The following is a 53,081-nucleotide window of genomic DNA, read 5'->3' as shown; positions in this document are numbered from 1 at the left end:
GGCACCGGACCAGGCGGCACCGGACCACACACGGGCACCCCACCAGGCGGCACCGGACCAGGCGGCACCGGACCAGGCACCGGACCAGGCGGCACCGGACCAGGCGGCACCGGACCAGGCACCGGACCAGGCGGCACCGGACCACACACGGGCACCGGACCAGGCGGTTCTGGCGGTCCGACCAGCGGTAGACCCGCCATACCTGCGACCGACGAGCCCGCAACTCCTTCCCGCCCGCCGGGCACCGACAGGCCGGACCTCCCGCCGCTCCCACGTGGAGACGATGACAGGGGTCTGCCACCTCGACAGCCTCAGCTGCCGGAAGAAGGCACCCCGCCACCCGGCCAGACACGCGAAAAGGAACCAGCCGAGCCACAGCCGACACCGCGACCGGACACAGGAGAGACCGCGCCTCCAGAGGGCGACAAACAGGCCTGGCCGCCGCGTGCACCCACCGAGGAACCAACCACGCAACCCGACCCCACACAGGGCGAAAGAAAACCAGCCGAGGCCGAGCCACAACCAGAGGTACCGCCACATACCCCGCCCCCAGACGAACAGGTCGGGCCCCCACACATAGAGCGTCTGAATGATGCTCTCGAGCACCAGCGCCCCATCGATCTTCCATTGCCGGACGAACTCCCCCCGCCACCGCGAGAGGACGGTCCCGGGTCGGATCCGGTCGGCACCTTGTGGCAGGCACACTCGGGCCAGGACGATCCCGCGAACGTCCCCAACGTGGTCGAAGGTATGCACGCGGTGATGAAAGACTGGGCCAACCCCGACCAGGCTGCATCCGCCGTGCATCTGGGGAGAACTCTGTTCGAAGCGCATGTCTACCTCGGACCCGGCGGCGAGATCCTGGCCACGAAGACCGGCGACGTCGGCAACCGAATGCTGCGAGTCGAGGTGTCGCGACCCGACACCCCGGCGGCACCGAGCGGCCAAGCGAGATCCGAGATACCGCCACACGCACGAAGCCTCATCGAACAGAAGCTCGAGGCTTTTGCGCATCGGTACGGCATCGAGGAAGGCCCCGACGGTCAGCAGACCTACTGGTTCGAAATAGACGAGGGCGGTCCGGCTTTCAACCCAAGGGCCCTCGAAGAAGGGCACGGCACCAGGCCCGAAGAAACCACGCCTCCAGGGGGTGACGAACAGCACACACAGGAGGGGACACACGATCCGGGCAACCCCCACGATCCGAACCAGGACCACGGCCCGGCGCCGGAGCCCGAGCTGGTGCCCCCAACAAATACCCTCGATCCAGGGAAGGGCGAGCCGATAGGAGCGCCAGCGGCCACCGATGTCGGCGCGAAGGGCGGGCCGGAGCCTCGGCCGAGGGAGTGGCCCTACACCAACCCTCCCAATATGCGCACAGTTCCGCCCGGGACCCCGCTTGATCTGACGTCCCTCAATCCCATTGACAAGTACCTCTGGGTGGTCGACGCCGAGGGGAACTTCAAGTTCGCACCGGAGCTGCAGAACTCCTCCGACTTCATGAAGCCGCTGCCGCCGGATCAATATTTCCATATGAAACACGGTGACCTTCAGCCTGGCGAGGGTGGCACCGCACGTGGTCCAGCGCGAGCGGGGGGCGAGCTGTATGTCGTTCGCAATGCTGATGGCACGCTCAGCGACACCTGGTGCATCAACAACAACTCGAGCTACACCTTCCGCCGAGTTGATGAGAGCGGGCAGCCACTTCCATGGGCGCCCGCCGAAAGTCTCGAGGCAGTCCGCCAACATCTAATCGACGGCGGACTGCCTGGAGAAAAGCTCACGACGAACGATATCCTGGCCGCCGAGCGGCTGAACCGAGGTATGCCATGACCCAGAAGCCCGCTGATCTCGGCAGAGCCGCCGAAGCACTTCTCGACTCCAGCTCACACGCCTATGCCGAGCTTGATCCGTCCGAGATCAGGGAGGGCATCATCGGCTTGGTCTCCGCCCAGGAATCCGCTTATCTCGAGTACGACATGCTCGAAATCGATCTCGCGCTGATACGGGCACTCCTTCTCGAAGCCGCGGACGTCGACGTTCGCCTCCTCGAATGGCTCATCGAGCAGCCCTCGACGGCACGACTGGGTGTGACCTGCCGAGCCCTGTGGCAGTTGTGGTCCCCGGCCAATCCACATCCGCCTATCGACCCGGCTACGGTGCGGCGCCTGATGGCTGCGGCCGGGCGGGTCGACATCGGCGCCAACGAGGTCGGCCCATATCGCGCCGCACTGGGATTCGCCGCCCGCCAGGTCGACGACCCCGGAACTCTGGCGGCCATCGACCATGAGGTCGTTCGCCTGGCTACGGCGGACCCGGACTGAACCGAATTGCACTGCCTTCCGGGGTGATCGGGTGGGCCTGAGAGGCCGAAGTATCACCCTGATCGGAACGACCGCAAAACGGCAATTTGCGGCAGAACAGGTTTGAGTCGATATACGACGTGGCACGATGCGTGGGGCCCGACCGAGCCGACTCCGCAATAGCCGCGCAAAATTCGGGCCGATATCACCGCGATAATGCCGGAACATTATGCCGACGGGCGGGCAGCACTCGAGCTGTGAAGGCTGGCCTCACGCCTCCGTGATCGTCCGCCGCACTTGCGTGCCGCCATCCCCATCTGTTGTCTCGACGCATTCGTGGCAGTCGTCAAGTTGTCACCGATAGCATTTCGATCATCACCCACTTTGGTGTAGCCGATTCCCCGCTCGGTTATGTACTGGCTGGCGAACACCCGGTACGCGTTGGCTGCCTTGCCATATCGAGCTTCGAACGCGGCCTCCCATTCGGGATCCCCCTCTGCCCGCGCATAGGCGGCAGCGCTGCCGGCGCGGTTGGCATCACTCAGTCTGCGCAGTTCGTCCGGATCTCGAGCGAATTCCTGGACCATACCGACGAACTCTCCATTCTCAACGGTTCTCCCCATTTCACGCATCCCCATCATTGAGACCGAGGACTCGGGTTGTTACCCGTATCAGCCGTCGGCGTGGCATTGGCAGTTGGCGCAGTCGCGCCGGTGCTTGTCGGCAACGCCCGACCGTCTGACACAGCTGCCCTGCACGCTCCCACAGCGAGCAGTTGCCTCTCAGGCTCGCAACCTTGTCTCGACGCTGTTGCCGCCGAACCTACTTAAGTGTTTTCGGCACGAATGTACGGATGCGCCCCGCCGGTGCGCCCAGCACAATCCCACTGACACACGAGACGCGCAGGTGGGCAAAGTGAGGGTGCGACATTATCGATGTAGATCAGATATAGGCGTTTCGACAAGTCGGCGACCTCTTATGAGGCCCGATCTCCGACCGATGAATTTCACTCCATCTGTACGAACCACGCTGTAGTCGACTGATCGAAGCGGAGCATATCCATGGTTGACCCCCCGCACCGGAACACGCTGAATAACGGCGACACCCTCGAGAGGGGCCAGTCGCTCGTTTCCCAGAACGGCCTGTTCCGGTTGACGATGCAGCAAGACGGCAATGTGGTGCTATACGGCCCTACCGCCGATCCGGCCAGAGGTCCAAATGGTACGGCAATGTGGAGTTCGGAAACGCACGGCAGCAACTCTCGGCGGCTCGAAATAGAATTCGGTCAGCTGAAGACAGAGTCTGATAAAAGCAACGATGCCGAACTCTACAAGAACAAAGATGGATGGAGCGCTCCCATACCCCGGGATATCAACCGGAACCTTCGGCTTCGGCTCGAAGATAATGGAAATCTCGTGCTCTACAACGTGGTCGACAACCAGCCTGTCTGGAGCAGCAATACCCAGGTATACATAGATCCAAATCGCGTTATCCTGATACACCCCGACGGCGAGGACGTAGTGGTGAACGCCGCAGTGAACGCCGCGCAGCGTGTGCTGCAAGATTCTGTCGATTTGTTCGGGCCGCTCGGCGGTACGGTGCCGCCACCACTGATGAATGATCTGATCTCGCTCGGCTTGGTGGTAAACCCCGACCTGACCGACAAGAACGACATAGGCAGGGGAACCGAGGCATATAATAAGACAGCGATATCGCTGAATAAGTACACCGAACACCTGATAGACCTAGAGCGCGACCTCACCCCGAAAATCAAGAAAATAGATGACGCGAATCAAAGCACGCTTCGAAAAATCAAGGCAGAGATCGAGTACCTGAATGATGCGATGAGAAGCGCCCGGCCACCGGTAGAGACCGACTCGGGAGCGAGCGGCAAGAAGCGCTTCTTCCTCAGCGACTCCGACACGCAAGCGGTCTTGAGGATAATTGGCGACTCGACCGATAGAGTCGCCGCATTCGTCAACCAGTGCCAGACCCAGAACATCAACGCGGCCCCGACTATCACGCAACCAGAGCCCCCTCGTTCCTCTGCCCCGCCGGCCACCAACAGCGACCACTCCGGCGACGACCACTCCGGCGACAACGGCTCCGACAACGACCAATCCGGCGCCGCAGCATCAACGCCGACCACCCCGGCACCGCCGGCCACGCCACCGACCACCCCGGCCACTCCGGTGCAGCATGGCGGTAGTCCCGAGAACGTCGACAAGGCCCCTGAACCGACAGGCACCGATGACGCAGCCCTGACCACGAGCCAGGGTGATGACTTGGGCACGGCGCTTGCCACCGATGCCGACGATTTCACCGATCCGACGTCACCAGGTGTCCTCGGCCTGGAGGACAAGGACTGGAGCGCTTTCGATTTCGATGGATCGCTGAACAATCCTTTCGCCCAAGTGAGCGGCCCTGATCTCGATACCGCCGTGCTGCTGCACGCGCTGTTCGGCTCACCCGGGTTCTCGATCGACGCGGCTCCAGCCATATTCCAAGGTATGGGCATGGATCGACTGTTCGAACAACTGCGCACCGATCCGCTGATTCCGAGCTACCAGCCTTTCGAACAATTGATTGCCAAGGGATTCCCCGCAGCGACGGGCCTCCCCGAGATCCGCCCGGACCGAATGCCGACCGTCTCGGCGCCGCAGACGGTCACCCCGCCGCCGTTGATCAGGCCCCAACGGTTGCCAGGTATCACCGCACCTACGATCCTGAAGTGGGTCACGTCTGCACTCAAACTTCCGATCGCAACCGGTCCCGGAAATACGGATCCCGCGGTCGAAGGGGCGTCGTCGCAGCCGAGGAATGAGGTCGTCATCACTGATGAGGTACCTGGTCGCGGCCATGATCGGTGAAGCAGCCGACTGGTCGGGCGGCGTGCAGACATACCTTGCGTCGCCGAAAGCCCGCCACAAGCAGTCGGTCCTGCCACTCACCGAGGTCGCGCATGAAGCGGGGTTCGCGGACAACTCGCACTTGAACCGCGCCTGCCACGGGACGCCGGGCATCGCACCGAACGTCATCACAGCCCGATTCCACATCACGCTCGAGTCGTAGCAGGTTGTTTCAAGTCGGCATCGAAAGTCATAGGTAATTTACGTCCAATGTGCTCGGTACCCATTCACCGCAATTCCCAGGTCGCTGGCGTCGAGGGCCTCGGAGAGGTTCATCGGCGCGGCGATCTCTCGGCCGCGGTTTCCGGATTCGTCGGCCGACACACGGAATTGCAGCGGATCGAAACATTGCTGGCGGCCGGGGAGGCGCGGCTCATCACCTTGGTCGGCCCCGGTGGCATCGGCAAAACGACGCTGGCAGCCGAGGCGCTGCGTCGGTTCCGGATCGTCTCGAACCGGAGGGTTTGCTGGACTCGGCTCGCACGGCTGGCGCCAGATGAGGATACCGACTCGGTGGCCGAAGAGGTGATGCGATCGGTCGCACGCGGCGATGTCACCGGGCAGCCGGCCTGGGAGGGCATGGTGGACGCGCTGGTCGGTAGCGATGCGACGGATACGCGCCAGACCGTACTGGTGCTGGACAACTGCGAACATGTGCTGTCCAGCGTGGCCCATCTGGTCGCGGTGCTACTGAGTCTGGTTCCCGGGCTGACGATCGCCGCGACGAGCCGGGAACCGATCGGCTGGATCGATGAGCACATCGTGACCGTGCCGCCACTGCCGGCGGACCAGGCAGTCGACCTATTTCGCCAGCGTGCCGAACTTATCGGACGGTCGATTCCCGATGATCATGAACACCCCGCGATCGCCGAACAGATCTGCCGGCGCGTGGACAATAATCCCCTGTTCATTCGGCTGGCGGCCTCGCGATTACGGCATCAACCACCTGCGATCTTATTGCGGGAGCTCACCGGCGACGTAGATGACGTTCGCATGCACTGGTCACATGGCGCCAGGGCTGGAGTGGAGGACCGCCATCGCAGCGTGCACGATGCGATCGCCTGGTCCTATCGGCTGTGCACCGAACGCGAACAACTTCTGCTCGATCGAATATCGGTATTCGCAACCGCCTCCGACACCGATGGCGCCGACATACCGAGTGGTGGCGCCGAGGTCGACGCCATCCGGGCGGTCTGTGCCGATCCGTCCTTGCCCGCCGGAGATATCGACAGACTGTTGGAGTGTCTCGTCGAACGGTCGTTGGTATCTACGCACATTTCTTCGACCACGGTCCGGTACTTTCTGCTCGAGAGCGTACGGGTGTTCGCCAGAGACCGTTTGCGTCACCGCGACGACGACCTGGACGAAATGCGACTGCTGGCTCGGCACCGGCGCTACTATCGGGACAAAGTCGTTGCGGGACAGGAAATTTGGCTCGGCCCGGACGAGCGGGACTGGTTCTACTGGGTGAGCTCCGCCTGGGAGAACATTCTGATCGGCATCGAAACCAGTTTCGACGAGCCCACCGAGGTTGTCATCGGCCTCGAGACGGTAGCAGTCCTGATGGCGTTGCTAGTGCCGTATTTCGGGGTCGCCAACCGCGCGGCTACTTCATTGGCCGAACGCGCACTAGGCGCCATCCGTCACATCGACCCGGCATCGACTCGGTTGCGTGTCGACGCGACCGCGCTGATGGCCTGGAATGCGATATGGCAGGGCGAGATAGCCGACGCCGCACAACTCCTGGACGAATGCGTAACCCACTGTGTGTCCGACCTCGAATTACGTAGGACGTGGCGTGATACGCCAACCGCCGATATCGGTCTGCCCGCTGCGGTGGAGTTCTCCTGGGGAATCGAGTTGATGTGTGAGCTGCATCCGGCCGCCGTCGACGTGTTGTCGCGTGCGCGCAGGAAGTTCGCCGATGCGGGTGACCGGGCGGGCGAGCAGCGCAGCGAGCTGTTCGAAGGACTGGCCTGTGCGCTCACCGGGGATCCCGAGCGAGCCGTGCGCACCACCCGGCGACATCTCGATCGTGCCATCGCTTCGCGGGCATGCTGGACGCTGGATTGGGCGGAGGCAGTGTGGCTGTACGCGATATCTGTGCACGGGGAGATCGACGAGGCGATGCGGGCGGGCCAGACCGCGCTCGAGCAGTTCTTTACCAAGGGAGATACCTTTTCGGCGCTGTGGTTCATCCCCTTCAACTTGATGGCATCGGGTCATACCGTCACCCGTCAGCTCACATCGGGTCACAGTGACCCTGCCCAACTGTGGAAAGCGGCCATCGAGATTGCGCATATGCGCGGCATGAGCGCCGTGCTACACCGCGCACATGGCATCGCACCGACGAAACTGACTTGGCTCGGCCAGGAGTTCGAGCTGGTCGTTACGGTCGCGACCAAGATACTCGGCGAAGATGCGTACACAGCAGCAGTACAGCGTGGCGAAGCGCTACCGCCGGAGTTCGACGAGTTGCGACAGTTGCTGCTGGATACGGAAGCTATCTACCGGTCGCCATCCGCTGTGCGCGGTGGTACCACTTGCTCGCGGTGGCACGAACTCTCCCCCGCGGAGCGGGAAGTCGCGGTTCTCGCGGCCGCAGGCTGGGCCAACAGCGCAATCGCGGCACGCCGGGGCAGTTCGATCCGCACCGTCGACGCTCAGGTCGCGAGCGTGCTCCGGAAATTGTTGGTCACAAACCGATTGGACATCATCGAACACGTTCCCGCTGAGCTCGAGAACCGGATCGAGGTCGAAGCCGGTCAGCGTCCGCGTCGTTCCCGCAACCGCCCGATGCCGAATCGTTGACCGCGTGGTCCACGAGTAATACCTCCCCCCTGCCACGGTCCCCCGCGGCTTCACATTTCGTCGCATTTGTCCATCTGTTACCCGTGCAGCAGTGCATTCTTGCGAGGCCGACGAGACGGCGTATCAGTATGTTCGCGCAAAACATACCTAGATAATTGGCCGACACTCAGCCGTCGGGAATTTCCCACATCGGTTCGGCACGCTGCGAGCGCATCGGCTAACTTATGTACGCATGTTCTCGGTTTCGGATCGCGGCGAACATCTGCCCGTTCCCATTACCAACTCCGGTTGGCCGCAGCGTATCGGCACCCTACCCGCCGAAGTACACGGAGTCGTCGGCCGACAGTCGGAATTGCGGCGGATCGAAACGTTGCTCGCATCGGATTCCGCGCGCCTGATCACTCTGGTCGGATCGGGTGGTATCGGTAAGACAACGCTGGCTGCCGAGGCCCTACACCGATTCCGAAATGGCCCGAACCGCAAGGCACATTGGGCCCAGCTCGCGCGGTTGGCACCGGGGACGGACACCGACACCGTGGCCGAAGAGGTGATGCAGTCGGTCGCGAAGGTCGATGCCACGGGGCAGTCCGCCTGGAAGGGGTTGGTAGCGGCGCTGTCCGAGAGCGATCCAGTGGAACCGCACACGACGGTACTAGTGCTCGATAATTGTGAGCATGTATTGTCCGGGGTCGCATCGCTGGTCGCGGTGCTACTGGACGTCATTCCCCAACTGACCATCATCGCGACGAGTCGGGAACCGGTCGGCTGGATCGACGAGTACATTGTTGCCGTACCACCACTACCCGAAGCCGCGGCGGTCGAATTGTTCCGGCGGCGCGCAGAACTCACTGGCCGGTCGATTCCCGATGAACCCGAACAAATCGCCATTGCCGAACAGATCTGTCGGCACGTGGACAATAACCCCCTGTTCATCCGGCTGGCGGCGGCACGGCTGCTGCATCAGCCGCCGGCCGGCGTGCTCCGCGAGGTCACCGGTGGTGCCGACGACAGCCGCCTGCGTTGGTCACATGGTGCCCGAATAGGTGTCGAACAACGGCATCACAGTGTTCGCGATGTGATCGCCTGGTCATACGGCCTGTGCACCGAACCAGAACAGCTACTGCTGGACCGAATGTCGGTGTTCGCGACCGGTTTCAACAGCGACAACGCTGAAATACCAAGCGCTGGGGCCGAAGCCGAAGCCATCAGGACGATATGTGCCGACACTTCGTTGCCTGCTGAGCAAATCGAGCAGCTGCTGGAACGACTCGCTGAGCGGTCCCTGGTGTGCACGCACATCTCACCCACCACCGTCCGATACTTCATGCTCGAGAGTGTCCGAGTATTCGCCAGGGACCGACTGCGCCGCCGGCGCGAGGACCTGGACGAAACACAGCTGCTGGCTCGTCATCGGCGCTACTACCGGGATAAGGTCGTTGCGGGGCAGGAGATTTGGCTCGGACCGGGAGAAAAGACCTGGTACTTCTGGGTCAGCTCCGCATGGGACAATATTCTGATCGGCATCGAAACCAGCTTCGACGACCCGACCGAAGTCGCCGTCGGCATCGAGACCGTCGCCGTCCTGATGGCGCTACTGGTTCCATTTTTCGGTTTCGCCAATCGTGCGGCAACCTACCTCACCGAGCGAGCGTTGCAAGCCATCCGCCACGTCGACCCGACATCGACTCGACTGCGGGCCAATGCAACCGCACTGCTAGCGTGGAATGCGATCTGGCAGGGCGAGATTGCCTACGCCGGACAGCTACTGGACGAATGTGCCGCACTGTGCCTGCCCGACACGGTGCCCGGGACGACATGGCGTGACACACCAACCATTGATACGGGTCTGCCTGCCTATGTGGAGTTCAGTTGGGGTGTCGAGCTGATGTTCGAACCACAGGCCGCCGCGGTCGACGTGTTGTCGCGTGCGCGCGGGAAGTTCGCCGAGGCCGGCGACCGAGCCGGGGAGCAGCGCAGTGAACTGTTCGAGGCATTGGCTCGCTCGATCGTCGGCGACTCACAAGCCGCGAGTACCGCGCGGCGACATCTCGATCGGGCCATTACCGCCAAGGCCGGTTGGACCCTGTCCTGGGCCAGGCTGATATGGCTGTACACAGTGTCTCTGTACGGAGAGATCGGCGAAGCGGTCACGGCGGGGCGAACGGCGCTGGAGCAGTTTCTCGCCGGCGAAGATACTTTCCTTGCCGGGTGGTTCATTCCTTTCAAGATGATGGCACTCGCTCATACCGTCTCTCGCCGGACCGCATCCGGCGACGGCGATCCTGCCGAACTGAAAGCAGGCGCCATCGAGCTCGCTTACATGTTCGGCATGACTGCCTCGGTGAACCACGCCCAGGGCATCGCATCGGAAAGACTCACCTGGATGCGCCAAGAGATGGAGCTAGCCGTCGACTCCGCCACGAAAGTGCTCGGTGAAGACGTATTCGAGGCCACTGTGCAACAAGCGCAGCAACTGCGGCCGGAGTTCGAAGAGCTCCGGCCGCTCATGCGCAATCTTGTCCAAGACCAGCTGCCCCGCACCGGCACGACGGACTCCAGGTGGCAGGAACTCTCGCCCGCCGAACGAGAAGTCGCGCTCCTCGCCGCGGCGGGATGGGCCAATAGCGCGATCGCGGCGCGGAGAGGCAGCTCCACCCGCACCGTCGACGCCCAGATCACGACAGTTTTCCGGAAGTTGTTGATCACGAACCGTTTCGACATCATCGGACAAATTCCCGAAGAATTCCGGGACCGTATCGCGTCCGAATCGCGGCGACGTCCCGCTCGTTCTCGGCGTCGTCGGTAACGCTTCGGCTGGAGCGTGCTGAACTCCCCACGGTGCGCCCTTCGCACCCAGTTCACTACGCAGCTGCTCCACGATTGCCGCCACATCACCGCCGATCCGATCGAACTCCGGGCGCACATCCGATTCACGCCGACCGAAGACTGTTCGGTCACGACAGTCTCCCTACAGCTTGGGTGGCTCTTTAAGATTGTTCCGGTACTCGGGTTCCACGGGTTCGGGGCCGGTTTTCTCGGCGCGGCGTTCGGTTCACACTGTGGTGGGCGGTGCCTCCGCCGCGGGCAATGGCCGCTCGCGATACGAACCGATATCGTTGTGACGATGCGCAGCAAGCGCTGAGGGCTAGGCGGTAGTCGAGGTAGACGGCAGCTGATGGAGCAGTGGCACTATGAACAACAACGGGCACAGCTCGCGGATATTCGGGACGAGTTGTCCGCCCTGAGCGCCACGGCCAGTTCGCGCGACGGTTCGGTCGAGGTCACCGTCGATCAGTCCGGCATTGTCACTGATGTGCGATTGGAGCCGCGTGCCCTGCGTGGCGCGACCGCAGATCTCGGCCGGGCCGTCACCGAAGCTGCCAGGGAGGCCGCGCGGCTGGCGCATCAGCGGGTGAGCGAAACCATCGGCCCGATCGAAGATATCGTCGGCCGCATGCCCGATCCGGAGGATCTGCTGCCGGGCGCACCCAGCCTTCGGGAACCGGATGCGGAAGTCGTCCAGCAGGCCGCCCCGGTCGGCTATGAGGACGACGAGTACGACGACTATTACGACTGACGTGGTGGTCCCGTGCTGATCGTCGGTCGCCGAGCGGCCGTGGTGCCGGTGGGGGCGCGCGGCGCATCCACGAACAACGGATGATCGACGATCTGTCCGTGGGCGTAGACCGCATCGCGCAAGCGCTGTCGATTCGGCTCCTCCGCGAGCAGCAAAACCAGTTCGTCACAGCGACGCTCGAATACCATCGCTCGCAGCAGCATCGCCTCGGATGCCGAACGCCCATCGGCGTCGGATCGCAACTCCCCCAACGCCACCCGTGATACATCGGCCCGGCGCGACAGCATCGACGCCGCGAGCAGATCGTCGGCATCGCGCAGTTCCTCCCACCAGTCGGCGGGCACCTCCCGGCGCTGCCGGATCGCCTCCAGGATCCGCTGGCGCAGGCGCGGCAGCCCCAGCGAGTCGGGCGCACCTGCCTGTGCGAGGCGCCGATGGGCATCCCAGGCGAGGTCGATGCAGCGCGATCCGATCCCCTGCGCCGGCACCTGTCCGATCCGCTCCAGCAACTGCGGCGCGGATACCAGGCCCAGCCGATCCGCCAAACCCGCTGCCGCGGCACTCAAATCCATTGCCGACGAGGCGGATACCGGCCCCTCCATCGGTACCTCACGCAGTTGGGCGCGCATAGCCGAATCGATCGGCTGCGACGATACGATGGCCGTCACTGTGGCACCCGTCCGGCGTCCCCAGGCCGCGCCGAACTCGGCGAGCACCCGCGCTGGATCGGATACACCTTCCCACGCGGGGTCCGCGACCTCCCACATCCACGGCGTCGAAATCTCACGCGGAAGATGTAGGCCCGCAGGGAGCCAGCTGCGGCCCTCATTCGAGGTGATGAACGCGTTGATGCCGCCGGAATGCCGCATTATCGACACCGCCCACTCCAGCCCGAGCACCGACGAATCCACCACGGCCAGCACACCGCCCAGCAGTGTCCGTGCCAAAACGAGATCGCCGTCGACTCGCTCGCCGAGCATGAAGGTCGGGGCCGCGGCGGCCACCATCGCACCGCCGACCACATCGCGGATCAGCTCGTCGCTGCCGCCGGTATCCGAACGCCCGTCCACGGTCTGCGGATCCCGTTGCGCCGAACTCGGTTTCGCGGTCGGGACGGCCGCACTCGGCCCGGCCACAACCGGACCTGCGGAAACCTTCGGAACCGAGGCCCCGGACCCACGCGAATCGACCTGCGGCGCTTTCGAATCCATCGCGCCCGGTCGCGATTGCCCCTCCGGGGACTGACCACCCGGCGCAGCAGACTGTGCCGACACCGGCGGCGCCGATGATACGGTCGGCGCGGAGATGCCGGTCGAACCGGCCGCGGGCGGCAGGATCGTCGGCAGCATCGGCGACATCGGCCCTGACAAGTTGGTCGATGCCGCTTCCCGAGTGCGCTCGGCAGGATCGGCGCTGTGACCGGAATCGCTTGCGGCCGTGCCGGTTTCCCCATGCTGCCCGGAATCGGTGGCCTCGCCTGCCGTCTTGCCGTTGGCACCGGCATCGGCATCGGGGCGATCCTGGTATTCGCCGGTTGTGGCAGACGTCGCACGCGACGGGACGCCGGTCGTGGAAGCACCTGGATCAGCGCCGTCCGACTGCGCCGCCGGCGCGTAGCCCGTGGTGACGCCCGGAGTCGAGGTCGGGGCGGAGACCGCGGGCGGCATCCCTGGGGCGGCTGGCACACCCGTTGGCGTGCCATGCGACGGCGAATCCACGGGAAGATCTGTCGGCCCGCCTCCCCGCAAACCTTGGTCGGACGGATTCACCACCGACATATCGAATTGCGGGCCGAAGCCCAGCGGACCCGGGAACTGGTGGTTCGGTCCGGCCCCCGGGTGCCCGATCTCGTGCTGGGGGCCGGGCACATGCTGATGCGCGGGCCGGTGTCCCGGCGGTCCGTCCGGCAGATGGGGACCGCCGTAGGTCGATGGCCCCAACTGCCGCAACTTACGGTAGAACGGCTTCAGCGTCGGCGAAGTCGCCGGGCGGCTCGACTTCAGCGCGTTCCGCGCCACATCGTCGACCTCGTCGCGGGCCTCGGCGATGATCCGTGCGACGCGGCCGCGCAGCGCTGCTGCCTTGGCCTCACGTTCGGACTCGTCATCGGATTCATCGTTCTCGGCGTCCTGGTACGCCTTGCGAATCCTGGCGGTGGCGTCGTCGACGATATCGAGTATCTGATTGCGGGTGCGATAGACCAGATCAGAGAAACCCTGGAAGATATCCGCCGCGGCGTCCAGCGCGTCCGCGAAGGCCTGCGGATTCCCGCGCTGCTGCAGCATATTCTGTTTGACGGGGTCGAGCCCCTCGCTGGCGCGGACCCGATTGTCGAACTCGTTGCGGGCTTGATCGGCGGCGAGGGTATCCAGCGCCGCGGCGCCGTCACGCGCCGTGTTTTCCAGTGCGCTCCAGTCACCGGGCGGGACTTCAGGCCAGTTGTCTCTGACTATCTCATCCCAGTACGGACTTTCGTGCTCCGGCGACATCCGGTGATCAGATCGAGTCGGACCGTTGGACGTACGCGCCACCCGCCACATCCGCATCGGTGAGAACATTCGTCGTGCTCACCGTGGCGGCATAGGTAATCCGCGCACCGTGGTCATTGGCAGCCACGGCGTGAAGCAAAGCGGTCACGGCCTCCTGCCGGTGCGTATCGAGCGCTCGGTCGAGTTCCGATTTCGGCCGATGGTGCAGGACCAGGTCCGCGACGGTGCCGGAAACCTGACCCGACACGGTTTCGATGGCTCTGGCGAATCTCGCCGCCGCAGCGTTGACTTCGTGCGGTTCATCCATATCCACCATGTCTGCATCCCGTCTGAGAGAAGTTGTTTCGGTTCAGCTGGTCGCGCCGAATTCGGCATTCACCATGGCGCGGAAGGAGGCTTCGGTGGGCAGATCGAACGAGTCGATCGTGTAGGAACGCGTGCCCTTGTACTCCATTTCGGCCCGCAGCCCGACCCGGGACTTCATGTGTGCCAGACGCGCGAGCTTCAGAATCTCCGCGGCCAACCAGGCATCGCCGTTGTCACGAGCGTCGTCGGTGATGTGCATCCCGACGATCTCACCGTCACGGTCGCAGGCGACGCCGCAGGTGTGGTCGGGATTGAACACTTCATAGACCATGCTCCGCCAGTCGGGAGTCAGCGCCCCCTCGTCCACGTCGAACTCGTCCGGATGTGGCTCGGTCAACGGGATCTCTCCTAAAGTCGTTCGGCAGGTTGTCGATTCGAGGATGCACTGCGCACGGACGGATCCTCATCGGGTGCGTCCAGTCGCGTGGTGAGCGCGCTCCACGCGGCATCATCGATGCTCATGATCTGGCGCAGCTGCCAGAATCGAGCGCCTAGATACATCTCGGCGGTTCCGTCCGGGGCGACATCGAGATGGTCGGGGCCCTCGTTCGTCGGGTTGAGCGTAACCGTCGTGATCGGCGGGCGCGCGTCGTCGATATTCATGATCGTCGCGCTGCTTCCGGGGATAAAACTCTGGCGGCAGCGCGGACTGCTCGCGATCGCGATATCGGCGCTATTGGTGGTCACCGTGATCTCGGAGTTGAGCAGCAATTGCACCGCCCAGGCCCGAGCCGCGAGCTCCGGTCGATCGGCATTGATGGCGATGGTCAATGTGGTCGCCAGGTCGACGACCAGTAATGCCTCGGCGGTGGTGACACCCACGATCACCAACCGCTTGGCGGTGCCGACCGGATAGGGCAGATCGTCGGCGCCCAGGGTCACCACATCCGATCCGACGCCGACGCCGGTCGCGGGATGGGCGACGACGGTTCCGGTCGCGACGTCGATGGTGTACGCGGCCACCAGACTCGGCATCCGTTCCGCGACCCCGGCCAACCGGACCAAGCCCTCGTCGTGCAGCCACCGCACGGTATCGGCAACCGTGACCGCGCCGAGTTCGGGCCCACCCGTCTCCTGGCCACCCTCCATCGAATCGCTCCGCGATGCTGTCATGAGGGCACCGCACCCGCTGCCGCCGGCGGCGATCCGGATGGACCGGAGGGTCCGATCGGACCGGAAGGACCGGGCGATACGACTGGCTCGGGCGGCGGCACCGATTCCATCACGCTCTGGTACTGCCGTGCCGCATCGGCGGTGCTCTCGTGAATGGCCGCCATGATCTCGGTGACCAGTTCCTGATTGGTGAGGCGGTCCACGGTGCCCGGCGCCAGAAACAGATCCGTCAGCCGACCCATCGCATCCACCTCGGGGATGATCGCACCGCTGGGCGATGGCCGACGCGCTCGGATACCGTCGATCCGCTCACGCATATCGGCGATTCGATGCCGCAACTCGCGGGCGGCATCGAGGGCCGCCTGTACATCGGGGTGGATATCACTCACACGGAACCTCCGGATTGGGTCGGGCCCTGGCCTGCCGACGGCGTCGGCGGTGTCACAGTTGGGGCGATCGTCGGCCGTTCCCCGATGACCTGTTCGGTATGGGGGGTGTCGTCGACGTACATCAACCGGTCGGGATGCCACGCGACCACCCGATTGCGTTCGTTGCCGCCGCCACCGGCACCACCCGCACCGGGGGCCATCGGCATGTACGGCATACCCGCACCGGCACCGGCACCGGCACCGCGCGCGGCCGCGCCCGACGCCGCGGACGACACTCCCTCGATGACCGGTGTTCGCGGCATTCCGACCGCGGTGCTCGATGCCGCACCCGCGGTCGCGACAATCGGCATCGCGCCCACCGAGACCGAGGTTGTCGCGCCGGAGATCTCCGGCACTCCGACGCCGGAGATCGGACTGCCCGCCGCCCCGGAGCCGAACGACCCGAGGCCGCTGGGTACGCCGAGATCGTCGTATCCGTAGTCGCTGTACTCGTCATCGCTGCCGAGGTCAGAGATGCCCTGGTTCTGGGCCATGCCGGCAGCGGAGGACATTGCGCTCATCATCGCCGGCAGCATCTGGGACAGCATGCTGGAATCGCTGCCGCCACTGCCACCGCCATTGCCACTGCTCTTGCCGCTGCCACCGCTATCGCTCGTACCGCCCTCGGTGGGAACCTTGGAGTTGACGGTTGCGGAATAACCGGTGATCGCCTCGACGGAACGTGCGTTCTGCTCCTGGAATTCGGCGAGCGCCTCTTGGAGCGCCAACTCGTTCTTCGACTTCATCGCGGCCAGCAACCGCTTGCGGGCCGCGATGATCTCCTCGGGTGTCGGATGTTTGGCCTTCGCGATGGTGAACGCGTTGCTGTAGGCGTCGACATTGTCGGCCAGCGCACCCAATCCGGCGCCGAGCTGCCCCAGCCAATTCCGATGCTCGGTGAGGTGCTCGGCCACCGTGGTGCCGACCGGTGTCCAGTTCTGCATCAGCGTGGCCGCACCGTCGACGCCTTCGGCGGCGGCGACGTGGAAGCCACCGGTGTACTTGCGAATATCGGCCGCGAAACTGGTCGCCGGGCCGGGGCCGGGGCCGGTGTGCAACTGCTTCGCGAAGGTGAGCGGATCGACGGATCCGGTGGCCGCGGGCAGGGTGAAGTTCGGTGCCTGCCGGAGACCGAACTCCTGCACATCGCCCACCGGATTGTTGAGGATCTCCGCGCCGCTGCCGCTCACGATCCGGGCACCCTGATCATCGGTGGTGGTGTAATCGGTTGCCGCGCCACCGATGTGGTGTGCGTGGCGCTGGACCTCGTTGAGCACGCCGAGCACACCATTGAACAATGATGCGGCCTGCGCGTTGAGCCGGGGCACATGGGCCCCGGAGATCGGGTCGGCACCCGCGGGCTGCACCCAGCCGTTCGGCAATCCGGCTCCGGTGTCACGCGCCAGCGCGGCCAGCTTCGAGGCCACATCGACGAGTTCCGCCGGGTCGACATTCAGCGCCACTGCCTCCTCCTCTCACCATCCGGCTCACGATCACGCCGGAGCGGCCGCCGCGGTCATGGCGGCACCCGCCGACGGATCGCCGGTGACCGGCGTACCCGACATCTTGCCCTGATCGTGTTCCTCCGGCGCGGTCGCTTCGATGCCGTGCGGATGGCTGAATCCGACGAATTGGCCGAATTCCCCAGCGCTATCGGACATTTCCGCCGGAGCGAACTGCTTCAACTGGCCGTTGACCACGACCTCCAGGGTGCCGCCGTCGTCGGCTGGGAAGGCCACCACAATCGCGGTGCGAGCGTCCCAGATCGCGACATCGCCGGTCATCAGCTGGTACGGATCGACCGAGGTCCCGATCTGCTTCTTGTCCGACCACTTCGCCGGGGTCTTCGCGTATGCCGCCTGGGCGTCGGTGCCGCTGGCGTTGCCGAACGCCGCATCCAAAGCCTGTGCGACAGTGACGGATACCTTCTGAGTCCGGCCGTCCGGGAACGTGTACACGACAGTTCCGTCGGAGTTCGGCGTGCGGCCCGGCATACCGGTCGTCGGCTGCGAGGAGGACGAATTCGCCGGAGGGCCAGTGTTGGTCGCGGGTGCGGGTGTGTTCGTCGCCGCCTGCACCGCAGGCTGGGCAGGCGTGACGGCCGCGGGTACGGCACGGATTTGGTCCTCGTACGGGTCGTATTCGGCGCGCCGGTTGTTCAGGTCGGTGTCGGCCTGGCCGCGGTTCATCATCTGCGACAGCATCATCGGCAACATCGAACTCATCATGTCCATACCGGAATTCGCCGGCGATGCGGCCGCCGCATCCGGCACCGATGCCGGTGTGGCGGTAGTCGGATTCGTGCCGCCGTTTTTGAGATCGTCGAGCGCCTGCTGCACCTTGTCGTCGAGCGGGGAACCGGTCGGCGTGTTTCCGGTATCGAGTCCGGGAGTTTTCGGATCGAGATTGCCAAGCCCGGGGACCTCGGAATTGGGGTCGATCGGGGTGACCGGGTTGGGGTCGAGACCCGGCGTCGTCGGAGTCGACGGCACTTCGGGGACGGTCGGCGGGTTGGCCAGCTGCTTCTTCAGATCCGCGTTCTCCTGCTGAAGCTTCTTGATCTGGTCCTCCAGCTCTTTCAGCTTCGCGGTCTCTTTGTCGACGCCGTCCGCGGAGTCCTTGTGCTCGTTGTGCGCCTGGTCCAAGGCGCCGGCGACGGCCTGTATTGCCGCGTTGCAGTACTCGTAGATGTGTTGATCTTCCTTGATCCCGGGGGCGGGCACGGTTGGCGCCGCCTCGCTGATCTGGAGAACCCCGGCATTGACAGCTTGCTGCGCGGCCTCGGAGGTATCGGCCCACTTCTTGGCCAGCGGTGCTACGCTTTTGGTCGATTCATCGATTTCGGCCGCCGCATCATGCAGGCTTGCTGCCGTGACCGCATAGTTCTTGAAATTGGCCAGATGCGCCCCGGTGACCTGCTCCGGAACCGGCATGGTCGGCGGATCGGTCTTCCCATCCTTACCGCAGCTGTCGAAATAGCCCTGGAACTTGCTGGGCAGCTTAAGGTACCAATCCACCGTTGTCTGCAGCGGCTTATATTGCGGCGCCACTTCCTCGATTCGATCAGGATCGGGCATCAGCATTTCATGCATCTTCACGGCGCTATTCCTGGACCGGATCTGTTACGTGATGATCTTGACGGGCAGTTCCGAGATTTCACCGTACATATGGTCCCCAATCATGGCACCCGCGCCGCGCCCGACTGCGTTGATACCTCGAAGCCCCCAACTCGTTGCTTTGCCGTCCAGGACCCTTTTTCGGGCTGTTTGCAATGTGACCGTGCCTCCCTTTTTCGTGGTGCTTTGGAATGCCTTTTTCTGGATGCCCTTGAACACTATTTTGGCAGCCGCGCCGTCCAACTTCTTCGCCGCCAGTTTCTTGAGAGCGCCGCCCACGATCCCGCCCGCCAAATGGCCTCCAATCGCACTGACGCCGGCCACGATACCTTGCTCCCCAGCCTCGTCCCAGCTCTTGTGATCGAGATAGTGGGCCATCAGAGTCGCCGCCCCGCCCGCGATGAGCGGACCGGCTATCGGGCCGCCCAAAAAGCCGGCCCCGAAGACGACCGCGCTTTTCCAGTTGAAACCCCACAACCTGATCACCTATCCGATATCGCGTGCGCACCTATCCGCAACAGACCGTTGACGACCGCGCGTGGACGTTCTACTGACCTCCTCATTGTTGAGGATTCCCAACAGTGGGAACCTGAGGTGCGCACCGAACGAGTCAGGATGGTGATGGTAGGTCATGCACTGACGTGCATGAATTGCCGTGGCCACCACGTTGTTCCGGTCCGCCGGGCGATCGACACAGGAGGAATACCGGATGCGCCTCCATGGCCTGCCGCTCGGGCGTCCGGCACCGCCGGTCACCCGAGTCCGTGTGCCGCGGGCGCTCGGAGGTGCGGGGTGACGAGCGCCGAGGCGGAGATCGCCGTCGAGGGTCAGGCGGATGAAAACGGTGCCGAGCCCGGACCATCCGCTCCGGTAACCCCGTGGTCGAACAGACGCAGGCGCGCGACTGCGGGCGCACCCGGCCAACCCGCGACGCCTGGACAGAACGGGTCTACACCGGCGAACCAGGGATCGACGAACAACAACGCGGTACCGCCGGGAACGGCTGCCCAAGGCCCGAATTCCGGTGCTCAGCCTGCTGGTTCGGGATCCGGTCCGGGTTCGGCTGGTGTGCCGCAGGGTAATGTCGTGGCGCCGCCGGATCCGGGGGCGGGGCGGCCGCCTGCTGCTCAGCCGGCTCCGCAGCCCCAGGCTGCACCTGCTGAGCCCGGTCCTTTGGTGGATCCGGACACGGTGGCGGCGGTGGCGCCGGTGGCGTTGTCGGCGGGGGCGATGGCGTTGGGTATGTTGCCGATGCTGGCCTCGGCGTTGGCGGGGTTGGGCAAAGGTGGCGGCAGCGGTGGTGGTAGCGGTGCCGGTGCCGGTGCTACTGGTGATGGTGCCGATGGGTCCGAGGGTGGGTTGTCGCCGGAGGCGCAGAAGGCGTTGCAGGCGTTGAAGTTGCTTGCGGCTGTTTATGGTGACGGGAAGACCGATGATCCGCAGGTGAAACAGATCCGCCAGGATTTGGGGATCAACGGGTCCGGTTCGGGGGCGACCGCGATCAGGGCGCGACAGTTGTTCCAGCGCAATGCCGCGACCGCGTTCAACAACCTCGACAACCAATTGGGTTCCTACATTGCGGGTTTGGCCGGTGACCACAAGGTCGACAGGAAAGCGGTCATCACGCTGATCCGTGAGGTCAACGTCGCCCTGGCCGAACTCGGACCCCAGGCCTATACCAAGGCCGGACGCGAGAAGGTCCACCAGATCCTGACCACCGCATTGCAAAAGGCCAGCCGAATCGTCACCGGCAGCAACGCCAGCGCTACCGACACCGCCAGCGCGATCAACCGGCTCACCAACCAATACCTGTACAACATCGCAGGCAAAAAATACGCAGGCGGCACCGTCGCCAGCGGCGGCCAGATGCCCGGCGGCACCGTCGGTGACTGGATCAAGCAGGCACTGCAGGTATTGCAGCAGTTGGGCTACAACATCAGCACGATCGATCCGCAGGCCATCGCGATCATCATCCAGCACGAATCGGGCGGCAATCCCAATGCCACCAACAACTACGACAGCAATGCCGCGGCTGGTACACCCTCGATCGGGCTCATGCAGACCATCGGCCCGACCTTCAACCAGTACGCCGCGCCCGGGCACAAGAACATCTACAATCCGGTCGACAATATCGTTGCCGGGGTCCGCTATGCGATAGGCCGATACGGGTCGGTCAGCAATGTGCCGGGCGTCAAGGCGGTACGCAGCGGCCGAGCGTACGAGCCCTACTGATGCCACCACCGCAGCGGGACACACCGGATCCGAGCCTCGACGACGCGCACGAGACCCGGCCCGGCACAACGACATCCACACCACGCCGGAATGCGACGCGACGCAGTCCGCCGCGGGCGCCGACCGGCCCATCGGCCGCGCTCGCACAGCAGCCTGCCGCGACCGCGGCCGCACGCGGCCCGGCGGCGGGACCGGTCGCCGAATCCGGTACCGCGGCAACCGGATCGCCGACGGTCGCCCGCCCCGACGCACTCGCCGGATTCGGCACCAGCGCACCGTACGCGGCGGCGGCGCTCGGTGCGCTGGCATCCATTTCCGCCCAGTACGGCAGGGCCGACCCGACCACCGATACCGGTCAGCCGCACGCACCACCCGCGCTCGGCTCCGGACAACCGACCTCATGGCCCGGCGAATCGGGATCACAGTACGCGGCGAACAATCTCGATACCGGCCGCCGCGCGCAATCGACGCAGTCGTTGAACGCCGAACTCGGCCGCCTGCTGGGCGGCGCCGCCGATAGCACGATCCAGGGCCGGGCGGCCATCGATGGCATTATCGCCGAGGTGAATACGGCCATGACCGCACTCGGCGGCGTCGCCGATACCACCGCCGGGCGTCAGATGCTCATCACCACACTCAGCAATGCCCTACAGCGCGCAGGCGCCGTGCTCGGACAGGGACAGTCGGCGGCGGCGATCACCGCGGATAAGGTTGCCGCACTGGCCGACCGGTTCCTGCAGAATGCGCGCCCGACCCGGCAGCCGCCGCGCCGGGCCCAACCGAGCACCGGCGGATCCAGTGCGCGTCCGCCGCGCACGCGCCCGTCGGGTCAGCAGGGTCAGTGGATCAACGACGCCCTGCGCATCCTGGCCGCCAACGGCTACGACACCCGGTACATCAATCCCGCCGATATCGCGGCGATCATCCAGCACGAATCCGCGGGCGATCCGAATGCGATCAATCTCTGGGACAGCAACGCCGCCAAGGGAACTCCGTCCAAGGGTCTGATGCAGACCATCGACCCCACCTTCAACGCCTACGCGCTGCCCGGCCACCGCGATATCTGGAATCCGGTCGACAACATCATCGCGGGCGTGCGGTACGCCATCGCCCGCTACGGCTCGGTCAGTGACGTGCCCGGCATCCAGGCGATGCACCAAGGCGGACATTACGTCGGATACTGAGCGGGCGACGCGGTCGGCGTTCGACTGTCAAGACCAGCGGGTCGCGTGATAGCCGCGCGGCAAATTGACCACTTTGACGACGTCTCCGGTGTGCGGAGCCTCGACACACTGGCCGTTTCCGATATACATCATGACGTGACCAGGACTCCCATTGTTGAATTCGGAGTCGGGGAAGATCAGGTCACCGGGGCGAATATCGGCCGGATTGACCTTCGGCAATCGCTGGTACTGGACGTCGGCCGTGCGTGGGATGCTCACACCCGCCTGAGCCGCGGCGTATTGCATGAGCCCGGAGCAGTCGAAGGAATTCGGACCTTCGGCACCCCACACGTACGGAACGCCGCGTTTGGCCAAGGCGATCTGGACCGCCCGCTGCGCGGCCGCGGATGCTCCGCCGCTGGTGGTGCCGCCTGCGTATTTTTTGCCGGCGATGTTGTACAGGTACTGGTTGGTGAGCCGGTTGATCGCGCTGGCCGTGTCACTGGCGCTGGTGTTGCTGCCGGTGACGATTTGGCTGGCCTTTTGGAGTGCGATGGTCAGGATCTGGTGGACCTTCTCGCGTCCGGCCTTGGTGTAGGCCTGGGGGCCGAGTTCGGCCAAGGCGACGTTGACCTCACGGATCAGCGCCATGACAGCTTTCTTGTCGACCTTGTGGTCACCGGCCAAACCCGCAATGTAGGAACCCAATTGGTTGTCGAGATTGTTGAACGCGGTCGCGGCATTGCGCTGGAACAACTGCCGCGCCCTGATCGCGGTCGCCCCCGAACCGGACCCGTTGATCCCCAACTGCTGCCGTAACTTTTTGACCTGCGGATCATCGGTCTTCCCGTCACCATAAACAGCCGCAAGCAACTTCAACGCCTGCAACGCCTTCTGCGCCTCCGGCGACAACCCACCCTCGGAACCATCCGCACCACCATCGGCACCACTCCCGGAACTACCGCCACCACCACCGCCGCCTTTGCCCAACCCCGCCAACGCCGAGGCCAGCATCGGCAACACACCCATCGCCATCGCCCCCGCCGACAACGCCGCCGGCGCCAACGCCGCCACCGTGTCCGGATCCACCAGAGGAGCAGGCTCGGCCGCCCGATGGTCCTGTTGCGGGGCCCCCGGCTGAGCAGCAGGCGGCTGCGCCGGCTGCCCCGCCCCCGGAGCCGGCGGCGCGACAACATTGCCCTGCGGCACAACAACCGAACCCGGAGCAGAACCACCCTGACCCGGCTGCGCCTGCGGTGTCGCTGGCGCGCCGTTCTGCCCCGGCGCCGCTGACGAACCGTTCTGCCCCGGCGACGCACCGGATCCTGGATTGACCGGACCGGTACCCTTGCGCGGCGCGGCCTTGTGCCCTTGCCTACCCGACCATGGCGTTACCGGGCCGGATTGTGAATCGCCCTCTCCCCCAGCATCTTCGGTTGGCTCATCGACAACTTCGACCTCGTAGTCCGCGGGCCACACCTCCGCGCTCGTCACGATCCACCCCCTAGCACTCGCTTGATGCGGACATCACGGCCGGTCGGCATCGACTGCTCGACGAACCGTCCGGAATAGGGATCATAAGTCATGACTTGTGTTGCGCCGAGGGCGATTCCGGTCCGCGTCGGTGCGTTGCTCCGGTAATCCCAGAAGACCAGATCACCCGCCGAAACCGCGGCGGGGTCGACCCGCTGTCCGCATGCCGCCTGGGCCGCAACGGTTTTCGGAAGCACGATTACCGCCTTCCCGATACTCGACGATTGCCCGCACGCTGCCGCCGTCGATCCCGGCTGCGCCGATGTACCCCTCGCAGGCGGTACGACGGGTTCGGTGTCGTCCGGTGGTTGCGCCGTCGGATCGCAACGCCCGGTCACCGCGCCGGCCGAGGCCTGATAGATGACATCCCGCGTCAACCCTGCCGCACTCGAAGGGCCACTCGGCGCACCGTCGGCACTTCCTGCCGACGCTTTCAGCGCATGATTGATGGCCAATTCACGAGCACAGTCACTGAGCAATCCGCTCATGGTCGTCTGCAGCGGCGGCAGTTGGTACGGCGCGGTACGGATCGCGCTCACGCAGGCGCGCTGCCAGTCGGAGGCGGTTGTATCGTCCGGTGCCACAGTCAATTCCGCGTACGGGTTGGCGGTAGGCGCGGTCGAGGGCGCGGCGCCCGCTCCCGAACTGGCGGCAGCGGTCGCACGGGGTGTGGAGGTCTCGGTCTGCGAAGGGTCGGGACCCACCGCACTGTCGCATTGATAGTGCAGGTCGGCGGAGATGGCCGATGTCGTCCCACCGACCACGAGCACCATGATGACGAGAAGCGTGCCCAGTCCAGACACCACCGCCAGCAACAACCACGCCCAGGCGGGAACCATGGCGAGGAACATGAGCCGACCGATCATCGAATACCTCTCCGCACAGGACGAGCGACTTTACCTTTCCGAGGTGTAGACCTAACTCCGCAGCAGCCGATCGACCTGACTCAGTGTCCTTGTCCAGGCCGGATGATTCCGATTTGTTCCGCGTGGCGTCACCGTATTCGACAGATCGCCGGTACGACCCGCGGCCAAATGTTCTGTTCGAACAGCCTGGTAGACCTCATCCCGGAGATCACGGATTGCCTCTGGATCAGCCACGTTATTAGTTAGCCGTTCGGTGGCCCTCTGCGCGTCCTTCGCATGCTCGTTGAATATCCACTGCTTCATACGATCCGCCGTTGTCTCATCGACACCGGCATCGAACAGCCTGTCCCTTTCGGCGGTCCCGCTGCCGCGGGCATATCCGGAGGAACCGTTGTTTATCACATCATTGAGCGCCTCCATCTTCGCTCGCGCCGCATCAGGATCATAGTTGGCATGACGGGCACGGCCATTATTCATGTACTCCTCGACGTAATTCATATGCGATAAATATGGATCGACGTTATCGGCCAGAGTAACCCCGCCCGCCCTGACTCGACGGAATTCCCGGGCCGCCTGCTGCAGGGTTCCCACATTTGCCGCGACCTCCTCGGCGCTGCCGTGGCCATTGATCAGTAGGCGTGCCGAATTCTGGGTGTGCCGCAATGCGGCAGCCAAGAACGCGAGGTCGCGATCCTGGAGCGGTTCGTTCGAAGCAGCCTGGGCAATCGTCGCACGTGAACGTGCCGCAAGTCTCGCTCGTTCCTCGTTCCGCGCACCGGCGCCGATCATGGCCCCGAACGAATCTGCCGCGGTGCCACCCACATCGATAACACCTTGTACCGCTGCCGCATTGCCCAGGAACGAGTCCAAACCGCCGTATTCTCCAGCTTCCGCGCCAGCATTAGCCGAAAAGAGTTCGCGGTTCATGTAAGACTGCGAATACCAGCCATACCGCCCGCCGAACCGCTCGTCCCCCACCCACACGCCTCCCTGCGCCTCCGTTATTGCCCTCTTCAGCCTGGATTGCGGGTGGATCGATCCGGGCAGGCCGCCCATCATCCATTCGGTCAATGGCGAGTTGGCAATCGTGCTCGCGCCACTCATCAGCGCCATCATCCCCAAGCCCGACATCTTGTGACTCGCGCCGAATTGCCCCATCCCGAGCGCGGTCCCGCCGCCGCCCCCACCCGCTCCGGCTCTGGCACCGCCATTCTGAATGGCCAGAGCGAATCGGTTCGCAATCCAGTCGTTGCCCTTCTCCAGACTCGCATTGAGGCGCTTCAACTGGAAGATGGCGACGATTTCCACGATCGCGCCGATGACGAATACCGACATGACCTGACCGCGCGCCTGCCGAAACAGATCGCCGAGAAACAACTCGTAGACGCCAAGAAATATGACGAATATAGCCATGCGCCCAGCCGAGACGAATCCGTGCACAACACAGCGAATGGTGAACGTCTGCGTCGGCCCGTACACGAAGCCGCCCGCGGCGAATCCGAAGATCGTCATGAATCCGTAGTAGATCGAATCGAGCGCGGCCCAGATGACCTTGATGGCCAGGATGGCGCCGAAAAGCAATAGCACCGTCCCGGACAAAAGCAGCAAAATTCCGGCGCCGATTTGACCGACGCTCGGGTTATCGGCCGCCGCATAGGCGGCGCTATCCCCGCAAGACTTCATCCCGTTCTTGACCCGGTCGTCGTCGCCGGCCATGACGCCGGCCGACCAGGCCGCCTTGCAAGACGCTCGGTCGTCCACGATGTGCCCGAAATTCCACACCTGCAACGGACGTCGCGCGAAGTTGTCCGCCATGTCGGACTGCATCGTCTGTATCAACTGGTTCGGATTCGGATTGCTATTGCCGTTCAAACCGGCTGCCACCGAAATCCCCAGATTCCGCCCCTGCGACAGCAGTCCGTCCGGTGACAGCACCTCGGCCAGTGGCTCGGCCAGGAACAGCGGCCCGAGTATCGCCACTGCCACCATCATCACGACCTGCATCGAGGCCTTGGAGAAATAGCCGCGCACAATGAATACGCCAACGGGAACCGCGCCGATCGCGACGAAAGTCACCAGCATGATCGGTGTCGCGATCTGGCCCGTCAGTGCTTCGGCCACGCCTTGGAGCGGCTTGCTGACAATGGTCAGCCAGCCGAAATCCAGGGTATCGGTGGGTAGCCAGATCGCGGTGACCGTGATAACCAGCCAGATGGCGAACAGCACGATGATCAGGAACGACATCACGATGTTCCCGGGGCTGAAGATTCCGCCGCGATTGGTGGCGAACAGATAGCTCGAAAGTTCTACTCCCGATGAATCTTTGATCCGCATCCAGCTCAGCGCGCTATTGGGCGCGGATACGGTCCCCGTGCCGGTCTGCGCGGTGGCCAGCACCGCCATGATGCCTGGACAGATGAACAGCACGACGAGAGCGATGAGGGTCCACGTGGTCCAGCGTCGACGGCGCGTCGCGCCGATCCACCTACGACATCGCCGAAATACCGCCGACGGCCGCCAGTGGACCGGATCGAAGAGTTCGGCATCCTGCCCCAGCCCGAAGTCATTTCGGCCCGATCGAATGCCGCGATCTGTCGCGAATCTCAACGCACTGCCTGTCTTTCCGAAATGGCCGTGCGGGTGCCTCCGGGAGCACTCGGCGTGCTGGTGATCGCGGCGGCGCGATCGATCCGGGCCGGGCCGAGCACCTTGCCGCGGCCGATCCGGTTCAGTGCGTCACGCATGAACATCTCACCGCGGCGTTCCTCGGGCACCTGACGGCCAGTGCCGACCGGCGGCGAGGTCTCCTCTCGGAGGATCTGCAGCAGAAACGGCGCTTCCTCCAGATCCACGCCGAGCCATTCCAGACTGTTGCGGGCCAGCGTCTCATCGCGTTGCCGGAAGACGAACCGGTTCGGGATGAGATTGTGCGCGGCCCCCTGGAAGTCGGTCGCCGGATCATGCGAGGCCAGCCCGATCGCCGCCAGATGCTTACGGCCGTCGCGGCTGAAATCCGAGGTGACCGCCGAGCCGACCTGGGTCTGCGTGAAGTGATGCGCCTCGTCGCCGACCAGCAGTCCGAACCTGCCGTTATCGGTGAGGAACGCCTCGCGGGCGGCCACGCCGACGAGTTCGTACAGCGCGGTCCCGAGCCGTTTGGTCAGCGGCAATCGGTTGTACAGGTGCGGCGTGGTGAGCTCCTCCGCAGTCGGGAGTGCCAGCTGGTGACTGCGGACGACCGTCGCGGCGGCATTGAGTCGCAACGGTTTCAGCGCCGGATCGAACAGCACCGGTACCCGCTCGACAACGGTGCCGAGGCGCGCCGCCAGATCCGCATATTCCTCCGAGTTTCCGGGCTGGTCGCGCAGCCGCCGCACGACATGGAACAGATCGAGCAGACTCCGGATACCGTGTTCGGCCATCCCCCTGATGGTCAGCAGATTACTGGCGGCGGCACCCGCGCCGGAGGTCGGTGACAGATCCAGCAGCGGCAGGATCGAATCGAGCGCGCGCTCACCCGCGACCCTCGGTTCGAACATGCGCAGCGGATCCAGCGATACCGTCGGATTCGCCAGATCGATGACAACCGCATTATCGATCGCGGCGGCGAAGTGCTCCCACTCACCGACCTGACTTCGGTCGATGGCCAGGAACTGCCCGCCCATATCGTGGACGAGCACCGCCATCAGCTTCAGGAAATACGATTTGCCCGAACCGAGTTCGCCGGTGACCGCGAACGATGCGGACAAGTCGTGCAGCGCGGCCTCCATGATGCCGAAATGGATCGGCTCGTATTGGCCGGACAGCAGGTTGACCCCGATCACCGGGCCGCTGTCGTCGCCGATCTGGCTGGTGATGAACGGTACGAACCCGGCCCACATATCCGAAGGCACGATATGGGCGAAGTCGTCGTAAGCCCGGCGTTGCGGACTTCCGGGAATCAGCATCGACCACAGATCGACCTGGGTACCCAGCGGTGCGGTCATCTCGACCTGGAACCGCTTATAGCGGCGCTTGAGCGTATTGACCGCGTCCATCGTGACATCGCGCGAGGGGCCACCGATGGCGATGACGGTCGTGAAGGAGACCTCCGACTCACCGCCGTTGACCTCGAAATGCTGGTTGTATTCGCCCAACATCTGTGCCTTCGAGGTAAGCGTATTCTGCGCGAAGGACACCTCTTGGTCGCGCTGATCCATTTGCTCACCGAGTCGGCGCAGGCTCAGCTCGTTGTTCTTGAGTACTTGGTCCGCGGGTTTGGTCGACACCCGCATCCCCCAGTCGACCGTGACGTCGCCGAGGCCCTCCAGCACATTCAGGAATTCGCTGCCACCGGGAAATCGCATGCCCGCGTACGGGAATGAATGCGGGGTGAGCATCGCCTGATACGACGGGCGATACTCGTAATCCGGTTGCACGACCTTGATCACCGGGACGAACGAGGGCCGTACCCGCCGGTTGCTATCGGCCTGAGCGCCCTCGTCGAGTGCCGCCGAGGAGAACACGGCCGCTGTCGCGTCATCCAGTGCGCCGACCCGCGTCGGGGCCACCGGATCGCCCGCCGCACCACGCGACAGGTAGTGCTCCCACAGCCATTGGAACAGTGCGGCGGGCACCGGAACCGGATCGAAATCCCCGCCGATCCGGGACAGGATCTCATTCGCCTTTTCGTCGTAGGCATCCAGATCCGCGCGGGAGATGGCGGTCGCATCGATCGTGGTGGTGCTGCCACGCCACATACGCGACAGCGCCGAAATACCGGAGTTCGCCGTGCCGACCGGAATTGTCAGCAAGTAGATCCGAGTCTGCGGTGAGATCGCGCGGACTCGCTCATACGAGGCGACCACCTCGTCGGCGTAATCCTCACATTCGTCGAGATCGACGCCCTCCACCATCTTGGTCAGCACATCGATCGTATTGAGCCGCGCCTGGATACCGAGCAGCAATGACCCGCTCGGCAAGCTGTTGATCAGCGCATGGTGGGCCATCTTCACATCGTGCTTGTCACCCGCCTTGCGCAACCCGTAGCCGAGCGGGTTGATGAAGTAGGTCGCGGTGACCAGACCCGAATGGGTGAATTGCAGATTCCCGCGAATCGCGGCGGTGGGCTGTAGATCTCGTCCGAACGCCATCAGCGGCTCCCTTCCGATGCTGGGCCACCGTTGCCGTTGATCCAGTTGCGCAAGTCCTTGCCGCTGCCGCCGACGCCGATCACATCGAGCATCCGGATATCGGGTTTGGCGCTCGCCGCCACCTCAACCGGTCGATCCGGCAGGACCAGGACGATGGACTCTTCGATGAACATGGTGTGGCGCGCCGAATCGGCGTTGACCGGCATACCGGATGCGGACACCGGCTTGCGAAATATGAGGAGCCGACCCACCCACAGCGCCCGAGAAGTCATCCGGACGCCGGTATACGGCACCAGTCCGACGGCGAAGACGACCGCGATTGTCAGCACCAGTCCCACCACGAAGGTGACCGCCGGATTGACCGGAAATACCATCGCGCACACCGAGGTGATCACCATCAACACCACCGCGCCAGCGACCTGCGGCAGGGTGTACGGCCCGAAGGGCAGCTTCTGCCCGTTCTGGGCCTTGCCGATCATGGTGGGAACCCGCTTGATCGGCGTGAAGACCTTGATCACCTGGGTCATCGATAGCCACCGATGGGGTGATCGGGGACGATGATGTTGGAGTCCGTGCGCGCGTAGTTGACCAGGGTCGGAAGTATCCAGAACAGGACCGCGGCCAGCAGCGCCGATCCGGCGACGGCGAGGATCTTCGCGGGCGAGAGCTTGGATTTGGCCGCCTCGGATATCAGCACGCCCATGCTCAGGATGGTGATCAGGATCAGGCCCGCCCAGCGGACGAACATCAGGATGTTGTACAGGATGGCGCTCAAATTACCCACGGCCGTGCCTCTTTCGTATCAGTTCTGGGTAGCCCGCGGAATCTGCACCGTCGTCGACGGCAGCGACGTCGTCGAGCTCGGCGCACTTGCGTGCGAGTTCTGCTGGTCGGCGATCACGGCAGGCGGGTTGGTCATCGCAGGAACGGCATCGACCGACTGCACTTGCCACTGGCCACCGTCGCGGACCATGGTCAGCGGATAGGCGAGCGTCGCGACCGCCCCGCTGTCGGCCTTGGGATTGACGGTGACGAGCACCTGCGCGTGCGAACGCGCTGTGCCACAACTGTTGTCGTCCGAGGTGACCGCGACGGTCTCCACGGCGGTGAACGGGGCCGGGCGCAGTGCGACGATACCGGCGTCCAGGGTGATGTAACGGCCTACATCGCCATTACCCGTCAGATAGGTGGCGAGAAAGCCCGAAGCCACTTGCGCGAGCGGTGTATCCGCCGTGCAGGGTGCGGAGTACGCCTGCGCCAGATCGGCGCCCCGGCTGGGCGGTTCGACCAGAGCGGGCAGCGCGAGAGCCCGCAGTCGACCGTTGAGCACCGATACCCCGACCCGATAGAACTGGCGGGTGTCCGCGCTCGCACTGTTGCTGGCGGTGGCGCCGCTGGTGCTGGTGCTGGTGCCGCTGGTACTCGTGCCGCTGGTGCTCGTGCCGCTGGTGCCGCCGAGGGCCGACTTACCCAACCGGACCGATACGGTCACCGACCAGACCTCGAGTGTGTCGAAGCTCCCTATCCGCGACACGTACACCACGGCGGGATCGGATACCTGCCGGGCCGTCGAGGGCAAGGTGATCTGCTGGGCACTGGCTCCGACATATTCGCCGAGCCGATCCTGTTGTCCGGCAACAGAACTCAAGTAGGTCATGATGAACTGCTGAGCGAAGGACCCGGCCAATTGCGCGCGGCCGATGGTCGCGGGCGTCGCACTGTCGGATGGGGGCGGCGGATCCGCGGCGAAAAAATCGAGGATCGCGTGTCCGCCGCCGAGAACGGCCAGCACCGCGAGCACCGCGACGATCACATTGTCGCGGCGGCGGCGTGCGACCATTCGGCGAAGTAATTCATCGCCCGAATCCGTCGATCTGCCAACCATTGTCCGCACTCCCGAAATGGTAGAGAGCACCATCATTTCCAGCCCCCGTCATCGTTCCCAACATTGGGGACAGCGGGTCAGTACACAGGACTACGTTTCAAGCGATGCGCAAGCCGATACTGCAACTGATCGTCGTACCCGATCGGCGCCTGCCCCTGTGGGGTTTCCAGCGTGTGGCGCCCGGATTCCAGCATCGGCATGTCATCAGCCAGGCGCACCAGCTGGGCGATCGCGAGTTGCCGGCTCGGATAGCCCGGATACGGGTACAGCAGCAACGATGTCGGGGTGTAACCGCCACCGTAGTTGAGGGCCCGCACCGTGACACCCGCAGTATCGCCGGATTGCAGCCGATCACTCAGCGCTACCAAACGGACGCGGTCATCCGGATGGAAGACGTCCACCGGCCGGAACAGATAGTCCCATCGGATCCAGGGGGCCGGATCCGTGAGCCAATGCGAGATGCTGGCACGCTCGGTCTGAATGATCGCCAGATGAGTTCCGGCACGCCGGTGTGCTTCGCGCAATCCGACCCGTTCCAGCGTCGGCCACTCCGACTGCTCGTTGTCCGAGGTGACATCCTCGATCAACAACCACGCGCCCTGTGTGCGAGCGTCGTCGCGGGCCCGGATGCTGATCCGCCACCGCCCCGGTCGCTCGGGACCATCGGTCACCGTGACATCGAACTGAAGCTTGTCACCGGGTTTCGGACTGTAGAGCAGATCCAGGACCTCGGCATGTCGGTTGAAGGCCGAGATCCGATGGAACAACTCGGCGATCGACATCACCGGCACATGCTGCTCGGCCGAGTTCCCCGTCAGTCGAGTCGCACCGATCGGTTGCTGAATGGTCTGGGTATTGAGATCCCAGATCGCACCAACCGCGGGCGGTAATTCGGGGCAGGTCGCCGCGGCCGACCCCACCCACAAGCGGACCGCATGCACATCGCCACCCGGTCCGAACACCGGTCGTATCCGCAGCGCGTGCGGACCCGAACCGGTCGCGATGGTCAGATCCACATCCTCGGCCTCGTCGCGCGCCGCCCGGATCGCATCGACCAGGCTTCGGGTCTTGAGGCTGTCGTAGAGCGCCGGCGTCCGCGACAGCAGCCGCTGCAGTACTCGCTGCCAGTCGGCGAATCCACGCGGCGCGTCTCCCACCGATGCCACCGACATCGCTTCGGGTGTCAACGTCTCGATCGTTATCCATGGATTTACTGCGCCACTTGTCATCGCACTTGCCCGTACCAGCCGTTCGTCGGAAGCCGCCACCTGTGTGACACAGTCAATGTACCGCTATATAACGGCTCATTCAACAGGTTGAGCGATGTCGACATCAGATGCAGTCTGCATGACATTGCCACCGCACGTGCACCGAGCGGTCTTTTCTTAACATCCGCTTAAGAACGCGTGTATGGACATCAGAATTCCCACAGCTCAGCGCAGTTCGCGCATGGCGCGGCAAACCGCAGCACAATGCCTGAGACCAGCGACGAAAGCACTGGTCTCAGGCCGTAATTCCGCCCGCAATCGCTGCGGGCTAGCCCTCTCCCGCCGTCAGCGCCAGCACACCGGCCCCCGCCAGCACGCCCAATTCACCGAGTTCCGATGGCACGACCCGCAATCCGGTCAGATGGCCGAGTCGGGCGTGCGTCGCGACAGCAGCGCCGAGCGCCTTCCAGAGCGAGGTGCCCGGCGCCGCCATCGTGCCGCCGAGGGCGACCAGGTCCAGGTCGAGCAGGGCGGCCACCGAGGCGATCGCACTGCCGAGCGCCGTTCCGGCCCGGGTCAGTGCGGCATCCGCCAGTTCGTCACCCGCACGTGCCTGACCGACCAGGTCCTCGACCGAAGCGCCCTGCCAGCCTTGTGCGCGTGCCCAATTCACTGCCGAGATTCCGCCTGCCACCGCCTCCAGGCACCCCCGACCTCCGCATTCGCAGCGCTCATCAAAGCCAGGCACCAGCACATGGCCGAGGTTTCCCGCGTTTCCGGTCCGACCGACCACCACGAAACCACCGACCGAGACCCCCGCAGTGATCCGGCTCGAGACCTTGACCGCGAGGGCATCGAATACCTCATTCGTCGCACCGAAGTTACGTTCGGCCAAGCTCAGGCACACGCCGTCGAGCGTCAACAGGACGAGGGCGTCCGGAAAAAGCTTCTCCACCGCCGATACGAGTGCGAAACCCGCCGCCCACTCGGCGATCCCGGGCGGCGCCACCACACCGGCGGCCATATCGAGCGGGCCGACCGAGCCGATTCCCACCCGGGTGACGTCCTCGCCGCCGGCGACCTCGACCAGCAGGTCACGGCAGGTGTCCCAGGCCGCACGAGCCGGAATCGGGACGCGCCGGATCTCGTCCGCGCCGACATTGTCTTCCACCCGACTCGCAGCGAAACCGTCAGGCCCGATCTCCAGAGCCAACATTGTCATGAGTTACACACCGCCAGAATGAGGTCCGTCGTGAACAGTGCACGAAAGCATAGGTCAGTGCGCGCCGGTTCCGGTCGGCTCCAACCGACGGCCCAGCACAATGTGGCGCCGCGGTGCCGCCGGAACCGGATCGGCGGGTGCGGGACGCGAGCCGGTGCGGATGATCCGCAGCGGCCGCTTGTGATCGACGGGGGTGATGCGATGGCGGTCCAGATCGGCGACGACCTTGCCTGCGCTGTCATAGGGCACTCCGGCCCAGATCATCGCGCGGGGGCCGGTACCGCGCTCGATGAGTGTCTGCGCCAACTGTTCACATTTCGCGAACACCGGGCAGCTCTCACAGATTCGCATCGCCGCACGCCACGAGTCCGGGGTACCCACGTCCAGATCCCAGTCGTCGGGACCGTCCGCGCAGGGTGGCCGATGGGCCGACGCGTTCGGAAGCGCCGAAACCTTTACCGTCGCAACGGTTTCCATGACAAGGGAAGATTGCGTGATGCTCATAGCCGTCTCCGGGGATGCCGAGGGCGCGCCAACTCCGTTGTGCGGGCCCATTGGTCGGGCGGTCATCGGGGCTGCTCAACAGTCCCCGGAAGGCCAGCGATGATTGCTGGTCCACGAACGTTAACCCACGATTGGCTCCTCGGCAATCGTTTCTGCCGCTACTTAACGGCACGTTGACCAATATGTGATCCTGGCGTATCGTTAGGCAACGGTACATTTGTTCGCGGGCCATCCGCTAAGGGGCGAATTGTGGTTTCCTATGGATATGGCTGTTGAGTCCGAGTACACGATCGACGAACTAGCGCGGGCGGCCGATACCACCGTGCGGAGCGTGCGCGTGTACCACGAACGAGGACTTCTCCCTTCCCCCGATGTTCGGGGGCGCATCGGCTATTACGGGTCGGATCACCTCAACAGATTGCAGACGATCAGCCGTCTGCTCAGTCGGGGCATGAAGTTGAACGGGATTCGGGAACTACTCGAGGCCTGGGATCGTGGTGACGGATTGGCGGAGGTGCTCGGCGTCAACGACCAGCCCATCTCCGAGCCGACGACGGTCGCCGCGCCCGGCTCCCCCCGTGCGCAGCGCGCGCAGGCACCCCCGGAACTTCCGGAATACGTGCAGCAGGCACTCGCCGCCAGCGGCGATCCGCACGAGGCCTATCGGGTGACCAATCCGCGCTGCGGCGACCTGACCACCCGACTCGTCGATGCGGGTATTCCCGCGCGCGACGCCTTCGAACTGATCGAGCGGCTCAGAGCCGATTGCAATCAGATTGCCGATCAGTATGCGACCCAGCTGTTCTACTTCCTGGCGGGCCAGGCCTATGAGCAGTCCGGGCGCACTCCGAAGGATCGCGCCAAACTCGAATCGGAGTTGGCCATCGCCCGGCTGATCGCCACGCGCGCCACGTCGGAGCTGATCGATCAGGCGTTCGCCAGACATTCCGAACTGCCGCCGACCTGATATCGAATTCCCTCGGTTCGAACGCTGCGGATAATCGGCGATGCGAACGCAGATCGGGTCTTCGATGGATAATGGTATTCGGCACATTGCTGAATTGATGTAGGGTCGGCGGCGGCCGCGGGATTTCATACGAGATCTATACGAATCACCCTGAGCTCAATGGGTTTTCGGTATTCGATCGACCATTACGTTTGTATGCGTGTTGGGGCGATCGGATAGTCTCGTTGGCACGCGACCCGGGTCGGGCAACGACCGCCCAGTTGCGCTGTCGGACTTGGAATTCTGGGATACGGCGCGTTGGCGACCGCGTGCGATGGTCCGTCGATGCGCGCACTGGTGCGGCGCAACCCGGCTGCGTCGAATAACGGGCCGCCTGCTGCTCGGCGTATTCGTGTTGTTCGTTGTTCCGATGACACTCGGTGCGGTGGCGACGGCGCAGACCGGAACCGATACCGCCGGGTCTTCGACGATCGATGCTGTCGGCTGGATGAATGTCCGGGATTCACACGGCGTGCCGCTGGCCAATTATGTCTTCGCCACGAATCACGGGAACGTCTTTCATCCCGGGAATGCGGCATTGTCGACCGCGCTCGACCTGGAGTTCGCGGGGTTCATGGGCACCGAGGTCACCAGTATCTGGGTAATCGACTACGCGGTCAGCTTTCGCTGGCTCGACCTGGTTGCGGAGCCGCTGAGCCGGGTCGCCGACACGCTCGCCGGACAAGTCGGCACGCCCGTCATCCTGGTGCTCGCGGTGACCGTCGGCGGAATACCCGTGGGCTGGTTCATCGTTCGCGGATACTTCGCCAAGGCGACGCTTCAGGTCGTGACGATGATCGGTGTCGCTTTGTTCAGCGTGCCCTATCTGGCGCATCCGATGGCCGATGTCCTGTCCTCGGATGGGCTGCTCGCGCAGGGACGCGATGTCGGTGTGGCGGTAGCCGCGGGTCTCAACGGCCAATCGAACCCGAGCCCACACATGATCGTCGATTCGATCGAGGGCACGCTCGCCGATAACTTCGTGCGCTATCCACTGCAGGTGTGGAACTTCGGCCATGTCGTGGACGACTCACCGGCGTGCCGGGCAGCGTGGTCGGACGGTGTATTGGCCGGCAGCGACGACAAGGTCACCAGCGGACTGAAACGTTGCGGTGATGTCGCGGCGTACACCAAGAGCCAAAATCCCAACGCGGGCCAGGTCTGCACCGGCCTACTGTTGCTGGTTTTCGCCGCCGTGCTGCTGATGTTCGGCGTATATCTGTCCGGGAAGATCGTGGTGGCCGCGGCGGAAGCCGTCTATCACGCGTTCATGGCCATCTTCGGCTTCGCCGCGGGCGGATACGTCTATGGACCGAGCCAGACATTCTTGCTGCGCAATCTCGTTGATGCCTTTGTATCGGCCGGAAAGATGGTCGCCTTTACCCTCTATCTCGGCATCTACGCCCTCGTTCTCGGCGATGTGTTCGAACAGGCACAGGGCCACGGCATCGCGGTGATCTTCATCGGTGGGTCGTTCATGCTCGTCGGAATCGTCTTGCTGCGTCGGATGAGCCGAAGTCTGGCCGCCGCACCCGGCCGGATAGCAGGTCAGATCAGTGGTGTGCTCGCGACCGGACGTGCCGCCCAAGCCGGTGGCGGCGGATCCATGGCCGCAGCGGGCGGCATGTCCGGAACCCAGCGGCTCATCACCGGACTGGCGGCACTCAACACGATGAACGCATCGCCGGTGACCGAATACCTCATGGGCCGCAGACGGTCTCCGTTGAGTTCCCGCTCCGGGATGCGGCAGCGAGCGGAGCTGGCAAATATGAGGATGGCGGTCGAGGCGGACCGGTTCGGCTGGATCCGCAACTACTACCGCACGCGCGAGCAGATCATCGACTCCGCCAGGTCCGCCGCGGCGACTTACGGCCACACACCGATGGGCGCCGCGGTCGCGATCGATCGACTGATCGACCGCGGTGCCAGTCTCGGCGATGCCGAAGCAGCTTTGTTCAGCGCCGGATTCACCGATAAGGAAATGCGGACCAACGCCATCAAGGCCTACAACTACCGCACGAGCTGGGGGCCGAATATGTGGGACGGCGACAAGCATGTCGGACAGGCCATCGCCTCGCTCGGCGTACTCAAACTGGGCGCGACACCGGCCAATGTCGCGCTGTTCAAGCGGACCGCGCATCGGCTGGCGGAACGTCGCTTCGCCGATCCCGACCTGCAGTTCCGCAGCTTCACCGCGCTGGAGCAGCAGTTCCTGCGCGATTACTTCGACAACCCCACAGAGTCGGTCATCCATGCGATTCGGGATGTCGTATCGGGCACCGGGACCACATTGCCCAACCTGACCAGCACCGTATCCCGGGAACGTGCCGCGTTGATGAACAGGTTCATCAATGTGCACCTCAGTCGGGAATACCTGGCGGCCGCCGAAGCCGAGAACTTCGCCGGTGCCTCCGAAATCCTACAGAAGATGGCGCTACCCGAATACTGGACAGGCAGCAGCACCCTCACACCGTCCAAGGCCATTCCAACGTTCTAGCGGAAGAGCTACCTTCTGATCCATAGTCAGGGGCGGGAGGCGTGAACTCGCAGACGGCCGGAGGCCGTGGTGTCGTCCATGGGAATCAGGCTTCATCCGGTCCGAACTCGACCTTATTGCTCGTTGCCTCGCAGCTGTTCTAGAAGCGACTGGTACCACTTGATGTCATGCCCGGCCCCAGGCAATGGTGTGGCGGTCATGCCGCCGAGAGTTTGGTAGCGTTCGTGTTCGCGCTCCAGGCCGAACACCTCGACCGGATCGGCGGTTTTCCCGAGATGTTCGAGGCGGGCTGCACGTTCGCCGAACGCGTCGCTGCCCGCCCGAACGGAGTCGGTCCAGTCCTCGGTCGTGGAGAAGATATCTTTGTTGAAATCCATGGGGGCGCTCGGTGGCAGCCCGTCGCGCTCCAGTGACCAGTTCATCAACAGTCGGGACGACCGACCGTTGTAGTCGACGAAGGGGTGGATGGAGACGAACCGCTGCTGGAGTTGGGCGGCGAGCCGATAGGGATCGGTCCCGGGCTGGTTGCGGGCGTTGTTGTACCAGTCGGACATGGACTGGAGTTCGGCCCGTACCTGGTCTGGTGAGGAGATGCGGTATTCGTATGCGTCTCGAGCGGCTCCGAGGGGAACAGTTCCCCGAGGCAAGTATTCCAGATAGGGATTCGCCTTGATGAAGGCTGCCTCCTCGTCGGTGAACGTGGAGCCCATCCGAACGCCCCACCGCTTGCTGTGGGCGAAAATCCCAGAGATATCGGGATTGGCGAAGCGCGCCAACCGATGGTGGAGTTCGGCTATGAACGGCACGTCCAACTCGCGGTTACCGTGCTGTCGGGCGAACGTGCGAGCTTCCAGATACCCTGCCCACTCCTTTTCGCCGAACAGCAGTTCTGGGTGGGGATGATGTGTGATCAGGGCCGCCTGGTGGAGCGGCTCGTCGATCAGCAGCCTCGATTCCAGCGCGCGCTGGGCTGGGGTGCGTAACCCCAGTTCCGCCGACCTTTGCTTGATCAGCGCCGCCACCTCACCGACGTCGCTATCCGATCCCCCAGCAGCATTGTGTTCCGCCCACGAAACGTGCTCGGCTTGCCTCAGCCCCTCCCCTGCTCGGGCGATCTCGCGCGCGCCGTACTGGTCGGCATTCAACTTTTCATCGACATCTCGCCTAACAAAGCGAGCCGCGTCTCTGGTCGCCTTCTCGACGCCTTTGGGCGCCGCTTCCTCAGCCAGGAGACCCTTCAAACGGTGGGCCATCTGCATGAAGGCCCTGCGGAGAGGGTTCAGTTGTCGCCTACCCGAGTCTGAGGATGGGATGCGCCCCGGTCAGGTACCACATGTGCAGCGCGGCGGCACATTCTGCATTAATTCGATGACCGAAGCAGCTCACGGGGGAATAACAGGGTTCTCGCCGGATCCTACGAGTAGCCGGCGGATTCGCAGTGCTCGTCGGTGGCGAATCAGATAGTTCCCGTTGTCGAGTTGGGCGGGCTTCCTCCACCGCAACCTCACGTCGAGCGCGACGTAATGCGATAGCTGTGGGGACAGGCCGATGCGGTCTGCCAATTCGATTGCGCAGTAGTCGCTTCGTCATCCGCAGGACGTGCGGTGGGTTTGCGAATATCCGGGTTGTGCGGCGGCGGGCCCTGTCGAGTAGCGCGTCGGGTTCAACCACATCGGAGATCAGGCCCCAATCGAGCGCGGTGCACGCATCGATCGGTTCACCGATGAAAGCCAACTCGCACGCTCGGGCCCTGCCGACTGCCCTCGGCAGTAGCCACGATCCAGGGTCGCCGGGCACGAGTCCGACTCGGACGAATCTCTCGGCGAATACCGCGGTGACGGCGTTGAGCCGTTCGGGACGGTTGCGAGCGACCGTACCGGATCTGCTGACCAACACGCTGGACATAGGCCCCACTTCTTCCTGATCGCTGCTTGACGCCGTTGCGGGACAGGCAGATCGGCCGACCCGCACGGCCTGCGGATCCGCGGCGCCGGGCTGCTCAGCCCGGCAGTTCGACTCCCCAATATGCCATACGATTTGCAAGATACATTATGATTGCAAAATATATTTCATTCATTCGCGAAGGTCGTGTCCCTACCACTACCGGCTGTTGGGTACCGCCCACGGAAGAAGGCATCGTGCCAACCTCGGACGATCTGCAGCACGGCATCAACACTCGCCAGCTGACGATGATCGGTATCGGCAAAGCCATCGGCGCCCGGTTGTTCGTCGGCGACGGTAAAGAGATCGCGGCAGCGGGGCCGGACATCACCTTCGCCCACCCGCCCAGCGACCTCGTCACCATCTACATGCTCGCCGAGCTGTCGACGGCCACCCCTGAGGTAGGACCATTTTTCGAGCTACACCTGCCGAGAACTCGGTTGTGGAATGCCACGCTCATAGAACTCCTGCGCCGGATCGCCCGGCGAGTAGCCAAGGAGGATGAAAAGGAAGCGGCCCGAGCTCCCCAAAGGCCTCCCCGCGATACCGGCCGGAGATCGAAAGATCCAGCCCGAGCGGAGGATACGGCCGATATCGACGGTGTGCCCAAGGTCCGACAGGCGAGCGCCGACGCCGCGAGGGACCGTCCACGGCTGGAGATCACCACTCGTCCAGAACCGCATTCCAGCCAATCACTCGAGAGAAACGACAGCCCCGCTGCGCATGCCAACCGTGAGAACAGTCCGATTGGCTACGATCGACCATCGCATTTGGCGACATCATTGCCCTCGGATTTCCCGATCAGCGCTGCCGAGAACCATCTGGCCCTCAGCACAATAGCGAAACTGAAACACACCTTCGGCCCGGACGCGGATCCATCGTCGTTGGTAAGGCGTATCAAACCTGACCTCGTCATTGCAGCCACTCATGCGCGAGCGATGCGGAACGCACAGTGGCGGCACACACTGCTCCCCTCCGAGCAATCAGCCGCGGCGCGGACGCATCCCCACCTGATCGGCGACGCTGATGACATTCCCTCTGCAGCACGGGCCCGAGCAATGGAGCTCCTGACGTGGCGATAGAGATACCGCACGAAGTCGCGCTCTTCCTCAATTTCTGCGGTGTTCAGTATCCGGATGTCAATGAAGACGATGTACGTACGCTCGGGCGGCAGGTACAGAACTTCGCCGCGAAAGTCCAGAACACGCATGAATCCGCAACCGGCGTTATCAAGGAAATGGGCTCCGTCTATTCGGGATATTCATACGAACAACTGCTCGCGACCTGGGGGCGGATGAGTGCGACGCATATGGCGGACCTCGACGCCGCGTGCACGGTCGTGGCGAAGGCATTGGATCTCGCGGCGGACGTGATCACCGTGGTCAAAGTCGCTGTGCTGGCCGAGCTTGCCGCACTGGCAGCGAGCTACGCCGCGATCATCGCCACACCCGCCGGGCCTGCCGCCGGGCCCAGCCTCGCGGCGGCGGCACGGCGGATATGCGATCAAATGGCACAAAATCTGTTGGGCTACCTCGTCGCCGAGGTGATCGGCAAGGCCATCGAACCGCTGGAACACACCATCGACAGAATGATCAATGGCGTCGCCTATGACGCGGCGAGCCATCTCCTGGGGGTGTCACCGCCCAGTAGTTCGTCTGTGTCACCGCTACATATCGAGCCCGACGAGGTTTTGCGCTACGCCAAAGTCCTCGACGACCATGCCGATGAGATCATGCGGCACGCCGCCGACTTTGCCGACGAGGTGGCGAAGCTGGATTTCACCACCGACGGGCCAGACGGCATCGACGGTCCGAGCACTCCGGCGGTGCCGACGAACCTGTCGCGAGTCGGCACCGATCCCGGCATGTCGTCTGCTCCTAAGGGTCCGCTGGAGTTGCCGCGCGGTATCGCCGGACCATGGTCGATGGAGCGTCCGGCGCTCGACGCCGGACATTCGCCGGCACATCTTGCAACTGCCGACCGCGCCAGCCCCAGTGCCGCCGACCTGCCCGAGCGTCGATATTCTGACAGCACGCAGCGGGAATCGTATGCGCCCGTGGACGGTCCGCAGGTCTCGCACGGCGGTTATCCGAACTCGACGGGCCCGATGACCGCCGATACGAGGGCCACCACCACAGCCGGATCCACGTCGGACTCGTATCCGGGCCGGGCCGAGCACGGGCTTGCTCGCCTCGATGGCACACCGCGGCACGGAACTACCGAAACCTCGGCCGAACACGCGTCTGCCCGCCCCGACGGTCGGGCCGACCGGATCACCGCCGCCGAGCCCGTCAGGACCGAAGGGCGTTCTCGCCTCCGCGACGATACCGATCGTCGCGAACACGAGTTCGCGACCGGACTGATCGCATCCGATAGCCAAGCCGGACCATATGCGCAGCAGCCTTCCGGACAGCACAACCCTTCGACGCCGACTACCCCGTGGGCGCGTTCCGAACCGGCACCTGCGCCACGCGCCACTCCCTCGAAACCGCTGCCGTCCAGCACTTCTCGGCCACCAACTGCTCGCTCGGTCGAACGGAGTCCGCTGGTAACACCATGGTCGAAAACCAAACGAACCCCCAACGTCTCGGCCGAGGATCTCGAGCCGAATGACGCAGGACCCACCCGCCGCCACAACCGATCGTTCGAATCGGATCGGGACACCACGAACGACATCCGCGCTACCGATGCGAAGCCGGACTCTCGACCACCACGTGCGAGCAGCCCTGCTCTTTACGCGCCCGATAATGCCGACCAGCGCCGCCGAGCTGAATAGCCTTATGCCAGTTGATTCGATGGTCAGGATCAGGAGAGCACGAGGCGGATACGACCATCCGACACGGCCAGCGGAGCAGGCGCACCGATCCGCAGATGTCGTTGGGCCATCCGCACGCCGACTTTATCGAGCTGCCGAATCCGCTCGCCGAAAAGCGTATGGGGCGAGCCGAGTTCGAGCAGGGCGTGAACCTTCGAATACGGGGCCAGCGGGTCAGGTGGCGGCGAACACTCGGGAATTATCCGCCGCAGCACCAACCGGCCGGAGGTCGATCAGTCTCCCACCGGGGAAGCAGTGGCGAACGCTTGAACGCACAGCCTCCGAAGCGTGTTGGTTGGGGGTCGACCCTGGGTCCGGCACAACCACATCATCCGACAGCTCGCCGACGTCCAGAACACCGACCGCGGATGGTTGGTCGTTGACCCAGAGCTACTGATCGCATACCACCGGCATAGACCAGCAATACGGCGAATCACCGTGACGCGATGACAATAGATTTGCATATGATCGTTGACATGCAACATAGTTTGCATGTATCTGTGAGTAGGTGAATTGTTGCCGAACACGCCGCGGAGTCGCCTTCGGTGGTGAAACGGTCGCAGCAGGGAAGAAATCGCGCCAGGCGGCTCGCCCGTTTGCAGGGGTTATCGCGCCGCCACCCAAAAATCGGCCTCGTCTCCACCCGATCCAGCCCCGCCAATGTCTCGCGTGGCCGCGCCATCCGGCGCGAAGTCCGAGGGCAAGGCACTCGACGAGGGTGAACGGCTACGGGTGCAGTGGGATCGGGTCGGCGAGGAGGTGGGACTCATTGATGTTCGCCGAGGCAGTGTTGTCGGCTGCGACGGCCGGTCGCGATCCGGACCGGTTCGTCGAGGCGGCGACGGCGGCGACGGAATCCGATGAGCTGGTGGCTGACTCGGGGCAACGACCGGTGTGGGGTGACCAGGCCACTGCCGCGCCCGAAGTCCCGCACAGACCGCGGACCGATGCCGCGCGCCCGTGTGAGGACAACACCGGTGACAAGCGCGACGAGGTGGTCGCATCGTGAGGCTCGGTTACCACGAACTGCCGGCAATCCTCTGCGACCGATTCGAGGTGGAATCGGCCCACGCCCGCACGAGTGGTCCGCTTTCGGCTACTTCGACTTTCGGCCCGCACATGTCGCACTCTGGCGCCGCAGGAACGTCGGCCCGTCTGTCGTCGGCAAGACATGGAGCGTGAAGTGGCCGAGCGGGGAGGTGCCGACTCCCTCGAGCTGAACGATCAGATCGTGCATGGGCTGCGTGAGTTGGCCCCGTCTGGGTGGCGGCGGTTGGAGGCTTGGTTCTCGATGACTGTCGTCTCCGAGTCGGCTCTGCTGGTGGCTGACGACGGCACGCGGTCGGTCCGGTGCAGGGTGTCGGATGCGGTGTGGGATGCGGTGCGCCGGCACAGGTGGGTGTCGGCTCAGTCGGATGGTGGACCGTGGTGGCGGTTGCTGGTGCGGATGGGCGGGGGTGGTGTCGAGGTCGTGTGTGATCGGGGTGAAGAGCCGTTTCCAGGCGAGCAGTTGTTCGCGCCGGAGGCTTACCTTGCCGATTTGGAGGTCTTTCCGCGGAACCGGCTTCCGGTGTGGTTGGCGGCGTACGTGGGGCGTGGCGAATCGCGATCAAGGCCACCGCGGCAGGCAGCCGACGAGATGCGGGCGGACCGGAGCGCGGACGTGCGGGCGGTGCCGGTGGATGGCGAGTTGCCGGATCTCGCGGTGTTGTTGGCCCGGTGGGCGGTGTTGTCGGCGGCATTCGCGGCGGTCGGGTCGGAGTGGGGGCCGCGGATGTGTCCGTCGGTGGGGGTTTTCGAAGGCGTGGGACACAGCGGTTCGACGTTGACCCTGTTACCCGGTGGCCGGGCGGTGTTGTCAGGTGGTGTCTGGAACGCGCCGGTCCTGGATGCCGTCTACAACTCGGGTGCTGCGGTTCCGAAATTCTTTGCGGGCGCGCCGGATTGGGTGGCGGATCCGGTTCTCAATCCCCGTGCGGCAGCTGGTTTGCTGTCGTTTTGTTACTGGTGGGAGGCAGGGCGGTGGTATCGAGGCGAGTCCGCTCCGATGTCGGAGTGTGCATCGGCGGTGCCCGCAGTGTGGACGGTCGACACCGTGGCGGGCGTTATCGGCAGCCTGCTGGATAACCGATCGGGTGAGGCGTCGGAGGCCGCCGAGCTGTTGGTGTCCGCTGCGGAGGCGGGTGTGGTGACCCGCGAGAAGACAGTGAACGTCTTCGGTGACGACGACCGGGTCGACGTCGATGGCGCCATGTTCCAGTTCGTAGTCGCAGGCCTGGTCGCAGACGATGCGGGCCGGATCCTCGAGGCCGATGCGATCGACCTCGTCCGTGATTACATCCGTGACAGGGGCCATGACGCTACCGAATACCCGATGTCGACGCTGCAGGCCGATCGCATCAGCGTGGGCTGGGTGGTGTATTCGCCGGTGCCCGCTGGGGAGATCGCTTTGGACCGTGCGGTTTTCTATGTCGCCGATGACAGTGTCGTGGAGCGCTCGACCTCATCGGTGCCGCGATCGATGTTCGTAGCCGGTTTCGAGCAACGGTTCCGGCTTCGCCGAGGTAGCCGAGCCTGACCGATGGGGGTGGCAACGTGCACGATGAAGTCCGCTTGGATTTGGACAGTCTGCGGCGGCAGGGTGCGCAGCTAGCCGACCTCGGCGACCGGGTGGGCCAGACATATGCCGGACTGCGTGATTGCCTGGCGCAGGCCGACGGGTGTTGGGGCGACGACGATCTGGGCAAGGCGTTCGCCAAGGATTTCACGCCGCATGCCAATGAGTTGCTGACCAACCTGCGGGCGATAGAGGACAGCCTGCACGGCACGGCCGAGGGGATCGTCGACGCCGCGCACAACTTCGAGTTACAGGATCAACACACTGCCGGTCTGATAGGCCGAGCGGCCGAAGAGCAGACCGGTCCAGATCCGGGCAACGCGGCGAGCGCGCATTCGTCACCAGGCGTCACGTCTCTTTTGCCGCCCGAACCGGGCGCCCCGGCTCCTACGCCGCATGCCATGGCTGCCGACCCCCGTCGAACGGGCCTGAGCACCAGGCCGGGTCAAGCGGGTTCTACGCCGCATGGCAGGGCCGCCGATCCCACCGAACAATCCTCGCCTGGCGCGCCGCGGGGCGCGTCTGGAGGACCGTCCACACCGCAGGATCGTCCGCAGCGCTCCAACCCTTGGGCGCGGACAGCAGGCCGACGTGGCGGTGAGAGACCTGTGGTAGACCCTGGCCGCTGGCCCTCGTCCAGCCCGGTATCGCCTCCAGCGTCGCGGAATGCCCCCGGCGCGCCGGGGGCGGCGGCCAAACGGGGGGCCGCTCCTTCGGTCAGTGCGGGAAGAAGAGATACCCCTTGGACCGGGCGGCCGCTCATGGCACCCGGCCGGGCTACGGCTGCCGAGTCGAGTTCTTCGAGCCCCCGGTTCGGTTCCCCGCCGAGCATTAAGAAGCCCACCAAAGAACTGCCGGGCCGAGACGATCGACTTCGCTCCCCTGATCAACCAGTTAGCAATCCCACGCTCGGGTGGCTGGCGCGGATGCTGGCTGAGCGGCACGGCGTCGAGGTCGTCGGTTTCGACCTGCCCGACCTTGAGGAGGCGGTCGTGCGCCAGTTCGCGGCGGCTGTCGATCGTGTCCTCACCGAGTACCCGGTGATCGGACTCGACGTGGTCGCGGTGGCAGACCTCGACGACGCAGGCAGTGTGAAGTGGAGCAGCGAATCGCGTGACGACCCGGCGTCCGGCGTTGCGCGGTCGATCACTCTCGACCAGCGGAGGGCCCGTGAACCGAGCCGAGTCGCCGACACGTCGGACTCCGGGGCCGGTCCAGAAGATCTGGTGATCTACTCGGCGACGGTACGCGAACTCGGCCTGGCACTCGACTTTGCCGGTGGCGGTGTCGCGCGGAGAAAGGCGCAGCGCGTCCTGATCGCGGAGTATATGCGTCTGGAGGCGGGGCGGTACACCACGCTCGCAGAGGTGTTGCGTGGTTACCGGCGCTGGCGTGCCGGGTTGACCGGGACCACCCTGGGTGTGGGCGGCTTCGATGTGAGTCGGGCGGTGTGCGATGCGTTCGCCGATGTCGTACTGCACGGTGACAAGGCGAGCGCTCCGGCGAGAACGCTGTACGCGGTGCTGCTCGATGCGGCCTCGCCGCCGGCTTAGGCGGTGCCGGTGGAAGAGTTGTTGAACCCGGTAGTGCAGGTACGGGAGTTGTTCGAGGGCCTGCCCAGCATTGTGCGACGCCCGATCGAAATGGTGGTGTTCGGGGGCGACTTGCCCCGCGCCGACGTGTCCAGGATGCGCCGGATGGCTGCGGAGTTGCGAGACAAGGCCGCAGCGATGAACGGTCACGCAGAGGACGCGAGAACCCTACTGGCGCAGCAGGATTCTGTCGGTGTGCTCGGCGATCGATTGCGCGAAACATTGCGCCTGCACCAGGACGGCGCGGTCAGGCTGCACGACGAAGCGCTGATCCTGGCCGATCAGGCGGACGCGGCGGCCAACGATGCGGAGAAAACGCTGTGCGTGATGTTCGCGTTCGGCATCGAGTTGGGCTACCGAGTCGTCAGGCTTCTGGCGGCGGCGGCCGCTGCTGGTCCCGGTGGGGAGGCGGCGGCGGCGCCAGTGGCGGAGTCGATGTTGGCCGAGGGCCGGACCGAGGTCGAGCTGATGCGCGCGGGTCTGGAGCGAGCATACGAGCGGGGCGCGGCGAACACCGCAGCCAAGCTGTCGGCATTGGGGCCGCGCGAGCTCGCTGTCACGGTCGGCAAAGCCGCCGCACTGCCCGCAGGCGTCGACGCCGGTGTCCAAGCCCTGCAACTCGCAGCCGGATACCGGGACCCGACCGTTATAGGACAGAACGGCGAGAACCCGAAAGGTATCGACCTGATGTCGATTCTCGCCGCGGGTGTGTCCGGCGCTGGGGGTGCGGCAGGCGGCATGATCGCGGGCAAGCTTGCGCCGAGGATCTTTCCTGGGGTGGAGAACAGCCGGTTGTTGCTCGGCTTGGTGCACGGGGCCGCCGGCGCGGTGGCCGGCTTGGGAGCGGCAGCATTGATCACCGGTTGGCCGAAGGATTTCGACCACATCCTCGCGCCGCTGCTCAACGGCGCATTCGCCGGGACCGTGCATTCTCATGCCCCCCACTCTCGGTCCGCCACGGCGGAGGTCGACGGCAGCGGTCTGTTCACCCGGCCCGACCTGCGTGCCGCCGCGCCGCCGATCAAGATTTCGGAGGAAGCGGAGCACACGTGGGCGACCGCGAGGAGAGCCTGGGCGGGCGATTTGGACACGGTCGCCGCCGCTGACGCGATGCCCCGGACCGCCGGGACCGAGAACACCGCATCCGTGAGGTCCGGGCCATCACGGCCGTCCGCAGTATCGGGCTCGATGCCACACAATGAGGCGACCGGTCACGCTCCCGTGGGACTCGACTCCGCGGCCGGGTCGGCGGGGCGTTCGGAGACGGGTGCATCGGTGGCGGATCCGCGACGGGGCGAATCAGTTGCCCGCACGATTGCGACAGCGCCACGACCGGTCGAGGCCGGTGGGGAAACGTCGGCGCCACCGAAGGTTTCGACGAGCACCCCGGCCCGTCAGGTCGGCACCGGGCCCGAAACACCTGCCGCCGGTGAACACCGATCACCAGGGAATCACGAGCACGGCGACACCGGGAAGGTGAGTGCCGCGGCGGAGGAAACCCGTCACGAGACCCCGATTGACGCCCGCCCTGCCATGGGTACCGGCGACGGGCCCGAAACGCCAGCCGCCGGTGAACACCGGTTGCCGGGGAATCAGGAGCATTCTCCCGCGGAGAATGGGGAGCACGTCCCCGAGGCGGAGCGGCGCGTCCCGGCGAATGGAACGGGCGACGAGATGTCGGCCGACCCGGCCGCCGATTCGACCGACGATCCCGTTTCGTCGGCACCGAGTCATCGTGACCATGCCGATGAGGTGCTGGCCGACTTCCACGCGCGTTCCGGTGACCATCTTCCGCAGGAGCTGCGGCTGTCCAACCTTCCCGACGAGGTGTTGAAGGCCGGGTTGTTCCACCCCGACGAGCGAGAATCGTTGATCGCGGGGATGGAGATCATCCGGCGGGGGACGACCGACGAGGCGCCCGGGGGGAAGGTGCTGTGGCAGCCGCAGCTGGAGGGCGGGTTCGAGATGGCCCGGCGGCCGGTGCAGATGGAGCCGGGCCAGGGCAAGACGCTGATGTTCATGTCGTACTCGATGAACCAGGCGGTTCGCCACGGTTCGATGCTGCTGGTGACGACCGCGGACGGGCTGGCGCATCGGGAGTTCACCGCGTATCGGCGGGTGTTGGGCGGCTTCGGGATCGACGTGTTGCGGGCCGACCAGGAGACGGGGTTCGGTCCGGTGACGTCGGGTCGGCCCGCGATCGTGGTGGCCACCGGTGAGACGGTCGGACATCTGTGCAATGCCGGTCACATGCCGCCGCGCCGGGTGGTGATCGATGAGATGGACGCGATCATCGACCGCGGGAAAAAGACGTTCATCCGCTCCGAGATCACCGCCGGCGCCGCGCCCGAGGAGACGGCGCGTGAGGTGTTCGCCGCCCACGACTTCCTTGCCGAAGCGCTCGCGAAAGGACAGCTGTCGCATGAGGATTTCGGCCTGAAACGGATCGCCGAAGAAGTCGATGTGGAACTGCCCGATGGAACCCTCGAGGTGGGGACGGAGTACTGGCACGACGGCCAGGCAGCGCTGACACCAGCGGGACGCGCGAAGGTCGAGGCGCTGCCAGGCGGTAAGCGGTGGCTGCGGCAGATCGGGTTGTCGCGGCTCGAGATGGCCGCCTCCGCCGAGTTCACCACCCGCAAGAACATCCATTACGTCATGGACGCGGGCAAGATCGTCATCATCGATCAGGGCGAACACGGCCTGCAACGCAACCCGAAGACCTCGAGCGAATCGCGGTGGAGCGCCGAGCCGGGCAAGGCGAGCCTGGCCCAAGCCATCGAGGCCAAGGAGATCCGGGCCGCCGAGTCCATCGGGATGAGCGCCGAGAAACACGGAATCGTGGTGCGCGCCGACGCCGACTCCGCCAAGAGCATTACCGCGGCCGAGATCTACGGCACCGATCGCTTCTTCGATCACATCACCGGCGCTTCGGGCACGCTGACCGACCTTGGTGAGGTGCTGAAGACCGTATACGGGCTGGAGGCACCGCACGCGGTCGATCCGTTCAACCCGTCGCGGTTGATGGAGGGCCAGCCCGACCCGCACGAGAACACCAGGGCCAAGCTGAACGCGCTGGCCGGATACGCCCACGAGATGCGGGACGGCGGGCAGGGCCGTTTCCAGGAAATCCTGTGCCACCGCAACGATTTGGTCGAAAAACAGGTCCGGGCGCTGCTACGGGCGGGGGTGCCGCGCGAGGCGATCGAGGCGGTCGACGCCGACCGGATCGCCAAATGGGGCGCCGACTGGGAAACCGAGCTGCAGAAGGTCTTCGACGCCGCCGGTGAGCAGGGCAAGATCCTGGTGATCAACCGGCAGGGCCAACGCGGTGTGGACATCGCGGTATCCGACGCGGTGCTGGCCAAAGGGGGCATGCATGTGTGGATGACCGAGGTCCCCGAACACGCCTACATCTACGAGCAGGCCAAGAACCGCACCGCCCGCAACGGCAAACCCGGCACGGCGCAAGCCTTGATGTCGCCGCAGGACGCGTTGATCCGCAACGCCATGCACCTGCGTGGGGTCCGCGAGACGGTGATCCAGTACGAACAAGCCGTCGCCGACCACCGAACCGGCCCCACTCCCGCAACGCACGACAAGCTCGTCGAGGCCGGCGACAAGCTCGCCTCGCTCGTGCCCGGGCTGCAACAGCGCGCCCACCACCACGCCACCGCCGATTTCATCCTCCACTACGCACCCATCACCGACCCGTCCGCCCTCATCATGGCCATGACGCCCTGGCAGCCGAGGGATCTCAGCGGACCGGACCAACTGGTTGACCGGTCCACGCGGCTCGCCGGGCTGCTGGGAATTCCCACCTCGACCGCCTTCCCGTCGGCGCTCGACCAGAACGATGCGCTCGACCAGAACGACGCCGACCCACTGGTCAGGCTGCTCGACCGGGCGAACCTGCCACCTTCTGCCGTGGAGGCGTTGCGTCAACATCTCGACGCGACCGCGCCCGGAAAGGCGGTGCAGTACGCGTTACTCACCGACGAGCAGGCGCTCGATGAGCTCACACCGCGACGCGACAAGCTGGCCGAGACAATCGGCTGGAACCCCGCGGATATCGAAGGCGCGGAAGGACTGCGCCACGTCGGCGCCGCCGTGACCACCGCCCAGCTCGAGCTGGCTCGAGCCCTGGGTCCGGGTGTTGCCGCCTCCGATGTCACCACGGCAATGGCCCGGGATGTGCTGGGCGAAGCTGTCGCTCGGCATCTGTCCGACGATGGCACCCACCGGCTCGCTCTCGGCACGGATCCCGACCCCGCAGACCGGCCCGCGGGCGACAACCCGGTGGCCGACGCGCCCGCGGCTCACACCGCTGCCGCCGAGACCCCCGTCGTCGAGAACGTTGTCGACGCGGCGTCGCTCTACCTGGCCACCGCCGCCCTGCTCGACCTGGTAGTCGCGATACATCGACGCAGCCCCAACAGCTGCGTCAACAACGGCGTGACCGCCATGCGAGTGCTATGCAAGGACAACGCGGACCACTTCACCATGCCGCCCGGCGGAATACCGCTGCGGGGCCACAACTGGGACACCGTCACATCGTCGTTCGGCCACGGCTCGCCCAAGGCATCCGATTCGCTGGATCAGGCCGTCGAGTCGCTGAAACAGCGGCCAGGAGGCATCCAAGTCCTGGTCTACAAGTGGAAGAACACCGAGGAACAAGGCAGCGACGAGGCCGACAACCACCTGGTGCTGCTGGTCAACGACAGCGAACCCGGTGCACCCCCGAACCTGGTAGTGGTAGACCTCGCGGCCTCTGGAGACGGCAGCACCGACAACGATTTCGGACCGAAAGACCTCACAGACCGCCGTGCACTGCTGAACAAGGCCGTCAGGTTCGACACCTGGCAGCGCGAACAGCAGAAGTTCATCGACAAAGTGCCCGAGTCCGAGCGCGCCTTCTGGACCATAGATTTCGACCAACACGGCGATCTCGTTCCGGACTCGGCCGACCACAACACTCTCCCCACCGAAACGCACGTGCCCCCGGAACTGGTCCGGGAAATCAATGAAGCCGGCGAATCGGTACATGTGAACGAGCCCAACGCCTCCCGGCCGGCCGACCCCGTCAGCGTCGGCAGCGACCCACCCGTCGGCACCGATCGGGCCCCTTCCGATCACGCCGGCGTCGGCAACCGCCCGGTCGACGGTACCGATCCGGACCGCCCCCACGGTGGCATCGGCAGTCGCCCATCCGAGGATCGCGACGATTCGCTGCGCGGCAGCACACCGGACGACGATCCCTTCTCCCACTCTGGCCCGTCCGGCCTGCGTCATCCATCCCCCCTCGCCGCAGCGCCGCTTCGAACCGGCGACACAGGACCGTCCGAGAGCATCGGCAGCAGGCCATCGGAGAACTCGCCCTACCGGCCGCCGGATGTGTTCTCGCCCGGCATGTCCGCCGCGGCCGTTCGCGCGGCGGTGGTGGGGGCGCTGAGCTATCGCGACGCCGACGGTGCACCGGCGGAACTCCCGTCGCAGTTGTCGGATGTCGCCGCGTTACTGGTGAACTACGCTCTGCAAGCTTCTGGCGAAGACGGCGTCGGTTTGTCATCGAGGACGACGCGGACTGCTGTCGGATACGCGGTCCATGGGTGGGTCGAAGGGCTTCGAGTTCCCGAGCCGAGAGGTGTGCTGGCAGACAGCTGGGGTGGTGAGTCGTTCGGCGAGTTCGAGTGGACCGATCGGGGAGACGGATCGGATCTGTCGTGGTCCGTGCAGTTGTGGGGTGATCGCAAGCG

The 53,081-nt window shown here is 64.7% G+C and carries 38 protein-coding genes and 1 pseudogene (1 of these 39 cut by a window edge); 17 read left to right on the top strand and 22 right to left on the bottom strand.

Features of this window, described 5'->3' with window-relative positions; translation table 11 throughout:
* The first annotated feature begins 690 nt into the window (after positions 1–690).
* Entirely contained in the window at positions 691–1,833 is a 1,143-nt protein-coding gene (locus ACWEO2_RS06980; RefSeq protein ID WP_452404481.1) for a hypothetical protein, read from the top strand.
* The gene (locus ACWEO2_RS06975) at positions 1,830–2,324 is read left to right on the top strand and encodes a hypothetical protein (RefSeq protein WP_452404480.1); all 495 of its coding nucleotides are present in this window, start codon (positions 1,830–1,832) and stop codon (positions 2,322–2,324) included. Before ACWEO2_RS06980 ends, ACWEO2_RS06975 begins: the two co-directional genes overlap by 4 nt.
* 206 nt (positions 2,325–2,530) lie before the next feature.
* On the opposite strand, the gene ACWEO2_RS06970 is transcribed toward ACWEO2_RS06975, so the two are convergent.
* On the bottom strand, positions 2,531–2,935 hold the full coding sequence (locus ACWEO2_RS06970; protein WP_452404479.1) for a hypothetical protein: 405 nt from the start codon (positions 2,933–2,935) through the stop codon (positions 2,531–2,533).
* A 429-nt stretch (positions 2,936–3,364) separates the two neighbouring features.
* Between ACWEO2_RS06970 and ACWEO2_RS06965 the strand changes: the two genes are divergently transcribed.
* The 5 genes from ACWEO2_RS06965 to ACWEO2_RS06945 all read left to right on the top strand — a co-directional run bounded on the left by ACWEO2_RS06965 (position 3,365) and on the right by ACWEO2_RS06945 (position 11,600).
* The gene (locus ACWEO2_RS06965; protein ID WP_452404478.1) at positions 3,365–5,173 is read left to right on the top strand and encodes a hypothetical protein; all 1,809 of its coding nucleotides are present in this window, start codon (positions 3,365–3,367) and stop codon (positions 5,171–5,173) included.
* Positions 5,163–5,375, top strand: a complete 213-nt coding sequence (locus tag ACWEO2_RS06960; protein WP_452404477.1) for a hypothetical protein — start codon at positions 5,163–5,165, stop codon at positions 5,373–5,375. Before ACWEO2_RS06965 ends, ACWEO2_RS06960 begins: the two co-directional genes overlap by 11 nt.
* A gap of 47 nt (positions 5,376–5,422) precedes the next feature.
* On the top strand, positions 5,423–8,023 hold the full coding sequence (locus ACWEO2_RS06955) for an ATP-binding protein (RefSeq protein ID WP_452404476.1): 2,601 nt from the start codon (positions 5,423–5,425) through the stop codon (positions 8,021–8,023).
* 232 nt (positions 8,024–8,255) lie between these two features.
* Positions 8,256–10,829, top strand: a complete 2,574-nt coding sequence (locus ACWEO2_RS06950; RefSeq protein WP_452404475.1) for an ATP-binding protein — start codon at positions 8,256–8,258, stop codon at positions 10,827–10,829.
* A gap of 369 nt (positions 10,830–11,198) precedes the next feature.
* A complete protein-coding gene (locus ACWEO2_RS06945) occupies positions 11,199–11,600 on the top strand; it encodes a YbaB/EbfC family nucleoid-associated protein (protein WP_452404474.1) in 402 nt (133 codons plus the stop codon).
* Here the strand turns inward: ACWEO2_RS06945 and ACWEO2_RS06940 are convergent.
* From ACWEO2_RS06940 to ACWEO2_RS06905, 8 genes are read right to left on the bottom strand one after another with little or no spacing between them, the layout of a single operon-like run.
* The gene (locus ACWEO2_RS06940; protein WP_452404473.1) at positions 11,591–14,089 is read right to left on the bottom strand and encodes a hypothetical protein; all 2,499 of its coding nucleotides are present in this window, start codon (positions 14,087–14,089) and stop codon (positions 11,591–11,593) included. The genes ACWEO2_RS06945 and ACWEO2_RS06940 overlap by 10 nt on opposite strands.
* A gap of 7 nt (positions 14,090–14,096) precedes the next feature.
* Positions 14,097–14,405 (bottom strand): hypothetical protein, encoded by a 309-nt coding sequence (locus ACWEO2_RS06935; RefSeq protein WP_452404472.1) that lies wholly within the window; start codon positions 14,403–14,405, stop codon positions 14,097–14,099.
* A gap of 33 nt (positions 14,406–14,438) precedes the next feature.
* Positions 14,439–14,792: a hypothetical protein gene (locus tag ACWEO2_RS06930; RefSeq protein WP_452404471.1), complete on the bottom strand. Its 354-nt coding sequence runs from the start codon at positions 14,790–14,792 to the stop codon at positions 14,439–14,441.
* Between the two features lie 11 nt (positions 14,793–14,803).
* Positions 14,804–15,568, bottom strand: coding sequence for a hypothetical protein (locus ACWEO2_RS06925; RefSeq protein WP_452404470.1), 765 nt, complete (start codon positions 15,566–15,568; stop codon positions 14,804–14,806).
* Positions 15,565–15,957 (bottom strand): YbaB/EbfC family nucleoid-associated protein, encoded by a 393-nt coding sequence (locus tag ACWEO2_RS06920; RefSeq protein WP_452404469.1) that lies wholly within the window; start codon positions 15,955–15,957, stop codon positions 15,565–15,567. Before ACWEO2_RS06920 ends, ACWEO2_RS06925 begins: the two co-directional genes overlap by 4 nt.
* Positions 15,954–17,459, bottom strand: coding sequence for a PPE domain-containing protein (locus ACWEO2_RS06915; protein ID WP_452404468.1), 1,506 nt, complete (start codon positions 17,457–17,459; stop codon positions 15,954–15,956). The genes ACWEO2_RS06920 and ACWEO2_RS06915 overlap by 4 nt, the downstream gene beginning before the upstream one ends.
* 30 nt (positions 17,460–17,489) lie before the next feature.
* Positions 17,490–19,094 (bottom strand): hypothetical protein, encoded by a 1,605-nt coding sequence (locus tag ACWEO2_RS06910; RefSeq protein WP_452404467.1) that lies wholly within the window; start codon positions 19,092–19,094, stop codon positions 17,490–17,492.
* Positions 19,095–19,118: 24 nt separating this feature from the next.
* Positions 19,119–19,589, bottom strand: a complete 471-nt coding sequence (locus ACWEO2_RS06905; RefSeq protein ID WP_452404466.1) for a hypothetical protein — start codon at positions 19,587–19,589, stop codon at positions 19,119–19,121.
* 699 nt (positions 19,590–20,288) lie between these two features.
* On the opposite strand from ACWEO2_RS06905, the gene ACWEO2_RS06900 reads away from it, so the two are divergent.
* Entirely contained in the window at positions 20,289–21,344 is a 1,056-nt protein-coding gene (locus ACWEO2_RS06900; RefSeq protein ID WP_452404465.1) for a transglycosylase SLT domain-containing protein, read from the top strand.
* Positions 21,344–22,528, top strand: coding sequence for a transglycosylase SLT domain-containing protein (locus tag ACWEO2_RS06895; protein WP_452404464.1), 1,185 nt, complete (start codon positions 21,344–21,346; stop codon positions 22,526–22,528). The genes ACWEO2_RS06900 and ACWEO2_RS06895 overlap by 1 nt, the downstream gene beginning before the upstream one ends.
* 27 nt (positions 22,529–22,555) lie before the next feature.
* On the opposite strand, the gene ACWEO2_RS06890 is transcribed toward ACWEO2_RS06895, so the two are convergent.
* The 10 genes from ACWEO2_RS06890 to ACWEO2_RS06845 form a co-directional block, all read right to left on the bottom strand.
* Positions 22,556–24,001 (bottom strand): C40 family peptidase, encoded by a 1,446-nt coding sequence (locus ACWEO2_RS06890; RefSeq protein WP_452404463.1) that lies wholly within the window; start codon positions 23,999–24,001, stop codon positions 22,556–22,558.
* Positions 23,998–24,906: a hypothetical protein gene (locus ACWEO2_RS06885; RefSeq protein ID WP_452404462.1), complete on the bottom strand. Its 909-nt coding sequence runs from the start codon at positions 24,904–24,906 to the stop codon at positions 23,998–24,000. Before ACWEO2_RS06885 ends, ACWEO2_RS06890 begins: the two co-directional genes overlap by 4 nt.
* Before the next feature lie 51 nt (positions 24,907–24,957).
* Entirely contained in the window at positions 24,958–27,309 is a 2,352-nt protein-coding gene (locus ACWEO2_RS06880; RefSeq protein WP_452404461.1) for a hypothetical protein, read from the bottom strand.
* Between the two features lie 200 nt (positions 27,310–27,509).
* Positions 27,510–30,038 carry an ATP-binding protein gene (locus ACWEO2_RS06875; protein WP_452404460.1) on the bottom strand — a complete coding sequence of 843 codons (2,529 nt, stop codon included), beginning with the start codon at positions 30,036–30,038 and terminating at the stop codon, positions 27,510–27,512.
* Positions 30,038–30,565, bottom strand: a complete 528-nt coding sequence (locus ACWEO2_RS06870; RefSeq protein ID WP_452404459.1) for a hypothetical protein — start codon at positions 30,563–30,565, stop codon at positions 30,038–30,040. The genes ACWEO2_RS06875 and ACWEO2_RS06870 overlap by 1 nt, the downstream gene beginning before the upstream one ends.
* Positions 30,562–30,822, bottom strand: a complete 261-nt coding sequence (locus ACWEO2_RS06865) for a hypothetical protein (protein ID WP_354954744.1) — start codon at positions 30,820–30,822, stop codon at positions 30,562–30,564. The genes ACWEO2_RS06870 and ACWEO2_RS06865 overlap by 4 nt, the downstream gene beginning before the upstream one ends.
* 18 nt (positions 30,823–30,840) lie before the next feature.
* Positions 30,841–31,923, bottom strand: coding sequence for a conjugal transfer protein (locus tag ACWEO2_RS06860; protein ID WP_452404530.1), 1,083 nt, complete (start codon positions 31,921–31,923; stop codon positions 30,841–30,843).
* Positions 31,924–32,000: 77 nt separating this feature from the next.
* Complete coding sequence (locus tag ACWEO2_RS06855; RefSeq protein ID WP_355177811.1) at positions 32,001–33,152, bottom strand: GAF domain-containing protein; 1,152 nt, start codon at positions 33,150–33,152, stop codon at positions 32,001–32,003.
* Positions 33,153–33,459: 307 nt separating this feature from the next.
* Positions 33,460–34,353, bottom strand: a complete 894-nt coding sequence (locus tag ACWEO2_RS06850) for an ROK family protein (protein ID WP_452404458.1) — start codon at positions 34,351–34,353, stop codon at positions 33,460–33,462.
* A 54-nt stretch (positions 34,354–34,407) separates the two neighbouring features.
* Positions 34,408–34,857, bottom strand: a complete 450-nt coding sequence (locus ACWEO2_RS06845) for a hypothetical protein (protein ID WP_452404457.1) — start codon at positions 34,855–34,857, stop codon at positions 34,408–34,410.
* Positions 34,858–35,122: 265 nt separating this feature from the next.
* Here ACWEO2_RS06845 and ACWEO2_RS06840 point away from each other — a divergent pair, with 265 nt between their 5' ends.
* Both ACWEO2_RS06840 and ACWEO2_RS06835 read left to right on the top strand, forming a co-directional pair.
* Positions 35,123–35,824: a MerR family transcriptional regulator gene (locus ACWEO2_RS06840; protein WP_452404456.1), complete on the top strand. Its 702-nt coding sequence runs from the start codon at positions 35,123–35,125 to the stop codon at positions 35,822–35,824.
* Positions 35,825–36,233: 409 nt separating this feature from the next.
* Positions 36,234–38,360, top strand: a complete 2,127-nt coding sequence (locus tag ACWEO2_RS06835) for a hypothetical protein (RefSeq protein ID WP_452404455.1) — start codon at positions 36,234–36,236, stop codon at positions 38,358–38,360.
* A gap of 113 nt (positions 38,361–38,473) precedes the next feature.
* Here the strand turns inward: ACWEO2_RS06835 and ACWEO2_RS06830 are convergent, their stop codons facing one another.
* On the bottom strand, positions 38,474–39,619 hold the full coding sequence (locus tag ACWEO2_RS06830) for a Fic family protein (protein ID WP_452404454.1): 1,146 nt from the start codon (positions 39,617–39,619) through the stop codon (positions 38,474–38,476).
* A gap of 310 nt (positions 39,620–39,929) precedes the next feature.
* A pseudogene (locus ACWEO2_RS06825) lies at positions 39,930–40,196 on the bottom strand (enoyl-CoA hydratase-related protein); the annotation flags it as partial.
* Between the two features lie 215 nt (positions 40,197–40,411).
* On the opposite strand from ACWEO2_RS06825, the gene ACWEO2_RS06820 reads away from it, so the two are divergent.
* From ACWEO2_RS06820 to ACWEO2_RS06805, 4 genes are all read left to right on the top strand, one after another.
* A complete protein-coding gene (locus ACWEO2_RS06820) occupies positions 40,412–41,383 on the top strand; it encodes a hypothetical protein (RefSeq protein WP_452404453.1) in 972 nt (323 codons plus the stop codon).
* Positions 41,374–43,077 carry a WXG100-like domain-containing protein gene (locus tag ACWEO2_RS06815; RefSeq protein WP_452404452.1) on the top strand — a complete coding sequence of 568 codons (1,704 nt, stop codon included), beginning with the start codon at positions 41,374–41,376 and terminating at the stop codon, positions 43,075–43,077. The genes ACWEO2_RS06820 and ACWEO2_RS06815 overlap by 10 nt, the downstream gene beginning before the upstream one ends.
* 811 nt (positions 43,078–43,888) lie before the next feature.
* On the top strand, positions 43,889–44,125 hold the full coding sequence (locus tag ACWEO2_RS06810) for a hypothetical protein (protein ID WP_452404451.1): 237 nt from the start codon (positions 43,889–43,891) through the stop codon (positions 44,123–44,125).
* A 174-nt stretch (positions 44,126–44,299) separates the two neighbouring features.
* Positions 44,300–45,694: a hypothetical protein gene (locus ACWEO2_RS06805; protein ID WP_452404450.1), complete on the top strand. Its 1,395-nt coding sequence runs from the start codon at positions 44,300–44,302 to the stop codon at positions 45,692–45,694.
* Positions 45,695–45,765: 71 nt separating this feature from the next.
* Here the strand turns inward: ACWEO2_RS06805 and ACWEO2_RS06800 are convergent, their stop codons facing one another.
* Positions 45,766–45,972, bottom strand: a complete 207-nt coding sequence (locus tag ACWEO2_RS06800) for a hypothetical protein (RefSeq protein ID WP_452404449.1) — start codon at positions 45,970–45,972, stop codon at positions 45,766–45,768.
* 687 nt (positions 45,973–46,659) lie between these two features.
* Here ACWEO2_RS06800 and ACWEO2_RS06795 point away from each other — a divergent pair.
* Both ACWEO2_RS06795 and ACWEO2_RS06790 read left to right on the top strand, forming a co-directional pair.
* Positions 46,660–47,286, top strand: a complete 627-nt coding sequence (locus tag ACWEO2_RS06795; RefSeq protein WP_452404448.1) for a hypothetical protein — start codon at positions 46,660–46,662, stop codon at positions 47,284–47,286.
* A gap of 9 nt (positions 47,287–47,295) precedes the next feature.
* On the top strand, positions 47,296–53,081 hold the beginning of the coding sequence (locus ACWEO2_RS06790; protein WP_452404447.1) for a helix-turn-helix domain-containing protein. The gene runs 12,487 nt beyond the window's last position; only the first 5,786 of its 18,273 coding nucleotides appear in the window; it begins with the start codon at positions 47,296–47,298; its stop codon lies off the right edge, out of view.

The sequence above is a fragment of the Nocardia sp. NPDC004278 genome, assembly GCF_053602975.1.
Note: the sequence above shows the minus strand (reverse complement) of the source record. Positions and strands in the feature narration are given on the sequence as shown.

Excerpts from the sequence above, each read along its gene's own strand:
- ACWEO2_RS06975 (WP_452404480.1), top strand. The coding sequence starts at position 1,830 with ATGACCCAGAAGCCCGCTGATCTCGGCAGAGCCGCCGAAGCACTTCTC.
- ACWEO2_RS06970 (WP_452404479.1), bottom strand. The coding sequence starts at position 2,935 with ATGCGTGAAATGGGGAGAACCGTTGAGAATGGAGAGTTCGTCGGTATG.
- ACWEO2_RS06965 (WP_452404478.1), top strand. The coding sequence starts at position 3,365 with ATGGTTGACCCCCCGCACCGGAACACGCTGAATAACGGCGACACCCTC.
- ACWEO2_RS06960 (WP_452404477.1), top strand. The coding sequence starts at position 5,163 with ATGATCGGTGAAGCAGCCGACTGGTCGGGCGGCGTGCAGACATACCTT.
- ACWEO2_RS06955 (WP_452404476.1), top strand. The coding sequence starts at position 5,423 with ATGTGCTCGGTACCCATTCACCGCAATTCCCAGGTCGCTGGCGTCGAG.
- ACWEO2_RS06950 (WP_452404475.1), top strand. The coding sequence starts at position 8,256 with ATGTTCTCGGTTTCGGATCGCGGCGAACATCTGCCCGTTCCCATTACC.
- ACWEO2_RS06945 (WP_452404474.1), top strand. The coding sequence starts at position 11,199 with ATGGAGCAGTGGCACTATGAACAACAACGGGCACAGCTCGCGGATATT.
- ACWEO2_RS06940 (WP_452404473.1), bottom strand. The coding sequence starts at position 14,089 with ATGTCGCCGGAGCACGAAAGTCCGTACTGGGATGAGATAGTCAGAGAC.
- ACWEO2_RS06935 (WP_452404472.1), bottom strand. The coding sequence starts at position 14,405 with ATGGTGGATATGGATGAACCGCACGAAGTCAACGCTGCGGCGGCGAGA.
- ACWEO2_RS06925 (WP_452404470.1), bottom strand. The coding sequence starts at position 15,568 with ATGACAGCATCGCGGAGCGATTCGATGGAGGGTGGCCAGGAGACGGGT.
- ACWEO2_RS06895 (WP_452404464.1), top strand. The coding sequence starts at position 21,344 with ATGCCACCACCGCAGCGGGACACACCGGATCCGAGCCTCGACGACGCG.
- ACWEO2_RS06885 (WP_452404462.1), bottom strand. The coding sequence starts at position 24,906 with ATGATCGGTCGGCTCATGTTCCTCGCCATGGTTCCCGCCTGGGCGTGG.
- ACWEO2_RS06880 (WP_452404461.1), bottom strand. The coding sequence starts at position 27,309 with ATGGCGGTGCTGGCCACCGCGCAGACCGGCACGGGGACCGTATCCGCG.
- ACWEO2_RS06875 (WP_452404460.1), bottom strand. The coding sequence starts at position 30,038 with ATGGCGTTCGGACGAGATCTACAGCCCACCGCCGCGATTCGCGGGAAT.
- ACWEO2_RS06870 (WP_452404459.1), bottom strand. The coding sequence starts at position 30,565 with ATGACCCAGGTGATCAAGGTCTTCACGCCGATCAAGCGGGTTCCCACC.
- ACWEO2_RS06860 (WP_452404530.1), bottom strand. The coding sequence starts at position 31,923 with ATGGTTGGCAGATCGACGGATTCGGGCGATGAATTACTTCGCCGAATG.
- ACWEO2_RS06855 (WP_355177811.1), bottom strand. The coding sequence starts at position 33,152 with ATGACAAGTGGCGCAGTAAATCCATGGATAACGATCGAGACGTTGACA.
- ACWEO2_RS06850 (WP_452404458.1), bottom strand. The coding sequence starts at position 34,353 with ATGACAATGTTGGCTCTGGAGATCGGGCCTGACGGTTTCGCTGCGAGT.
- ACWEO2_RS06845 (WP_452404457.1), bottom strand. The coding sequence starts at position 34,857 with ATGAGCATCACGCAATCTTCCCTTGTCATGGAAACCGTTGCGACGGTA.
- ACWEO2_RS06840 (WP_452404456.1), top strand. The coding sequence starts at position 35,123 with ATGGCTGTTGAGTCCGAGTACACGATCGACGAACTAGCGCGGGCGGCC.
- ACWEO2_RS06835 (WP_452404455.1), top strand. The coding sequence starts at position 36,234 with ATGACACTCGGTGCGGTGGCGACGGCGCAGACCGGAACCGATACCGCC.
- ACWEO2_RS06830 (WP_452404454.1), bottom strand. The coding sequence starts at position 39,619 with ATGCAGATGGCCCACCGTTTGAAGGGTCTCCTGGCTGAGGAAGCGGCG.
- ACWEO2_RS06820 (WP_452404453.1), top strand. The coding sequence starts at position 40,412 with ATGATTGCAAAATATATTTCATTCATTCGCGAAGGTCGTGTCCCTACC.
- ACWEO2_RS06810 (WP_452404451.1), top strand. The coding sequence starts at position 43,889 with ATGTTCGCCGAGGCAGTGTTGTCGGCTGCGACGGCCGGTCGCGATCCG.
- ACWEO2_RS06795 (WP_452404448.1), top strand. The coding sequence starts at position 46,660 with ATGCTGGCTGAGCGGCACGGCGTCGAGGTCGTCGGTTTCGACCTGCCC.